Annotated in this window: 48 protein-coding genes and 2 rRNA genes (2 of these 50 cut by a window edge); 23 read left to right on the top strand and 27 right to left on the bottom strand. The window is 41.9% G+C overall.

Annotated features, from left to right (window positions below; all coding sequences use genetic code 11):
* Nucleotides 1–948: ribosomal RNA gene (locus ONT18_RS16865) — 23S ribosomal RNA — on the bottom strand (it extends 1,949 nt beyond the left edge of the window).
* Nucleotides 949–1,351: 403 nt separating this feature from the next.
* Nucleotides 1,352–2,883: ribosomal RNA gene (locus ONT18_RS16860) — 16S ribosomal RNA — on the bottom strand.
* Together the 16S and 23S rRNA genes form the textbook arrangement of a ribosomal RNA operon.
* 649 nt (nt 2,884–3,532) lie before the next feature.
* On the opposite strand from ONT18_RS16860, the gene ONT18_RS16855 reads away from it, so the two are divergent.
* Together ONT18_RS16855 and ONT18_RS16850 are read left to right on the top strand one after the other, a co-directional pair.
* Nucleotides 3,533–4,213 (top strand): SGNH/GDSL hydrolase family protein, encoded by a 681-nt coding sequence (locus ONT18_RS16855; RefSeq protein WP_264907193.1) that lies wholly within the window; start codon nt 3,533–3,535, stop codon nt 4,211–4,213.
* Nucleotides 4,214–4,239: 26 nt separating this feature from the next.
* Nucleotides 4,240–5,682 (top strand): alanine/glycine:cation symporter family protein, encoded by a 1,443-nt coding sequence (locus ONT18_RS16850; protein WP_264907191.1) that lies wholly within the window; start codon nt 4,240–4,242, stop codon nt 5,680–5,682.
* Between the two features lie 130 nt (nt 5,683–5,812).
* Here ONT18_RS16850 and ONT18_RS16845 read toward each other — a convergent pair whose 3' ends face one another.
* The 4 genes from ONT18_RS16845 to ald form a co-directional block, all read right to left on the bottom strand.
* Nucleotides 5,813–6,982: a thioredoxin-like domain-containing protein gene (locus tag ONT18_RS16845; RefSeq protein ID WP_264907189.1), complete on the bottom strand. Its 1,170-nt coding sequence runs from the start codon at nt 6,980–6,982 to the stop codon at nt 5,813–5,815.
* Between the two features lie 30 nt (nt 6,983–7,012).
* On the bottom strand, nt 7,013–8,614 hold the full coding sequence (locus tag ONT18_RS16840) for a RagB/SusD family nutrient uptake outer membrane protein (RefSeq protein ID WP_264907187.1): 1,602 nt from the start codon (nt 8,612–8,614) through the stop codon (nt 7,013–7,015).
* A gap of 21 nt (nt 8,615–8,635) precedes the next feature.
* A complete protein-coding gene (locus ONT18_RS16835) occupies nt 8,636–11,866 on the bottom strand; it encodes a SusC/RagA family TonB-linked outer membrane protein (protein ID WP_264907184.1) in 3,231 nt (1,076 codons plus the stop codon).
* A gap of 275 nt (nt 11,867–12,141) precedes the next feature.
* The gene (gene ald / locus ONT18_RS16830) at nt 12,142–13,248 is read right to left on the bottom strand and encodes an alanine dehydrogenase (protein WP_117588127.1); all 1,107 of its coding nucleotides are present in this window, start codon (nt 13,246–13,248) and stop codon (nt 12,142–12,144) included.
* Nucleotides 13,249–14,056: 808 nt separating this feature from the next.
* Here ald and ONT18_RS16825 point away from each other — a divergent pair.
* The 3 genes from ONT18_RS16825 to ONT18_RS16815 all read left to right on the top strand — a co-directional run bounded on the left by ONT18_RS16825 (nt 14,057) and on the right by ONT18_RS16815 (nt 16,923).
* The gene (locus tag ONT18_RS16825) at nt 14,057–14,887 is read left to right on the top strand and encodes a ParA family protein (protein WP_006848166.1); all 831 of its coding nucleotides are present in this window, start codon (nt 14,057–14,059) and stop codon (nt 14,885–14,887) included.
* A gap of 69 nt (nt 14,888–14,956) precedes the next feature.
* A complete protein-coding gene (locus ONT18_RS16820; protein ID WP_006848167.1) occupies nt 14,957–15,256 on the top strand; it encodes a hypothetical protein in 300 nt (99 codons plus the stop codon).
* 371 nt (nt 15,257–15,627) lie between these two features.
* Complete coding sequence (locus tag ONT18_RS16815) at nt 15,628–16,923, top strand: RepB family plasmid replication initiator protein (protein WP_147347470.1); 1,296 nt, start codon at nt 15,628–15,630, stop codon at nt 16,921–16,923.
* 1,156 nt (nt 16,924–18,079) lie between these two features.
* Here the strand turns inward: ONT18_RS16815 and ONT18_RS16810 are convergent.
* Entirely contained in the window at nt 18,080–19,201 is a 1,122-nt protein-coding gene (locus ONT18_RS16810; protein ID WP_264907179.1) for a hypothetical protein, read from the bottom strand.
* Between the two features lie 291 nt (nt 19,202–19,492).
* On the opposite strand from ONT18_RS16810, the gene ONT18_RS16805 reads away from it, so the two are divergent.
* Entirely contained in the window at nt 19,493–20,530 is a 1,038-nt protein-coding gene (locus tag ONT18_RS16805) for an alcohol dehydrogenase (RefSeq protein ID WP_264907177.1), read from the top strand.
* Nucleotides 20,531–20,597: 67 nt separating this feature from the next.
* Here the strand turns inward: ONT18_RS16805 and ONT18_RS16800 are convergent, their stop codons facing one another.
* Nucleotides 20,598–21,653, bottom strand: coding sequence for a CNNM domain-containing protein (locus ONT18_RS16800; RefSeq protein ID WP_264907174.1), 1,056 nt, complete (start codon nt 21,651–21,653; stop codon nt 20,598–20,600).
* A gap of 341 nt (nt 21,654–21,994) precedes the next feature.
* Between ONT18_RS16800 and ONT18_RS16795 the strand changes: the two genes are divergently transcribed.
* Entirely contained in the window at nt 21,995–22,759 is a 765-nt protein-coding gene (locus tag ONT18_RS16795; RefSeq protein ID WP_117695618.1) for an arginase family protein, read from the top strand.
* A gap of 5 nt (nt 22,760–22,764) precedes the next feature.
* On the opposite strand, the gene ONT18_RS16790 is transcribed toward ONT18_RS16795, so the two are convergent.
* The 3 genes from ONT18_RS16790 to ONT18_RS16780 all read right to left on the bottom strand — a co-directional run bounded on the left by ONT18_RS16790 (nt 22,765) and on the right by ONT18_RS16780 (nt 26,317).
* Nucleotides 22,765–23,802, bottom strand: a complete 1,038-nt coding sequence (locus tag ONT18_RS16790; RefSeq protein ID WP_118080310.1) for a threonine aldolase family protein — start codon at nt 23,800–23,802, stop codon at nt 22,765–22,767.
* A 650-nt stretch (nt 23,803–24,452) separates the two neighbouring features.
* Nucleotides 24,453–25,220 carry a hypothetical protein gene (locus ONT18_RS16785; protein WP_264907162.1) on the bottom strand — a complete coding sequence of 256 codons (768 nt, stop codon included), beginning with the start codon at nt 25,218–25,220 and terminating at the stop codon, nt 24,453–24,455.
* Entirely contained in the window at nt 25,217–26,317 is a 1,101-nt protein-coding gene (locus ONT18_RS16780; protein ID WP_264907160.1) for an AAA family ATPase, read from the bottom strand. The genes ONT18_RS16785 and ONT18_RS16780 overlap by 4 nt, the downstream gene beginning before the upstream one ends.
* A 329-nt stretch (nt 26,318–26,646) precedes the next feature.
* On the opposite strand from ONT18_RS16780, the gene ONT18_RS16775 reads away from it, so the two are divergent.
* The 7 genes from ONT18_RS16775 (at nt 26,647) to ONT18_RS16745 (ending at nt 32,501) form a co-directional block, all read left to right on the top strand.
* Nucleotides 26,647–26,982, top strand: coding sequence for a helix-turn-helix domain-containing protein (locus tag ONT18_RS16775; RefSeq protein WP_264907170.1), 336 nt, complete (start codon nt 26,647–26,649; stop codon nt 26,980–26,982).
* 12 nt (nt 26,983–26,994) lie between these two features.
* Nucleotides 26,995–27,324: a HipA N-terminal domain-containing protein gene (locus tag ONT18_RS16770; RefSeq protein ID WP_144153490.1), complete on the top strand. Its 330-nt coding sequence runs from the start codon at nt 26,995–26,997 to the stop codon at nt 27,322–27,324.
* Entirely contained in the window at nt 27,321–28,325 is a 1,005-nt protein-coding gene (locus ONT18_RS16765) for a HipA domain-containing protein (RefSeq protein ID WP_264907167.1), read from the top strand. The genes ONT18_RS16770 and ONT18_RS16765 overlap by 4 nt, the downstream gene beginning before the upstream one ends.
* Before the next feature lie 65 nt (nt 28,326–28,390).
* Entirely contained in the window at nt 28,391–29,638 is a 1,248-nt protein-coding gene (locus ONT18_RS16760) for an MFS transporter (RefSeq protein WP_117588116.1), read from the top strand.
* Between the two features lie 34 nt (nt 29,639–29,672).
* Nucleotides 29,673–31,187 (top strand): Na+/H+ antiporter NhaC family protein, encoded by a 1,515-nt coding sequence (locus ONT18_RS16755; protein WP_264907164.1) that lies wholly within the window; start codon nt 29,673–29,675, stop codon nt 31,185–31,187.
* A gap of 57 nt (nt 31,188–31,244) precedes the next feature.
* Nucleotides 31,245–31,724, top strand: a complete 480-nt coding sequence (locus ONT18_RS16750) for a DUF4186 domain-containing protein (RefSeq protein WP_420493228.1) — start codon at nt 31,245–31,247, stop codon at nt 31,722–31,724.
* A 336-nt stretch (nt 31,725–32,060) separates the two neighbouring features.
* Nucleotides 32,061–32,501, top strand: a complete 441-nt coding sequence (locus ONT18_RS16745) for an Hsp20/alpha crystallin family protein (RefSeq protein WP_117729553.1) — start codon at nt 32,061–32,063, stop codon at nt 32,499–32,501.
* A gap of 274 nt (nt 32,502–32,775) precedes the next feature.
* Here ONT18_RS16745 and ONT18_RS16740 read toward each other — a convergent pair whose 3' ends face one another.
* From ONT18_RS16740 to ONT18_RS16725, 4 genes are all read right to left on the bottom strand, one after another.
* Entirely contained in the window at nt 32,776–33,543 is a 768-nt protein-coding gene (locus tag ONT18_RS16740; protein ID WP_264907162.1) for a hypothetical protein, read from the bottom strand.
* A complete protein-coding gene (locus ONT18_RS16735) occupies nt 33,540–34,640 on the bottom strand; it encodes an AAA family ATPase (RefSeq protein ID WP_264907160.1) in 1,101 nt (366 codons plus the stop codon). The genes ONT18_RS16740 and ONT18_RS16735 overlap by 4 nt, the downstream gene beginning before the upstream one ends.
* Before the next feature lie 220 nt (nt 34,641–34,860).
* Nucleotides 34,861–35,091, bottom strand: coding sequence for a hypothetical protein (locus ONT18_RS16730; RefSeq protein WP_153098322.1), 231 nt, complete (start codon nt 35,089–35,091; stop codon nt 34,861–34,863).
* The gene (locus ONT18_RS16725; protein WP_264907156.1) at nt 35,088–35,795 is read right to left on the bottom strand and encodes a nitroreductase family protein; all 708 of its coding nucleotides are present in this window, start codon (nt 35,793–35,795) and stop codon (nt 35,088–35,090) included. Before ONT18_RS16725 ends, ONT18_RS16730 begins: the two co-directional genes overlap by 4 nt.
* A gap of 17 nt (nt 35,796–35,812) precedes the next feature.
* On the opposite strand from ONT18_RS16725, the gene ONT18_RS17360 reads away from it, so the two are divergent.
* From ONT18_RS17360 to msrA, 3 genes are all read left to right on the top strand, one after another.
* Nucleotides 35,813–36,181 (top strand): helix-turn-helix domain-containing protein, encoded by a 369-nt coding sequence (locus ONT18_RS17360; RefSeq protein ID WP_264907154.1) that lies wholly within the window; start codon nt 35,813–35,815, stop codon nt 36,179–36,181.
* Between the two features lie 105 nt (nt 36,182–36,286).
* Nucleotides 36,287–36,649, top strand: a complete 363-nt coding sequence (locus ONT18_RS16715; RefSeq protein ID WP_367398943.1) for an MBL fold metallo-hydrolase — start codon at nt 36,287–36,289, stop codon at nt 36,647–36,649.
* Nucleotides 36,650–37,214: 565 nt separating this feature from the next.
* A complete protein-coding gene (gene msrA, locus ONT18_RS17355; RefSeq protein ID WP_367398945.1) occupies nt 37,215–37,694 on the top strand; it encodes a peptide-methionine (S)-S-oxide reductase MsrA in 480 nt (159 codons plus the stop codon).
* A gap of 49 nt (nt 37,695–37,743) precedes the next feature.
* Here msrA and ONT18_RS16705 read toward each other — a convergent pair whose 3' ends face one another.
* The 6 genes from ONT18_RS16705 to ONT18_RS16680 all read right to left on the bottom strand — a co-directional run bounded on the left by ONT18_RS16705 (nt 37,744) and on the right by ONT18_RS16680 (nt 42,639).
* A complete protein-coding gene (locus ONT18_RS16705; RefSeq protein WP_006848190.1) occupies nt 37,744–38,037 on the bottom strand; it encodes a hypothetical protein in 294 nt (97 codons plus the stop codon).
* Nucleotides 38,038–38,153: 116 nt separating this feature from the next.
* Complete coding sequence (locus tag ONT18_RS16700) at nt 38,154–39,164, bottom strand: nucleotidyl transferase AbiEii/AbiGii toxin family protein (protein ID WP_264907149.1); 1,011 nt, start codon at nt 39,162–39,164, stop codon at nt 38,154–38,156.
* Entirely contained in the window at nt 39,161–39,880 is a 720-nt protein-coding gene (locus ONT18_RS16695; protein ID WP_117729532.1) for a DUF6088 family protein, read from the bottom strand. Before ONT18_RS16695 ends, ONT18_RS16700 begins: the two co-directional genes overlap by 4 nt.
* A gap of 460 nt (nt 39,881–40,340) precedes the next feature.
* On the bottom strand, nt 40,341–40,673 hold the full coding sequence (locus ONT18_RS16690; protein ID WP_118255998.1) for a hypothetical protein: 333 nt from the start codon (nt 40,671–40,673) through the stop codon (nt 40,341–40,343).
* Nucleotides 40,674–41,222: 549 nt separating this feature from the next.
* Nucleotides 41,223–41,978, bottom strand: a complete 756-nt coding sequence (thiM, locus tag ONT18_RS16685; protein WP_264907145.1) for a hydroxyethylthiazole kinase — start codon at nt 41,976–41,978, stop codon at nt 41,223–41,225.
* A 16-nt stretch (nt 41,979–41,994) separates the two neighbouring features.
* On the bottom strand, nt 41,995–42,639 hold the full coding sequence (locus tag ONT18_RS16680; RefSeq protein WP_254971085.1) for a tetratricopeptide repeat protein: 645 nt from the start codon (nt 42,637–42,639) through the stop codon (nt 41,995–41,997).
* Between the two features lie 704 nt (nt 42,640–43,343).
* Here ONT18_RS16680 and ONT18_RS16675 point away from each other — a divergent pair.
* Nucleotides 43,344–43,838: a 3'-5' exonuclease gene (locus ONT18_RS16675; RefSeq protein WP_022120554.1), complete on the top strand. Its 495-nt coding sequence runs from the start codon at nt 43,344–43,346 to the stop codon at nt 43,836–43,838.
* 48 nt (nt 43,839–43,886) lie between these two features.
* On the opposite strand, the gene ONT18_RS16670 is transcribed toward ONT18_RS16675, so the two are convergent.
* From ONT18_RS16670 to ONT18_RS16660, 3 genes are all read right to left on the bottom strand, one after another.
* Nucleotides 43,887–44,456 (bottom strand): hypothetical protein, encoded by a 570-nt coding sequence (locus tag ONT18_RS16670; RefSeq protein WP_264907141.1) that lies wholly within the window; start codon nt 44,454–44,456, stop codon nt 43,887–43,889.
* On the bottom strand, nt 44,447–44,650 hold the full coding sequence (locus ONT18_RS16665; RefSeq protein ID WP_264907139.1) for a hypothetical protein: 204 nt from the start codon (nt 44,648–44,650) through the stop codon (nt 44,447–44,449). The genes ONT18_RS16670 and ONT18_RS16665 overlap by 10 nt, the downstream gene beginning before the upstream one ends.
* Before the next feature lie 350 nt (nt 44,651–45,000).
* A complete protein-coding gene (locus ONT18_RS16660) occupies nt 45,001–45,987 on the bottom strand; it encodes a hypothetical protein (protein WP_264907137.1) in 987 nt (328 codons plus the stop codon).
* A gap of 288 nt (nt 45,988–46,275) precedes the next feature.
* On the opposite strand from ONT18_RS16660, the gene ONT18_RS16655 reads away from it, so the two are divergent.
* Entirely contained in the window at nt 46,276–46,713 is a 438-nt protein-coding gene (locus ONT18_RS16655; RefSeq protein WP_089543290.1) for a transposase, read from the top strand.
* A 2-nt stretch (nt 46,714–46,715) separates the two neighbouring features.
* On the top strand, nt 46,716–47,618 hold the full coding sequence (locus ONT18_RS16650; protein ID WP_264905033.1) for an IS3 family transposase: 903 nt from the start codon (nt 46,716–46,718) through the stop codon (nt 47,616–47,618).
* A gap of 614 nt (nt 47,619–48,232) precedes the next feature.
* On the opposite strand, the gene ONT18_RS16645 is transcribed toward ONT18_RS16650, so the two are convergent.
* A complete protein-coding gene (locus tag ONT18_RS16645) occupies nt 48,233–48,529 on the bottom strand; it encodes a hypothetical protein (protein ID WP_264907135.1) in 297 nt (98 codons plus the stop codon).
* The gene (locus tag ONT18_RS16640; protein ID WP_264907133.1) at nt 48,520–49,113 is read right to left on the bottom strand and encodes a Panacea domain-containing protein; all 594 of its coding nucleotides are present in this window, start codon (nt 49,111–49,113) and stop codon (nt 48,520–48,522) included. The genes ONT18_RS16645 and ONT18_RS16640 overlap by 10 nt, the downstream gene beginning before the upstream one ends.
* A 442-nt stretch (nt 49,114–49,555) precedes the next feature.
* Here ONT18_RS16640 and ONT18_RS16635 point away from each other — a divergent pair, with 442 nt between their 5' ends.
* The 3 genes from ONT18_RS16635 to ONT18_RS16625 all read left to right on the top strand — a co-directional run bounded on the left by ONT18_RS16635 (nt 49,556) and on the right by ONT18_RS16625 (nt 51,451).
* Nucleotides 49,556–49,729, top strand: coding sequence for a hypothetical protein (locus tag ONT18_RS16635; protein ID WP_264907131.1), 174 nt, complete (start codon nt 49,556–49,558; stop codon nt 49,727–49,729).
* Nucleotides 49,730–49,886: 157 nt separating this feature from the next.
* The gene (locus tag ONT18_RS16630; protein ID WP_264907129.1) at nt 49,887–50,297 is read left to right on the top strand and encodes an FMN-binding protein; all 411 of its coding nucleotides are present in this window, start codon (nt 49,887–49,889) and stop codon (nt 50,295–50,297) included.
* Between the two features lie 32 nt (nt 50,298–50,329).
* Nucleotides 50,330–51,451: a 4Fe-4S binding protein gene (locus ONT18_RS16625; RefSeq protein WP_264907127.1), complete on the top strand. Its 1,122-nt coding sequence runs from the start codon at nt 50,330–50,332 to the stop codon at nt 51,449–51,451.
* Nucleotides 51,452–51,522: 71 nt separating this feature from the next.
* Here ONT18_RS16625 and ONT18_RS16620 read toward each other — a convergent pair whose 3' ends face one another.
* Nucleotides 51,523–52,157: the final stretch of a M16 family metallopeptidase gene (locus ONT18_RS16620; RefSeq protein ID WP_264907125.1), read on the bottom strand. Its footprint extends 2,179 nt past the window's final position; only the last 635 of its 2,814 coding nucleotides appear in the window; the start codon falls outside the window, past its right edge; the stop codon is at nt 51,523–51,525.

The raw sequence follows: 52,157 nt of genomic DNA, 5'->3' as shown, positions 1-52,157 counted from the left end.
TTCGTCAGGACTCGATAGGCGGTGAAGCCCTCTTGTCCTATCGGTCGCTCTACCTCTCACGGTGACCATCCGACGCGGCACCTAAATGCCTTTCGGGGAGTACGAGCTATCTCCAAGTTTGATTGGCCTTTCACTCCTACACTCGGCTCATCCAGAAGCTTTTCAACGCTTATTGGTGCGGACCTCCATCCCGTGTTACCGGGACTTCATCCTGGCCAAGTGTAGATCACTTGGTTTCGCGTCTACCCCCACTGACTGTGCGCCCTGTTCAGGCTCGCTTTCACTGCGGCTACGTGTCTCATGACACTCAACCTCGCCAGTGACGGTAACTCGTAGGATCATTATGCAAAAGGCACGCCGTCACATCTTACGATGCTCCGACCGCTTGTAGGCGTATGGTTTCAGGAACTATTTCACTCCCCTGCTCGGGGTTCTTTTCACCTTTCCTTCACAGTACTCGTTCGCTATCGGTCTCACGGGAGTATTTAGCCTTACCGGATGGTCCCGGCAGATTCGCGCAGGATTCCTCGTGTCCCGCGTTACTCAGGATACCGCTATGCCTGATCTGGCTTCGTGTACAGGATTATCACCTTCTGTGATGTAACTTTCCAGATACTTCCACTCACCATTTCAGTACAATGTCGCGGTCCTACAACCCCGCTGGCGCCTTGCGACGTCAACGGTTTGGGCTGTTCCCCGTTCGCTCGCCACTACTGGGGGAATCATTCATTTATTTTCTCTTCCTGCAGGTACTAAGATGTTTCAGTTCCCTGCGTTAGCTCTCTTACATTGGTAAGAGTAACCGTCCTTCAGACGGCTAGGTTGTCCCATTCGGAAATCTTCGGATCAAAGGTTATTTGCACCTACCCGAAGCTTATCGCAGCTTATCACGTCCTTCATCGCCTCCGTGAGCCTAGGCATCCGCCATACGCCCTTTCTTACTTTCTTTACGACTGTATTCTTGTTACTCGTTTCCGAATAACGAATAAGTAGCTCATACTTTCAGCTGTATTCTAACAAAGTGAAATCTCATCTTGCGATTTGATTTACTTTAGTCTGAACTAAAGTTCATTACTTACAGTTTTGCTTGTGTCAATATGTCAAAGATCTTCTTGCCTTAAAAGGCATGGTGGAGATTGTGGAGTTGAACCATTTTGCTTGAGCCATCCCTATATATTATATAATGTATAAGGAATCCCAGTCTCCTGTATTTAACTAAACAGATGGTGCGTACAAGAAGAGAAACGAACTTTAATCAGTCACTATCTCAACAAATATAGAAGTAAGCAAGAATGAGAACTCAACATTCAACATTCAACACTCAACATTCTCTCAATATTCGTCTCTCCAGAAAGGAGGTGTTCCAGCCGCACCTTCCGGTACGGCTACCTTGTTACGACTTAGCCCCAATTACCAGTTTCGCCCTAGGCCGCTCCTTACGGTCACGGACTTTAGGCGCCCCCGGCTTTCATGGCTTGACGGGCGGTGTGTACAAGGCCCGGGAACGTATTCACCGCGCCATGGCTGATGCGCGATTACTAGCGAATCCAGCTTCGTGGGGTCGGGTTGCAGACCCCAGTCCGAACTGAGACAGGCTTTAAGGATTTGATCGTACTTGCGTACGACCGTCTCTCTGTACCTGCCATTGTAACACGTGTGTAGCCCCGGACGTAAGGGCCGTGCTGATTTGACGTCATCCCCACCTTCCTCACACCTTACGGTGGCAGTGTCCCCAGAGTGCCCAGCTTCACCTGATGGCAACTAAGGAGAGGGGTTGCGCTCGTTATGGCACTTAAGCCGACACCTCACGGCACGAGCTGACGACAACCATGCAGCACCTTCACAGAGGCCCCGAAGGGCGTCATTGTCTCCAAATCCTTCCTCTGCAATTCAAGCCCGGGTAAGGTTCCTCGCGTATCATCGAATTAAACCACATGTTCCTCCGCTTGTGCGGGCCCCCGTCAATTCCTTTGAGTTTCACCGTTGCCGGCGTACTCCCCAGGTGGGATGCTTAATGCTTTCGCTTGGCCGCTGACCTATTCAGACCAACAGCGGGCATCCATCGTTTACCGTGCGGACTACCAGGGTATCTAATCCTGTTCGATACCCGCACTTTCGAGCTTCAGCGTCAGTTGCGCTCCAGTGAGCTGCCTTCGCAATCGGAGTTCTTCGTGATATCTAAGCATTTCACCGCTACACCACGAATTCCGCCCACTTTGTGCGTACTCAAGGAAACCAGTTCGCGCTGCAGTGCAGACGTTGAGCGTCTACATTTCACAACACGCTTAATCTCCGGCCTACGCTCCCTTTAAACCCAATAAATCCGGATAACGCCCGGACCTTCCGTATTACCGCGGCTGCTGGCACGGAATTAGCCGGTCCTTATTCATAAGGTACATGCAAAAAGTCTCACGAGACTCACTTTATTCCCTTATAAAAGCAGTTTACAACCCATAGGGCCGTCATCCTGCACGCTACTTGGCTGGTTCAGACTCTCGTCCATTGACCAATATTCCTCACTGCTGCCTCCCGTAGGAGTTTGGACCGTGTCTCAGTTCCAATGTGGGGGACCTTCCTCTCAGAACCCCTACTGATCGTCGCCTTGGTGGGCCGTTACCCCGCCAACAAGCTAATCAGACGCATCCCCATCCGTCACCGATAAATCTTTAATCTCTTTCAGATGTCTTCTAGAGATATCATTGGGTATTAGTCTTACTTTCGCAAGGTTATCCCCAAGTGATGGGCAGGTTGGATACGCGTTACTCACCCGTGCGCCGGTCGACGCCCATCAAAAGCAAGCTTTCGATGTCGTTTCCCCTCGACTTGCATGTGTTAAGCCTGTAGCTAGCGTTCATCCTGAGCCAGGATCAAACTCTCCATTGTAAAATATCATTTTTACTTCTTATTCCATTGCTGGAATAATCGGTGTTTGTTGTCTGTACTTAGGACGAATATCCTTTTCGTTTATTGAAGCTTAGTAAACCTGACTTGTCAATTGCTTGACGGTTCGTTTCTTTTACCCAGTCAACTTTCTTATTTCTAAGAAGTTAACCGCTTCTTGTACTACTTGTCTGTTTATGTAAAATCTTTCAAAGAACTCTTTCTTCGCAAGTTAGGCTGCGCCTCAACAATTGAAATAAATTTCATTGTATTCGACTTGCACTAACTTTCTTTAATCGCTAAGAGAAAGTGTATTTCTCAAAAGCGAGTGCAAAAGTACTAACTATTTTTCATTCGACCAAATCTTTTCGTAAAAAAGTTGCTTTTTTAGCAAGTATTTAACATTTATAAAGATTTTAGCATGGCGATTTATTGTGTATACATTATTATATATATGCATGCGTACGTTTGTGTGCATATGCGCTTGAGCGCGTACATGATAAAATTATGGTATAACTCAAATCATGCTTAGTTTTAGACAAAAATAGAAACAGAAAGATGAATTTTCCTCCAATATTTTTTGTCTATTCACATATTTATATTACTTTTGCAGCAGAATTACATAAGAAGCATTAAAACAAGAACAAGCATCATGAAAAGATTTACGATTATCATTTCTTTCATTATGCTCACCTTCATGCCGCTCATGGCACAGGTGAAGCAGACCGTTGCCGTTCTCGGTGACTCGTATTCCACTTTCGAGGGGTTCATTCCTAAGGGTTATGCCACCTGGTACTCACCTACTACTCCACCAGAAACTACAGATGTAAACAAGGTTGAGCAAACCTGGTGGTGGCAAGTTATCAAGGAAGGAGGCTATAAAATGGGAAATATCAATTCCTATTCTGGTGCTACCATCTGCAACACTGGCTATCGTGACGAAGATTATAGCGACCGTTCTTTCATCACCCGAAGTTCTCTTCTTGGCAATCCGGATATCATCCTGATTTGCGGTGCTACGAATGACAACTGGGCTGATGCCCCGCTCGGCAACTATCAGTATAGCGACTGGAAGCGCGCAGATTTGTATTGTTTCCGCCCAGCCATGGCCAAGCTGCTTTCTGATATACGACAGCATTATCCTAATGTAGAGGTATATTTCATCTTAAACTCTGAACTCAAGGATGTAATCAATGAGTCAGTTAAAAAGATCTGCAACAAATATCAGGTTCCTGTCATTGCTCTTCATGATATTGACAAGAAAAACGGTCACCCTACTATCAAGGGAATGAAAAGTATTGCTGACCAGGTTCTGAAGGTTATAAAAAAGTAAAGAAATAATAAGGTTTAAATAGATAAATGATAGATTCAATACAAAACATTTTAGTTCAGGTTAGCGATTTCCTTTGGTCGTATATCATCATCACCGTCTTGATATGCTGTGCCCTGTTTTTCACTTGGCGTACCCGTTTCGTCCAGTTCCGCCTTATCAGAGAGATGATCAGGCTGCTGATTCATCCCGACAAGGTACAACCGGAAGAGATAGGACACGATGAACTGTCGATGGAGGTGAAAGTGGATGGAGAAATGAAACACATTTCTTCCTTCCAGGCATTCGTGGTAGCATTGGCTAGCCGTATTGGAACCGGTAACCTTGCCGGTGTGGCTACTGCTATCAGCATCGGTGGTCCGGGAGCCGTATTCTGGATGTGGATGCTGGCTTTACTGGGCTCTGCATCCGCTTTCATAGAATCAACTCTCGCCCAACTTTACAAGCGAAAAGGCAAAACATCTTTCTATGGCGGACCGGCCTATTATATGAAGTATGGTTTGGGAAAAGGATGGATGGGTATTCTTTTTGCCGTGCTGATGATCATTACCTTCGGCTTTGCCTATAATTCAGTGCAGAGCAATACTATCTGTCTGGCATGGCAGAAGGCTTTTGGCATCGAGCCTGCCACCATGGGAATTGCCCTCACTGTGCTCACCCTGCTCATCATCTTCGGTGGCATCCATAGAGTGGCTAAGTTCTCTTCTACCGTGGTTCCAGTGATGGCTGTCGTTTATCTTCTGATAGCTGTAGGTGTTGTTGTTTGGAATATCACCAGTCTGCCAAAGGTTCTGCTTACCATTGTTGAGAATGCTTTCGGATTCAATCAGGCTGCTGGCGGAGTTCTTGGCGTTACAGTGATACAGGGCATCAAGCGAGGTCTGTTCAGTAATGAGGCAGGTGAAGGTAGTGCACCGAATGCTGCTGCGGTAGCTACAGTCAGTCATCCTGTAAAACAGGGATTGATACAGGCTTTGGGCGTTTTTACAGATACGCTGGTGGTATGTTCCTGCACCGCTTTCATCATCCTGGTGAGCGGTGTGGATCTTACGGCTTCAAATGGAATTCAACTCACCCAGGATGCCCTGACCCACGAAATCGGAAACATCGGCAATCCGTTTGTTGCGGTAATGATATGGCTGTTTGCATTTAGCAGCATCATCGGCAATTATTATTATGGAGAAACCAACGTGAGATATATCAGGGACTCCAAGCTGGGTGTATTTGTCTATCGTCTTGCTGTAGCAGCAATGGTGATGGTCGGAGCGGTAGTATCTCTGGATTTTGCATGGAGTTTTGCAGATATCACGATGGCTCTTCTCACCCTCTGCAATCTCGCAGCCATCGTCCTGCTTTCCCGTCAGGCCGTCTTCCTGTTGAAAGACTATCGCCAACAGAAGAAGGAAGGCAAGAATCCTGTATTCACCAAGGATAAGATGCTAGAGATTGCAGATAAACTGGAGGCATGGTAAATAACAATGATGGATATTCATTTCGCGAAGATCTATCCTTCATACAAGTCATCAACAAAATTCCCCGATACGAATCCTGCAGGAATACTGAGGATTCATATCGGGGAATATTTTTATGCACTAAACTATTTTATTTCTTATAGTAATCGTATAAGAAAGCATCAAGATAAGCACCACGCATGTTGGTCTTATAGAAATTGCCATCCTTATCTAGGATGAGACAGGCTGGAATACCATTGATGCCATACTCGCCCATCACCATACCGCCAAAACCTTCAGGATTGCGAACCTGTGTCCAGGTCATTCCTTCCTTGGCCATTGCCTTTTTCCAGTCGGCATCTCTCTCATCTACGGAAATACTGATGATGTTGAAATCCTTGTATTTCTCGTGTACCTTCTTGAGATGTGGAATCTCCTGACGGCATGGACGACACCAGGAAGCCCAGAACTCCAACATGGTGTATTCACCCTTCTTGATAAGTGAAGAAAGCTTCACCTGCTTGCCTTCAGGAGTGACAACGGTACCATCGATATAATGGTTGCCGATAGCTGTATGCTTTGCCATCTCTGCCTGCATCTGCAGCATCGGATATTGTGCAGAAGAACTCCAGTCGTTCTTCAACCAGCCCATCATCTCGTCAATCTGCTGAGAGGTATATGGGGTTGGTAAAGAAGAGAAACTCTCGAGAAGCAAGTCGAAGGCTACCAGAGAAGTGGTATGCTGCTGAATAAACAGACTGGTCTGATGGCGCATTTCCTCCTGCAACTTGATGGCTTCCTTGGCAAGAGATACACGCTGTGCCAAATCGGTAGTCTGGTTGATACTATCATCCATCTTGTGCATCTTGTCCTGAATAGGTGACATCAGTTCAAGATAAGCCTGATAAATATCCTGAGTGGTAGAACCCTTTACAACAGGCTCTATCATACTCATATCACGCTCTGCAGGAAAACCGGTAAGATCTACATCGTAGGTCATCGGCTTATTCTCTACATAGACTCTTGTTGAGAATATTTTCTGATAGTCAGGCTCAGCTGTACCAGGCTTGTTCATATCAATAACCATCTGATACTGCTCAGGCTGGTTAACTACCCCCTTGAGGGTGAACTCACCATTCTTGATTGTAACACTATCCAGATTGGTAACACCTTCCAATCCATACTTCTGCAACATGACAGAACAGCCGTCCACGTTACCTTTAACCTTGCCTTTCATCTCAAAATTCTGCGCGCTGGCAGCCATTGCAAGTACAAGACCGGCAAGTGTCATCATGCAAGTTTTCATTTTCATCTTATTCATTTTTTCTCGATTTTATTTATTATATAATGTTTATTGATTCACATATTCCGGATTCTGAACCAGAAGATTATTGGCTCCCATAGATGCCTTTGGTATAGGAAGAAGATATCGGCGGAAGCTAGGAAGTTCTGCTTTCTCATCTTCTGTCCAACTCTCGAAACCACCCTGACGGTTATAACGGCAAAGATCGAACCATTCTTCAAGATTTTCGTTACTCATATCACACAACTTATGCTTGAGAATTTCACCCAGAAGATCACTGTCGGCAATTGCGTTCACATCGTCCTCAGTATATCCAGCACGTTCGATGACTGTAGCCAAGAGCGTACGAGCCTTAGCATACTGACCCTGACGAGCCTCTGCTTCGGCAGCGATATAATAAACTTCGGCAAGGCGCATGAAGTAATAAGAGTCAGCATAGAACATTTCAGGAGTCAACTTGTTATATTTTCCAATACCATTCATGGCATCTCCCTTATAGGCCCATGTATATAGCGCATCGTAGGAAGCTACATCATCTTCACCTGGAGGGAATGGGAAATCACTACCATCACCGCCTGGGATGACTACTCCACCATCACCGCCTGGAATAACAACACCACCATCGCCAGAAGCACTACCATCTGAAGAACCATCAGGATCAGGAACAACAACGTCCCCACCATCTCCCGGGGTTGGAATAACAATATCTCCACCTGTTTCATCATCTGGAACTAAATCATCTGCCACCTTCTTGAGGAGTGAACCTGGAGAAAACATATACCAGTTTGAATCCATCAACTCACTTGGATTGGCTGTATAAGGAGCAAAGAGCATCTCCTGAGAATTAAACTGTTCGTCGAAGATCTTGGCATAATCGCTTTCCAAACCATAACCAGCTGCTTCAGCCTCACTGATCACTTCCTCTGCCAGTCTTGCAGCTTCAGCATAATTATCCTGAGCCATATACATTTTGGCTTTCAAAGCCTTGGCGAAAACAGAACTCATGTGATAATGATCTGCCGGATGCTGTTCACAATGGGCGATGGCATAGTCGAGATCATCAGATATCAACTTGTAAGTTTCAGCCACAGAAGAACGCTTGCGTGGTTGGTTATCTCTTACCAGTTCGTCCTGGAAGATGCAGACACCGTATGGTGAATCCTGCTTCCAATATTCTCCGAAGCACTTCAGCAGAGTAAGGTAAGCTAAGGCACGCTGGCAACGGGCCTCTGCAATCATCTCTGTACGTTTCTCCTCGCTCAGTCCTGGTATATTCTTGTTGATATGTACCAGGAAGGTATTGGCCGCATTGATTACATTGTAATAGGCGGTATAAGCCGTCTCCACATTACTGTTATTGGTCTCGATATTCTCGGCAGCAAACTCATCCGCCCCCATTGCCATCGCCATGGCCTGGGTATGAGCCATAGACGACATTCCATAGCGCAGGTAAGATACACCCGTGCTGCGCCATGAGGCATAGACACCATTGAGCGCCGTCTGTGCAGTTGAGACATCAGTGATATAATTGTCATCAGTAACCACATGTTCTGGTTCGATGCCGTCGAGGCTACCTATCAGGTCACACGATGTAAGAGTCAGTGCTGTGGCTGAAAGGAGCGTAAGAAATTGAAATCTTATATGTTTCATAATCTACAGTCTTTGTATGAGTTAGAATTGTAATTTCAGACCGATAGAGAAAGAACGGCTCATTGGATAAACGTCCTTATTCTCTGTAGTCTTTAAGAAGGCATTTGTTGCCGACATGTCTGGATCCAAACCTGGCCAGTTAGTAATGGTAAACAGGTTGGTGGCTGTGAAGAACACAGATGCTCCGCTGATGTGCAGGCGCTCCAGAAGAGATGGCTCGAAATTATAGGAGAGCGTGATATTTCTCAGACGGAAATATGAGTTGGAATATACATAGCGGTCGTTGGTATTTGTATTGTCCATGCTTGCAGGCAACCATACCAGCTGAGCATACTTGGCATCCGTGCGATCCGGTGTCCAGGTATTGCCGTACATTTCTCTCAGAATACTCTGACCCAGACTACCGGCTGCAGATTCCTGCATAGTACTGTAGTATGCATGACCTCCAAACTGATACTGGAAGAGCATTGACAGGGTGAGGTTCTTATAAGATAAGGTATGTGACCAACCTCCGAACACCTTTGGCTCCGGATTGGCGATAGCCGTACGGTCTGCCTCGGTAATATACCCGTTGCCATCTGTATCCACAAACATATAGTCGCCTACGTGAGCGCCATTCTGATAGAAATCATATCCGTTTGCCTGTGCCTGAGAATTCAGTTCATCAATCTGTTTCTGACTCTGGAAAATACCAGCCACCTTGTAACCCTTCACGGTTCCCATCGCATGACCTTCCATGTAGAGATCCTGGTGCATCATGTCGAGTGTAGAACCATTGAGCTTGGTTATCTTATTCTTGTTGGATGAGATACTGAGCATCGTATTGTAGGTGAAATCCTTGGTGCGAACCACATCTCCTCCGATAGAGAACTCGAAACCATTATTGGTTAGGTCGAGAATATTGCTGTAGAATGTACCGATACCAAACTCCAAGGCGATAGGAGCTGGAGCCAAGGCGCCATCTGTCTTACGGTGATAGATATCAAAGCTACCGTTCAGTCTGCCATTGAAGAACGAGAAGTCAACACCGGCATTGTATTCAGTAGTCATCTCCCACTTGATATCCTTGTTAGGATAAGTAGTGGCTAAGGTAATGGCACTCTGTCCACCATAGATATTGGAGTTGAAATACTGGATGTAAGAGAAGTCGGATACATTGGTAGAACCTGTCTTACCCCAACTCAAACGGAACTTCAGATCATCAATATCTCTTACAGATTCCAGGAAAGGCTCTTGATTGATGCGCCAGGCCAGAGAAACTGCAGGGAAAGTACCGCGTTTGTTACCCGGTCCAAATTTTGATGACTCATCGGAACGAAGACTGAAATCAAGCAGATAACGTGAGAGGAAATCATAGCTCAAACGGCCATAGAGGGAATTGAGTCCACTCTTGGAATAAATCTCGGTAGGCTTATTGACGGTGGTTGCAGAACTGGCATTGTTCAATACATCATCGTTAGGAAAACCACTATAAGCCTGGTCGTGTTCCTTGCTCCAATACCTGTCAGCACTATAACCAGCCATCACGTCGAAGCGATGGTCGTCAGTAATCTTGAATTTATAGTCAGCACGGAAGTTGATAGACGTATTCGTGTTGCGATAGTTAGCCTCTGCGAGCGTAGAAGTTGGTTCTGTCTCATACTGTTCCGGCAAGGAAACTTTCGGAGAGAAATAGCTGTTGCTGAAGATGAAACGGGATATGTTGGCATCAGCATGGAGGGTAAGACCTTCAATAGGCTTGATGTCAATATAGGCATTTCCGGAGAACTGGTCGTTCTCATACTGGGTCTTTCTCTGGAGTTTGCCCACCGGACTTGCATCCATATAGCTATCTGCATATTCGCCAAACTTATCTACTCGATTCAGGTTACCGTCTGCATCGCGTACAGTCAGGTCTGGGCGAGTCTTCCATGAGTCGTTGTCATAACCCAATGCAGGATCGTTGCTTCCGCTCTTGCGAGAAGAGTAGGTATAGTCGAGCACACCACCCACGGTGATATACTTATTGATTTCAGAATCCAAAGAGAGTCTGGCACCATATCTCTCCATACGGTCGTTGATGAGCAGACCTTCCTGGTTCATACCGTTGAAGGAGAATGAATAGTTGGTCCTGTTGCTGCCACCTCTGATGGCTACATTATACTGGTGAGTAGGCGCATTCTTGTTGATCACCTCCTTAGCCCAGTTGGTATTCGTCGTACCAAAGAGACTCTCATTAAGTCCATTATATGTATAGACACCCGTCTCGGCATTATATCCGATGTTACCAAATTGGCTCAGATAGTCGGCTACGCCATACATATTCACCATCGAACTGCCGTCGTTCATACCATTTACCGTATTGCGCAGAATCTCGTCCTGCACATTCTTGTATTCAGAAATGTTCAATGGCTTATAGTTCTTGATAGGATTACTGAACGAGAATGTGTAGCCGAAATCTACCTTGGTCTTTTCATTGCGCTTACCATTTTTCGTCTTGACAATAACGACACCATTGGCTCCACGTGATCCATAGATCGCAGTAGCTGCGGCATCTTTCAGCACATCGATACTCTCAATATCGTTTGGTGAGATATTGATGAGCGGGTTGATGCCGGTATCCTCCATAAAGGTAGGAACGCCATCAATGACATAAAGAGGCTGGTTGTTGTTACCTTTACCCGATTTAGGATAAGGAGATGTAATACCGCGGATGTTTAACTTGAGAGATGAACCAGGCTCACCATTTGCGGTAGTAGCCAATACGCCCTTTACAGTACCCTGAAGAAGACCATCGAGGGTTGGTGTGGTAGCAGCCAACTTGCTTATCTGTTCCTGACTCACGGTAGAAATAGCGGTAGTTACATTCCTACGGCTCTTGCTACCGTAACCGATGACAACGAGATCATCCAGCGCAACATGATCCAACTCCAGCATCATGTTCTGCTCTTTTACGCCACGAAATTCAATACTCTTCGATTTGTAACCAATGCTGGAAAATACAATTTTAGGATGCGCCATAGATGGAAATTCCAGTATGTAGTTACCATCAGCATCAGTGATAACACCATAGCTTGTGCCTTCGATCTGCACCGTGACACCTACCAGAGGATTTCCCTCGGAATCAATCACTCTTCCTTTTACAAAGGTATGACCTTTTTCTTGCACATTTTCAATACCAGCCGCAAAACTGGTATGAACTGGAAGGGCTGCCTGCACAAAGCTGGCTGAAGTTGCTGCCAAGAAAAGCAACAAGCTTTTTTTCTTCTTCATAATAACTGAATGTTAGTTAAACTTCATGTTCATGGCACAAAAGTATAAAAAATATCTAAAACTATAGCATCATGTTACAAAATTAACTTATTTTATACACATATTCCTGCATTTTCTCCTATTTTCCTTACATTTTCCCGGTTTTTAAGTCTTTTTCTCTAAAAAAATGCTATCAGTAAGCGTTCAAATCAAACAAAGTGTATTCTGTTCTCCGTAATACATTATTTAAAGAGGATCCCATAGCTTTTGTGTTATGGAACCCTCCCCTACTCTACTTAGAGTATCATTTCTTCATATTCCAGTCCGAAGACATCCGCTACGGCCTTGAATACCACCTTTCCATTTACGATATTCAACCCCCTATACAGGGCTTTATCCTCCTTGCAGGCCTTTCGCCAACCCTTATCAGCAAGCGCCAATGCATATTTCAGCGTAGCATTGGTCAAGGCTGTAGTAGAGGTATTCGGCACAGCACCAGGAATATTAGCTACTGCATAATGAACGATTCCATCGACCATATATGTCGGATCAGAATGTGTGGTTGGATGCGATGTCTCGAAACAGCCACCCTGATCGATTGCTACATCAACAAGTACTGTTCCTGGCTCCATCAATTTCAACATATCTTTCGTGATAAGATGCGGCGCCTTATCACCTGGTACGAGCACACTACCCACAACGATATCCACATCTGTCAATTCTCTACGAATATTATGCTCGTTGGAATAGAGCGTGTGTACATTGATAGGCAGCTCCATCTCTAACTGACGAAGACGAGGCAAACTGATATCTGTAATCCATACATCAGCTCCCATTCCTGCAGCCATTCTTGCTGCAGCTTCTCCTACGGTTCCGCCGCCCAATACCAAAACCTTGACGCGGTTCACACCAGGTACACCACTCATCAGTTTTCCTTTTCCTCCCTTTGTCTTCTGCAGATAAAAAGCACCATTAATAATGGCCATTCTTCCAGCTACTTCACTCATCGGAATGAGTAAAGGCAAATGGTGGTTATCTGTCTCCACAGTCTCATAAGCCAGACAGACAGCACCACTCTTGAGCATGGCATCGGTAAGTTCCTTGTCACAGGCAAAATGGAAATAAGTGAATACAAGCTGGTCTTGATGGATCAGTGGATATTCCTCAGCGATAGGCTCTTTCACCTTTACAATCATTTCCGCCTCACGATATACACTCTGAATGTCGGGTAAGATTATGGCTCCTACCTTTTCATACGCTTCATCAGCAAATCCGCTGTTCTCTCCAGCCGTATGCTGAACCATCACTTCGTGACCATGTCGAATGAATTCAGCTACTCCTGCTGGTGTCATTCCAACACGGTTCTCATTATTCTTAATCTCTTTTGGAATACCAATTTTCATGATGTTATAGTTTTAAAGGTTCGACATCAGTTTAACTCTGTAAAGATACTGAAAATTTCAATAGGTTGTATGCACTTAGAGGAAAAATTAACATATCTTATATAAACTATTCCTGTTGAATATACGTATTTTAGTTTATTAGGCAATTAGACTAAACTAACATCCTAACTTTGCACATGATAGATATTCTACAAAAAGAATAATCAAAATGCTGAATTATAAAGTGTTAACATGTTAGGTTTGAAATATATATGTTTATCTCGTCAATCATTAGATTATTATAATTGCTGGCAGTTAGTATATCTGTTTAAACGTAGTTTTGTATTTCCGTTTATCCTATCATAAGATTTTACGGATATTAGTTTATCGGTTCTTTAGTTTATATGGTTATACATAAATAGGTTTATTCGTATCTCAGTATAATCATTTATTAGTATAATAGCCTATAAAAATATATGTTTAATAGAATATTCATATATAAGTTTAATCAGTTTGTCCGTCAATTAGGATATCCATATTTTCGTTTAGTAATACATTCGAAGTGATGCTTATTCTTCATGAAGATTGTTAGAAAAGTATAAAAAAGAGGATATTTACAAAGAAATAAGAAGATAAATTCTTTTATATCAACTATTTTGGCTATTTTTGCAACCAATATTAGAACTTAAGAACATTAGATAATCCAGAAATAAGACTTTTAGTCTTTCAGAACGAAAGAATATAAGTCAATCAGTTTATTCTAATTGCCAGCAATTCTAATATATGTAAATTGTATTAAACAATAACGTGAAATAAGGAAAAAAGAAATATGAAACATGAACTACAGGAAATTGTTGCAGTAGTGAACAACAAGGGTGGAGTAGGCAAGACGGCTACTGTGCAGTCTCTGGCTTCTGGCATAGTCCGGTTGAATCACAATCTCAGGGTTCTGGTAATAGACTTAGACCCACAATGCAACCTCTCTTCGCTTTTCGGAGTGAGAGATAACGAATATGATAACATATACAACGCCATGTGCAAACAGAGTGGTGTGCCAGTCTACAAATGTAAAAATGGAGTATATGCAGTTCCAGGATCTGCTCAGATGGAAAATATAGAACAACACCTTCCAGGAGGCCCTTCACTGAGAGAACAGATGAAGAGCTACACGGTATTACTGGGATGCTTGCAAGACAACGATTGCCATGACATGACAGGAGAAGGACTGAAAAACGTATTTGATGATTTCGACTACATTTTCATAGACTGTCCTCCAGCACTTTCCAAGAACACTTATAATGCTTTGGTTGCTGCGAGCAAGATTTTGATTCCAGTACAGATGGAAGCATTATCTGTCAAGGGAGTAAGTGAAGTACTCAGCGTAATGGATGAAGTGAAGGAGTTCCACATGAACGATAATTTGGAATTACTTGGACTCCTGCCAGTTATGGTAGATGAAAGAACCAAGATTACCAAGCAGTTGAGCAAACTTTTAGGCGAAAAACATGGCGACTTAATTCTGCCTTGCCGTATCCGACGCTCTGTAAAGTTCCTGGAAGCTCAGGCACACGGACAAAGCATATTCGAATATGCACCTTACTCAAGTACAGGTATCGATTACGAAATTGCTATCAAGCGCATGTTCAACATCAAAATCTAATCTTGGTAGGGTAGGTTGAAACATGTAATAATAAAACAAAAGAAGATAAACTTATAAAATATAAGAATTATGGCTGTAGCAAAAAGAAATTTAGAAGAAATTGGTGAGTCTCTTGAAAATATGGGTATGAACGACCGACCAAGTTTATTAAACACAGAAATGGCAAAAAGCGAAGAGGATAAAAATATATCTAAAGGTGGTCGCAAGAGAAAAAGTTACTGGACTGCAGAGGAAAGACGCACTAGAACGAGTGTGGCTACATATCTTAACAAGGAAGAACTCCTTCTCCTGAAGATGAAATGCCTCTCAGATGATATCCCACAGGAAAACCTGCTCTACAATATCCTGATGGATTACTTAAAAAAGTAAGCAAACAAAAAGTAGTTATTAAAAGGGTGAAAACCACAAAACTGTTTACCTAAAAAAGCGCTAAGCTTAAAAATAAGGTATAAGTTCCTACAAAAACCACATTTTTGTTTACCAAAAGAATGATAATTATAGATTATTCTTTATAATAAATTATATATTTCTTATTCATTACAGAGAGCATAATAGCTTGATTAATAATGAGTTATGTTTGAAATGGTAAATAGAAAAGTGGTTTTAGGTAAATAGGAATATGGTTTATGGTAAATAGCTTGGTGGTTTCGGGTAAATATTTATGTGGTTTTAAGTAAATAAAAAAGTGGTTTTAGGTAAACAACTTTGTGGTTTATGGTAAACAGAAATGTGGTTTTTATATGAGTGAACCAAAAGGAAACAAGAATCTGGTGTGGATTAACACACCTTTTTCGCTGACAAAATTGGATAAGCAATATACATTATTGCAACAAAACATATTGATGGTTGCAAGTACCCATCTGCAGAAGTATGTTGAAGAGTATTTTACCGAGAAGAGAGTGCTTGGAGATGCACGCTCCGACTATCTTTTCGAGAAAGGAATAGAGCATGCTGTTATGGAGATTCCGCCCATCAAAATAGACATCAAGGATTTTCAGGTATCAACGGAGTTTCATAATTATAAGAATCTGCGTGATACGCTGAAGAACGATATCCTCAACCTGTCGGTGCGTGTAAAGACGGATAGCAAGACAGAGAAGATACAGCACGTATTTTCAAACATCGAGATTCCGACAACGCAGAAAGGCTATACAAAGAGCGATGGTGAGAAAGTAGAACGCATCAAGGGTGAAGTAATACTTGAGATAGATCCAAAACTCACTATGAGCCTTTTTGATATGCGTCAGGGATATATTCACCATATCTCCATGATTGCTAAATATTCCAAGAAGGTGAATACACCTCGACTCTATATATATCTGCTTCGTCAGATGGGACTAGACAAGAGCCTGGATGTTAAGGTTGAGTTTTTGCCGATGAAACAGTATTTGGGTCTGGTAGAACTTGATGAACATGGCAATATTCTGCTTGACGACAAGGGGGAGCCTGTGATGAATAAATATCCTAAATTCTCGCAATTCAGAAAACAGGTACTCGATGTGGTAAGGGAAGATCTCAACAGAATGGCTAGTCGCAGTGAGACAGATATCGTATTTGATGAATTTTCTGAAGAAGACTTTGTTTATCGGAACGGAAAGCATAAGGGAGATCCTGAATATGTTATCTTCCATATCAAGCGGACGGATGTAGGTATCAATCATATCGGAGATAAAGATGCAGATATTGCTCGTCGTCTGAATGAAAAAATAAACCGTAATAGAGGAAAGAAAACATCTGATGATGCCACGCAGCAGGGAGATCTTTTTGCGCATGTATATCAGAATCCTGACAAGAAGATAGAAGTAGACACGACTCAAGGTTTTGAGCAATGGAATCAGTTTATTTCGATGGTACAGGATACCAGTCAGCAAGCCCTGTTGGGCAGATGCAAATTCATAGGAATCAAGAATGACAGATTCTGTATTGCTGCTAGTGATGATGATTTTGCTGCTTTGAAAACATCGGGTCTTGAAAGGCTGGCACAAGAATTTTTTGACTGTGTCGGTTCATTCATGCCTGTATTCTATAGAGGCTAAGCAGAACAAGAAAGCAGAAGAGGAAGTAGGGGAGTACCGTACTTCCTCTTTTTGATAGTATGCAAAACCACATTTCTGTTTACCTACTTTTAAGAATGGCTTATCATCAAAACCACAAAACTGTTTACCTGAAATGTCATGTATATAATTCATTCCATTTTGAGGTTATATTAATTATTTACCAAATCCGTGTTATAATTTGATATGTAATAAGTTATATCATTTTTATATCAGTCTTTTATTCTTAGGTAAACAGTTTTGTGGTTTTTGGTAAACAAAATAGTGGTTTCAGGTAAACAAAATAGTGGTTTCTGGTAAACAGTTTTGTGGTTTTTATCTTGATAAGATATTATTATTTATCTAATTCTATTTGAAATCAGGCACCTGAATACAATTTGAGTATGTGTATAACTATCAGTATATTAGTATATTATGTAAAACGACTAAAGGAGTTGTCTAGACATTTTGATTCTTTCTTTAGTAGCAACTGAATAAGAATTTAAAAACCACAAAACTGTTTACCTGGCAGAACGTTCATCGATTTTTCTCATAAACCACATTTCTGTTTACCTGTTTTTCTCATGAATTTAACTAGGTAAAAACCACATTTCTATTTACCTAAAAAGGAGCAACTGCTTTTTACTAGGATAGGTAAACAGTTTTGTGGTTTCTGGTAAACAAAATAGTGGTTTCAGGTAAACAGTTTAGTGGTTTAGGTAAATAGAATAGTGGTTTAGGTAAACAAAAATGTGGTTTGTGCTACAAAATGCAGTGATTTTTGGTAAACAACTTTGTGGTTTATGCGTGGTTTTGTGGTTTTAGGTAAACAGTTTTGTGGTTTTCTCCTTATAGAGAATCAAATTCATAATTGTCTAATTGTAGAATTGACTAATTGACGGAAAAACTACAAGTAAGTTTCTTTTTAGATTATTATTTTGTCATTGAACTGCTTTCAAGTAAGTTCTCACCGCATTCACAAGTTCTATGATGGTTATACCAGTCATGGCCCAACGTGAAACCAGAGCCATCAACTTTTGAGGTCAGGAATGAACTGTTTGCGCCTGATGGAAAACTCTTGCAAACTTTCAAGAAAAAATAGTGCCAAGAAAGCCCAATGGTCTTTAGCCTTTGGATTTTCTTGGCACAAAATTTAGCCTTAATCTGTTTCCTTATGTTTATGTAAACGGCTAATTATCTTGTAGCCTCTTCCGTATCTTTTGCCTTTAATTCCAATCAGTCCACCATTATAATAATTCAGAACTTCATTTTTATGGAGTCTTGATAGGGTGGTGTTGAAACAGTTTATCTTGAGAGTAGGATAGAGTTGCATAGTCTTATCGATAAGACTCTCTTTGGTTTGCGGGAGAGACTCCTCTGTTAAGACTTTTACCATCGTAGATGCCAAAGAAGGTTTGGAATTATCTTTCAGGATAGTCTTTTCTTTTTTCTTTTCCTTCTTCTCCTTCTTCTTATGGTTATCTACAGTTGGAGTGGCAGTCTTTTTCTCTTCCTTCTTTGCCTGTTTGGCAAAGGATTCCGCATTGATGTCAAGCTTCAGTCCCAGAATTTCCGAAATGATGTTCTTGAGGACATAGATGAACAACTCGCTGTCTTTACTCTTGAGTGAGGTCTCTTGTTTCCAGTAGCGACTCTTGAAAGCAAGTTGGGTCAACTCTTCAATCTCCTGTTCAGAAATATCTTCTTTGTTAGCGAGACGTGCATTGGCCACATTGAGGAATGAAGCAAAGGAGAAGGTGGAGAATTGACTCGGAATTACGTATGTGAAAATATGATTGTTTTCTCCCTTTGCTGAAGGATGTTTGAGATTAATCATACTCATCCCTTTTACCAGAGCAATTAAAAAAGCCATGCTGGCGTATGAGAGATTTGTATTTTCAACCTCACAGATTCCTTTATAGTCGAGGTTCTTATCCGAGATAAAGTTCATGGTAAAAATACCATAGTTAGTCCATTCTGTAGAATGGAGCAACTGCTGGAGTGTGGGATCTTCTGGTGCACCCAAGCCTCTGTTGACGCTATCTATATAGCGACGCATTGTTTCTACTTCTTCCCATTGGAGAAGTGAATCATCTCCCGGCTCATTGTTTCTGATGCAGCCGATGGTTCCCAGTCTGATAACATCAGCAGAAGTTGAAGTTCGCAGGTGATTTGCGAGCTTGGCAAATAAATTAGGCATCCAGTCGAAATCATCAACCGGCGAATCTATATAATCTTCCTGATAGTAATTGTTATCAGTAAAATCTAAATCTTGATACATGCTATATTCTGTAAAAAATTGAATTCAAATCTTTCATTTGCAAAGGTAAGAAAAAATATTCTATTCTCCAAATTTTTGGCTAACTATTTGAACATCAGAGTATATTTTATGGTTTTGTTTGCTGAAAAATCACAAAAAATGGTCTTACTTGTAAAAAAAGACAGACTTTTTAATAGTTTACAGGTCAAAAGGTGAGAAAGAATCTGTATTTTTTCTTGTATGATTAAAATGTTTTTTGTAACTTCGCAGCATGATTTAACGTGAATAATAATACTTATATATATAATTAAGGTGAAAGCATTTACATATATCCAGCAAGGAAAGTTTGGCTTCACAGAAAAAGGGAAGCCTACGATAATAGATGAGCATGATGCCATCGTAAGAGTAACGCTGAGCAGTATCTGCACCAGTGATCTTCATATCAAGCATGGTTCTGTGCCTCGCGCAGTACCGGGGATTACTGTTGGCCACGAAATGGTAGGCATTGTAGAGGAAGTAGGGGAGAGGGTTTCCCATGTGAAGCCGGGCGACAGAGTAACCGTGAATGTAGAGACCTTCTGTGGAGAATGCTTCTATTGCAAGCATGGATACGTGAACAATTGTACTTCTCCATATGGCGGATGGGCACTGGGATGCAGAATCGATGGCGGGCAGACGGAATATGTGAGGGTTCCTTATGCTACAACCGGCTTGAACAAGATTCCTGATTCGGTAAGCGATGAGCAGGCGCTCTTCGTTGGCGACATCCTTGCTACTGGATTCTGGGCTACGAGAATATCTGATATTACGGAAGAGGATACTGTCTTGATTATCGGTGCTGGCCCTACGGGTGTCTGCTGTTTGCTTTGCACCCTGCTCAAGAATCCGAGAAACATCATCGTCTGTGAGAAATCAAAGGATAGGCGAGAGTTCATTCAGAAGCATTATCCTCAGGTGATGGTTGTTGAACCGGAGGATTGTGAGGCATTTGTCAAACAACATAGTCTGCATGGGGGAGCTGATGTGGTGATGGAGGTTGCAGGTGGACCTGATACCTTCCAGCTTGCCTGGAAGTGTGCCCGTCCTAATGCCATCGTCACCATCGTTGCGATGTATGACAAGCCGCAGATGCTTCCGCTTCCTGATATGTATGGCAAGAACCTCATCTTCAAGACGGGAGGTGTGGATGGATGTGACTGTGAGGAAATCCTTGATTTGATAGCCCAGGGAAAGATAGATACCACTCCTCTGATTACCCATCGTTTCCCGCTTTCAAGAATAGAAGAGGCATACGATGTCTTTGAGAACCGCAGGGATGGAGTCATCAAGGTGGCGATATTTCCGGGATAAACAAGAGAGGGTGGGTCATAACTCCATGACCCACCCTCTCTTGCTAAAATGCAATGTTCTGTAAATATTAAGCTTTACTGCCAGGAATGGCAGATACAATACCTTGGTGCATCATGCGCGATTTTTCCTTAGCCAATGCCTGCATATCCACTGCCACATCGTCTTCATCCACGATTTCTACGCCAGTCATCGTTTCGATTACGTCTTCCATGGAAACCACTCCTCTCAGACATCCGTATTCATCTACGATGATAGAGATGTGTTCTCGTTTTTCCAACATTTTTTCCCATATCTGGTATAGAGATTCATCCTCGTTGAAGGAAAGAATAGGACGCATCAGCTCGGATAATCTGGTTTGGAACTCATCGTCTGAAACCAATTTGAGAACCATATCTTTCAATACGTATCCCACAATGATATCCTTGTTGTTGTCATAAACGGGAATGCGTGAGAAATTCCATTCTTTCTGTTCGTAAAACTCCTTGGTAGTCAGATTCATGTTGGCTGATTCTACTACAATGGATGGAGTCATAACCTCCTTTGCCTTTACTCCTGCCAGGCGAATGCAGCTTTTGATGATCTTGCTTTCCGATTCGCGGAAGATGCCTTCTGTAGTACCTACGTCTACCATGGCCGATACCTCTTCGCGACTCACGGAAGCCTGGTGGTTCTTCGGAGTAAATACCTTAGTGATAAGTTCCGAAAGCAGTACCAAAGGATAGGTGATAAAGATGAGCACACGGATGATCTTGGTAGATGTCATGGCAAGAGAGCGCCAATATGAAGCTCCGATGGTTTTCGGGATGATTTCTGAAAGTACCAGAATCAACAGAGTGAGAATGGCGGAAATGATGCCGAAGTATTCTTCGCCAAAGAGTTTCATAGACTCGGCTCCTACACCGGCAGAACCGATGGTGTGGGCGATGGTGTTGAGTGAAAGAATGGCACCCACCGGACGGTCTACATTATTCTTATACTGTTTCATCAGTGAGGCAGTCTTGCTGCCTTGATTCTCCTTCATCGAGATAAACGACATCGGAGTAGAAAGTAATACCGCCTCCAGGACGGAGCATAAAAAGGATAGTGACAGAGCACCTAAAAAATATAAAATGATTAAACCCATGTAATTTTAAATTCGTTAATAATATGTTATCTCAAGCAAGATAGATATTATTTCCGAAGACTACGGTTGAGGATGTAATGGGGAACATTACATCTATGTTTATCCAATATAAGTGCATTTTTAAATACCATAACTATATGTTTCAATTTTCTGCAAAGATATAGATAAAAATACGAATTTACTATGTTTTTGTTGAAAATTAAATTGTTTTAATATGATTTTGGTAAATCTGTGTAGAAGTATAAAAAAATCTAATTTTAACAATAATATAATGTATAATTCATCAAGTATTTATGAATATTAGGTATTTTTGCAATCAGCATTTAGAAAATTGATTCAATATGAAAAAGAAAATACCTATCATTCTCCTTAACTTTACCGGCGTATACGAATTGGAGGCATTTGCCTCAAATAAGAATATTATCCATGTAGATTGCCGGGACATGAAAGGGGTAGACTGCTATTGTGACGAAGAGGGTAGCGAGGAACTGCATCGCCGATTGGCTCCTTTTCCTGCCAAAGCCGTTCATTTCATAGATTCCGGAGATTTCCATTATCTTACGGAATATTGGGTGTCAAGAATTCATGAACCTTTCTCGCTCATAGTTTTCGACCATCATCCGGATATGCAGCAACCGGAATGGGAGGGTGTTGTGTCATGTGGTGGTTGGGTGAGAGATGTTTTGGAGAAGAACCCGTTTGTCAAACACATTATCATAGTGGGGGCATCGGACGAGTTGATAGCCCAGGTGCCTGTTCACTTGAGAGAGAGGGTGTTGTTCTACAGTCAGGCAGAGATAGACCATCACCAGGCTTGGCCGTCGAAGGCTGGTAAACTTATACATGAGCCGGTTTACATATCCATAGATAAGGATGTATTGAGAAAGCAGGATGCCATCACCGACTGGAGCAATGGAGATATGACACTTATGCAGCTCCAAGCCGTGCTTCGCATCATCTATGCCCATGAGAAAGTGATAGGGATAGATATTACAGGCGAATGTTCAGCTACGCTTGACTATTTCTCTGAGTTGGAGGATGCAGAGATTAACAACGAGGCAAATGAAGAATTGTTAAGGATGATTCTGGAGGAGAACCATCCTTAGCCTTCTTAGGCGTAAGCTTGAAGTATACGGTCTAGCTCGTCGAGTTCTTCCTCCTTTGTTGCCCAGCTTGTCACGAATCGGCAGATGATTTCATGTTCGCTCTTTCTTTCCCATATCTCGAATGCTACTTTTTGGGAAAGGGCTTCGTAGAGGGTAGGTGAGAGTACTACAAACTGCTGATTGGTTGGAGAATCGTAGGCAATGGCGATGCCATGCTTTTCGAAGATGCTGCGGATGCGGGTAGCCATAGCGATGGCATGGCGCGATATCTTGAAATAGAGCTCATCCGTAAACAGTGTGTCAAACTGGATGCCGAGCATTCTGCCCTTGGCAAGCAAGGCTCCATGACGCTTCACGTTGGTGAAGAAGTATTTCGGTGCCTTCATGCCCGAGAATACCACAGCTTCTCCCATCATGGCACCCACCTTGGTTCCGCCGATATAGAATACATCACAATGTTTTGCAAGGAATGGCAAGTCATAGTCGCATGCCCCTGAAACCAGACCGTATCCCAGTCGTGCACCATCGATGAAGAGACGGAGGTCATATTTCTGGCAGGTTGCATACAGCGCAGCCAGTTCTTCTCTGGTGTAGACCATTCCGAACTCAGTCGGCATCGAGATATAAACCATGCCTGGCTGTACCATGTGAGGATGCGATTCGTCGGCTAGGAAGGTATCCATATAGGCTGACAGGGTGCCGGTTGTCAGCTTGCTGTTTTTTCCTGGCAGGGTAATGACCTTATGCCCGAAAGCTTCTACTGCTCCTGATTCATGTACCTCGATATGACCGGTTTCCACACAGATTACTCCTTCGCATCCCATGAGCACGGAGTCGATAACGGTGGTGTTGGTCTGCGTACCGCCTATCAGGAAGAAGACTTCTGCATTCTCATTGTCCACAGCCTTGCGGATTTTCTCTTTTGCAGATTCTGAGTATGGATCAAAACCATAACCAGATGTTTTATCACCGTTTGTCTTGCCAAGAGCTTCTAGAATCTCTGGCAGCATACCATTGTTGTAATCACTTTCAAATGAAATCATGTTCTTAATATTACGTGTTTTAATTTTAACTAATTGCAAAGGTAATGATATTTGCTAAAATGTGAGTAAAATAACTATTAATTAATCAAAAATAGCCCTATTTCAGGTATAAGTGGTCATTATACAGATGTCATGTCCCGTCAGTTGACCAGGTTTATTTTTTTTACAAAATCATGATTTAAATCCTCTGAAAATCACGAATTTCCGCTCGGAAAATATTTCTTGAAGAATATTGAAAATATGGCGAAATTCGTAATCGTCAGATATTCAACGTGTTATAAATCTCACTAATTTCTTCGGAAATCCGGAATTCTGTAGTCGTACAACTATAACCCCTATAGTTGTACGACTATAACTCCAGAGTTGTACAACTATAGCCTATATAGTCGTACAACTGTAGCCTTACGGTCGTACAACTATAGGTGATTCGTCTTGCAGAGAGCAAGTAATACGCTATCAAACCAAAAGATTTTTATCATCATGACCTTCTAGATTGAAAATACGGAAATTGCGATAATTAAGAAACAATATTTGACACCCGCATATTTCCGAAGTACAAATTCCAAACTGATATATATGTACCGCCTATTTATCATAATCACCCTTAGAAAATGGGAAATGTCCTCGTATGATAACCTTCTCTTAAAATATTATTTGAAATAGTCAAACAGAAAAATTGGGAAAGCATTGAGTACAGCTACTTTGCAATCTTCGGTATTCACATACTGTTCTACTTGTGAGTTGAATATTTTGTCTTGAAGTATGTCTTCTTTAGATGCAGGCATCGTATTCTTCCCCTTACATAGATAGTTCGCTTTTCCCACATTCATTTCCTTTAAATATTCCCAATTTTGCTTAACTTCCTCCATCTCTACTTCTGTTGGCTCTCGATGATCTTTCAGTAGGATGAAATCGAAACTGTCATACGCAGAAAAATCTGCAGATACACCTTTAAACTTACCCCACTCAGAACGTGTTACAGAATACGTCCAATAGTTTGCATCGGGCAACTGCTTAGTATATCGTATAGACTCAACCATCGGATAGTCAATATATAGCCTACCAAACTCTGTTTCGTTGTTGAATGTTTCAAGCATTTCCTTTACCTGCCTGTTGATTTCTTCGAGAGATAAATTCCGGTTATGAAAGTCATAGTCGAAGAACAGATAGATTTCAGAAATGTCAGCAGATGCATCAATATCCTTGAGCGGATTGTCTGCTTGACCAGCAAATTTCTCCATCAGCAAAGACACAATATCTCCATCGCCATCATACTCCTGCAAATCTTTGTATAGCTGATAGATGTTGTTGTTATAGGAACATACTATCTGCTCATCTCTATTTGCAAAGTATAATCGCTGGATGGTGCGGAACAAATCCGGCTCCCGTTTTACTCCTTCAAAAACGAATAGTATCATACTTCGAATGCGTTACCTCTAAACATTTTTTCTATATTATGCCCGAATCTCAACTCTTTTTGAGTGCAGTCGCTCAACGGCTTGATTTTGTTGTCTTGCAAGATGAAATTGCAATCTGGACGAAGCAAGTCGTTGGTCATCAGATAGGTGTTGTGTGATGATGTAAAAGCCTGACATGGAAGGGAAAAGAGGGTTTTGCAAACCTCATAAGAGAGTCTGAAATGATAGAATGCATCAAATTCATCTATGAAAACGAACGATGCTTTTGTCATCTGTTTCAGCCAGTAATATAGCAGCATCAGAGATTGAGTACCCGTTGATGCAATCTTATCGAATGGAATGCGACCTAATCCAAATACGCAATACAACTCTTTATCATCATCCTTTGGCTCCTGAAACTCAAAACTTTGTCCGCTTACCCGATGGATGAATTCCTCAAAGTCCTGAGTCAGCTTATTCTTGATGATATACTCATCGAGATTTGCCGGAGCAGTAGCCAACCCCATAAACTCATTTTTTTCAACACTTCTGAACCATAACATTGAGTTTACGAATTGCTGCAGTTTCAGAAGATAATGTTCCTTGGCAAGAGGATAGGAAGTAAGCAGAAAGTTTACGATGGATACATTATTGGCGTTATTGGCAAGGTTTGCCTTCACCGCAGAATCCATCGGGAATTCAACATCATCCAATGTCAAGACAGAATTCTTGTTGCAGAAAATAAGCTTGTTATTCACAACAAGTTCTTCTTCCTCCAGTTTTCCATCAGGTGATTTGCTATATGTATATAGTAACGTATTATCTCTAAACTTGAATGTATATTCAAATTTTACGGGGAAGTTCAACTTTCCCGTATATGTAAAGTTATCATAATAGTTCACCTTCTTCCACTTCTGTGAAAGATGATTGGTAATGTCGAAGATGGCCATTGCAAAGTTTGACTTGCCAGAACCATTAGGTCCATATACGATGCCATTCTTGATGATACCATCTTTAATGGCAAAAGTATTGAACGAATAGTTACTTGGTTTCGACAAATCCCATTCTATACGATTGGCAAATCCTCTATAGTTCGTTACGGCAAATTTTACTAGCATGCTTATATATACTTTATTTTTAATTGATAACAATTTTGTTGGTGCAAAGCTAATACACACTTAAACAATGCAAACTATCTTTTATTATAATGTCAAGTGCAGCTAAGCAGTTGCAAAGATATACAAAATATCAATACGCCGTAATTTTTTTACGGATATTTAAGATAATAATCCTTGCAATACAATTTAAATGCTTTATCATTAAAAAAACTAATTGCTAAAGTTATATGGTGATTCCTCTCAATAGGGTGTACTGCAAACTTTCTATTTACGATAAGACACCTTAGAAAATGGGAAGCATGCAAAGTTAAGAAAAAAAACAATATTCAATGGCAAATAACCAAGAAAAATTCCATGAAATAATAATTTTTTATAAAAAGAACAATATATTATACCTTTTTTTGCGTAATCTAGATTTTTTTGTTAACTTTGCAGGAAAAGTACAATATAATATACTACTTGGTATGAAAATTCAAGAAGTAATGAAATTGCAGCGTATGGCCTTGGGGATTACCCAGCAAGACCTCGCTGACATGTCTGAGATAGCCATTTCTACCATCAAGAAAATAGAGAGTGGTAAAGGAAACCCCTCTCTATCGACGGTTGAAAAAATCATGGATATCCTTGGCATGGAGGTTAAATATGAGATTCGTCAAACAGTTTAAATAAAGTAAGTCATGAGAAAAGCTATCGTTTATTGTCACGACACAGAAGCAGGATTCTTAGAGGAGTCAACTCCTGGCAGAGGTTATACCTTCACATACGACAAGCAGTATATGATGGATAGGACCCATGATCCAGTCTCACTTACCATGCCTTTCAGGGAAGAGCCTTATCAGTCTGATTATCTATTCCCTGTTTTTACCAATATGCTTCCAGAAGGAGCAAACAGAAAGATAGTCTGCAGAAGTTGGCGATTGGATGAGAAGGATTTCTTTGGACTTCTTCTGAAGATAGCAACCCATGATACGATAGGAGCATTAACTGTAAAAGAAGTAGAATCATGAAAGAATTAAATCATTGCCCATCCACCCTTGCAGATGGTTTTTCCACTTACTCTCCTACAGCTTGCAAAAAACTGTTTGATGGTCAGAAAGTGTCGCATTTGCTTGATTTTGAAATAGATGAAATCAGTAAGACATCAGAGACTATGATAGCCATGAGACGTATCTCTGTTTCTGGAGCTCAGGAGAAATTTCCTGCAGTGATAGAGAATGGAATCATCAGAATCTCGCAGACGGATGAACGTTCTCGCTATATTCTGAAGCCAGCACCTTGGGACAATACTCTTTATACAAGGAAGCAGATTCCTGCTAACGAGCATCTTACCATGCAGATAGCTTCACAGGTATATGGTATCATTACAGCAGAAAATGGTCTTTGCTTTACCCCTCATGGAGATATGGTATATATTACCAAGAGATTTGACATAGCCAAGGATGGAAGCAAATATCTCATGGAGGATTTCGCTTCTCTGGTTGGTAAGAATGAAGCCGAGCAAGGTACTTATTTCAAATATGATGGATGCTTCGAGGATATTGCCTGTGCAATAAAACGATTTATTCCTGCTTGGATGATAGCCATGGAACGTTTCTTTAAGTTGGTTGTATTCAATTACATCTACGGCAACGGCGACGACCATCTGAAAAACTTCTCCATCATGAGAATTGGCGACCATTACCAGCTTGCTCCCGCCTATGACCTGATGAACACCTGTCTCCATATCGAGGGCGATGATCTGGGGTTGAATGGGGGGCTTTCTCTGACTCTGGAGAAAAGTGATGTGTATGAGCGAACAGGGCATCCATGCCGTCTGGACTTTGAGAGATTTGGAGAGCATATCGGTCTGAAGAAGAAGCGTATAGAAATGATTCTTGACTCTTTTCCAGTCTTGCCTGACGAAGTAGAGCATTTGGTCAACAATTCTTTTTTGACAGACAAGATGAAACGCACCTATTTACGAATAGTCAAAGAAAGAATTCAAAGATTCAATCGTAAATCAGAATGAGAATCATGAACGGGAAATCTTTTCATGGCGCCAGTGCTTGAAAAATAATAATTTAAATTAATACAATGAACATCAAGTCAATAGGTAGTAAAATCAAGGGAAATCCTAAGATGGTAGAGGGTACGGTATATTCCATGCTCATCATCTGTAGCATTTCCCATTTCTTGAATGATATGATTCAGTCGATTATCCCTTCCATCTATCCGATTGTGAAGGATAAGTTCGACTTCTCGTTTGCACAGATAGGTATCATCACGCTGGTCTTCCAGATGACGTCTTCCATCCTGCAACCTTTTACGGGGCTTTATGCTGACAAGCATCCCCGTCCCTATGCTCTTTCCCTCGGCATGTGCTTCACCTTGGTGGGCTTGCTCCTGCTGGCTTTTGCCGAGAATTATTTTCTGATTCTCCTGGCTGTGAGCGTCGTAGGTCTGGGCTCATCCGTGTTTCATCCCACAGCTTCAAGAGTGGCACAGATGGCATCGGGAGGCAAGAAGAGTCTGGCACAATCTATCTTTCAGGTGGGCGGCAATGGCGGATCGGCAGTAGGTCCGCTGCTGGCTGCCATCATCATCCTGCCTTTCGGACAGCATGCCATCTCCTGGTTTGCCCTTGCAGCCCTCCTCGCTGCCATCATCATGGTAAGATTGGGAGTCTGGTACAAGGCACGACTGGCTTACGTGGTGAACCATCCGCAGAAACAACCGCTTCTCAATACCCATATTTCCAAAAGGGTGAAGTATTGGGCACTGTTCATCCTCATCATGCTCGTGTTCTCCAAGTATTTCTATACGGCGTGCATCACGAGCTACTTCACCTTCTTCCTGATGGATAAGTTCGGGGTCTCGGTACAGACTTCACAGCTGTGTCTCTTCGTGTTCCTTGCAGCCTTTGCCATAGGAACAGTGGCAGGAGGAATGCTGGGTGACAAGTTCGGCAGAAAGTATGTCATCTGGTTTTCCATTCTGGGGGCAGCACCTTTCGCCATCGCCATGCCTTTCGTCAACTTCACGTGGACCATCATCTTTACCTTCCTGTCAGGATTGATCATTGCCTCGGCTTTCTCTTCCATCGTGGTATATGCTACCGACCTGATGCCAGATAAAGTAGGACTGATAGCCGGCATTTTCTTCGGACTGATGTTTGGTTTGGGAGGTTTGGGCTCTGCTTTCTTCGGCTGGTTAGCAGACAAGACGAGCATCGAGTTTATCTTCCAGGTGAGTGCCTTCCTGCCATTGCTCGGCATCATTGCAGGATTCTTGCCGAATACACAGAAGAAGAGCGTTGAAGAAACGGATGAAAACGCAAAGTAAATGAAAGACTAAAATGATAAGAGAATATTAACAAATGGAACAAGAAGAAAAGAAACAGAAATCTCAAGCTGCAGAGAATCAGGCATCCTGCTCGTCTCTGCAGCCAGTTGCACCACATCCTTTTATTTCTGTCATACCGCTGGCAGTACTTATCACCCTCATCGTCCTGGTTGTCAAAATCTTCCCTGATGATGCCCTGGCTGGTGCCTCTCAGGTGGCCCTCATGATAGCCACAGCCGTTTGTGTAGCACTCGGTATGGGCATCTATAGGATGAAATGGAATATCTTTGAAGAGATGATCAAAAAGACCGTGGGCGATGCCGGAGTATCTATCCTGATCCTGCTGCTCATCGGAATGATGTCAGCTACCTGGATGATCAGTGGTGTGGTACCCACATTAATATATTATGGTGTACAGATCATGTCGCCAACCTTTTTCCTTCCCTGCGCATGCATCATCTCTAGCATCATTTCTGTGATGACGGGAACCTCATGGACCACTATTGCCACCATCGGTATTGCTCTGATGGGAATCGGTGATGCCCTGGGAATACCAGCCCCCTACACCGCTGGAGCTATTATCTCCGGTGCCTATTTCGGGGATAAACTCTCGCCAATGAGCGATACCACCGTCCTTGCTTCGAGTATAGCCGGAGCGGATCTCTTCTCACATATCCGCTATATGCTCTATACTACCATACCAAGCATCCTGCTCTCGCTGGTACTCTATCTCATCATCGGACTCTGTTATGATTCCAAGCCAGTGGATATCAGCCAGTATCTCACCGGTCTGAGTCATGGTTTCAATATCTCCTTGTTTACGATGCTGGTTCCGGCTTTTACAGGATGGCTCATCTACCGTAAGACGCCATCCCTCATCACACTTCTTCTTTCAGCCCTTTCAGCATGCATCTGTGCCCTCATTCTCCAGCCGGAAGTACTTGTAGGGATAGCAGGTGAAGACAGCATCTCTGCCAAAAGCCTCTTTGAAGGAATCATGACCACCTGCTATACCCATACCCAGGTAGATTGCGGCATGGCTAACATCAATGATCTCGTAGCCACCCGAGGTATGGCTGGCATGCTCAATACCATCTGGCTCATCCTCTGTGCCATGTGTTTCGGTTCATGTATGGTAGCCAGCGGCATGCTCCACGCCATTACCCACATGCTCCTGAAAAGCATCCACAGCACCGTATCACTTGTCTGCAGCACCGTGACATCAGGCGTCTTGCTCAATCTCGTTATGGGTGACCAGTTCCTGAGCATTATTATGAATGCATCTATCTATAAGGATGAATATGCCGAACGAGGCTATCGTCCGGAACTCTTGAGCCGTAGTACAGAGGATAGCGCTACCGTAACGAGCGTATTGGTTCCATGGACAGCCTGCGGTATGACGCAGAGTACGGTTCTTGGTATCCCGACACTTGTCTATCTCCCCTTCTGCTTCTTCAACATCATCAGTCCTTTGATGAGTTGTCTGGTTGCCATCCTTGGCTTCGTACCCAACCCACAACCCAAGGAAAACAAAGCATCAGCAGCGTAAGAGTCTGATATCCATTAATATGAATAGGAGATTCCTAGATATAGGAGGCTAATAGAAATGAAAAAAGAATCAAAAGTAAACCAAGCAAAATATGTAGAACTTAATTTGTTTCCTGAGGAAAAAGAGGATCATCAGAAAGACTCTATCTCTTCAGAAGACATGGAAAGCGATACTTCTCCAGACAAAGAGTATGACTTGACTGATTTGTTTGAAAGACTTTCCCAATCAGCTTTTCGCAGCCGATTCCATCTCTCGAAGAAGGATAAGGAATATATTGCAGAAAAGGGTTTGGCTACCATCCGTAAGCATGCGGAGGATTTCGTTGCCAAACGCCTTGCTCCTGCCGTGATTCCCAATGACGGCAAGCAGACGCCTATGAGAGGGCATCCTGTATTCATTGCCCAGCATGCTACAGGCTGCTGTTGCCGTGGTTGTTTCTTCAAATGGCATCATATACCTGCCGGAAGACAGCTGACAGGAGAAGAACAGCAGTATGCTGTAGCAGTACTGATGGCATGGATTGAAAAACAGGTTTAAAAAGCATGAAGTTTTAGCAGCAAAGTTTAAATTAATTATCCATTGTTGTCAATTTTGCAGAATATTTAGTCAAAATTGGCAAAAACTGTTTACTCCAAATCTATAAACCGGGTTGGCACGTAACTTGCTCCTACATAGAGTGAAAGCCGAAGCCGAAAGGGCAAGGGGAACGACAAGAACCCTAAGTAATGACAGTTGAGGGTTTCTAGAAATCCTTGAACCTCGTAAGCCGAAGCAATCGTTATTAAAAAGGATAAATTAAAAACAATGAGAAATCCCGACTGAGCCGGAAGGCGAAGAGAGGACGAGAAAAATAGAATTAGGAGGTTTTACATGATGTTGTTAGCTCGTAGAAATAACAGTGTTTCAAATTGGTTGAACAGTTGGTTTAATGACAACTTCTTTGATACAGGCTTGATGCCACACATGAACGCAACAGCTCCTGCAGTCAACGTCAAGGAAAGTGCTACAGCTTATACGATGGAGGTTGCAGCTCCTGGTTTGAAGAAAGATATGGTCAAGATGAACATCGATAAGGATGGCTATCTGAATGTATCCATCGAGAACAAGGATGAGAAGAAGGAGGAGAAGAAGGAAGAGCATTACTTGCGTCGTGAGTTCTCTTACAGCAGCTACTCTCAGAGTTATGCTTTGCCAGAGGATGCTGATCAGGAGAAGATTTCCGCTGAGGTCAGTGACGGTGTCTTGAAGATTGAGATTCCTAAGATAGCCAAGGAGGAGAAGAAAGACGATGTTAAGCACATTGAGGTTAAGTAATCTTTCTTGAAGTGCTATGCAGCTTTCAAGATACATTCATTGCATCGAGAAAATAATTAAAACTGGGGGCTAGTCCTGATTATGGGGCTAGCCCTTTTTTTTAAACGAATAATTAGATGAATTAAAGCAACCCTGCTGTCAGTAATAATGTCAATATGAGCTTAGCTACTCTTAAACCTATTGCCCTTACGCATATTTGTGCAAATATAATTTTAGATAGTCCAAATATGTTGCTTAATAGAATGTCCTCGTATGATAACCTTCTCTTAAAATATTATTTGAAATAGTCAAACAGAAAAATTGGGAAAGCATTGAGTACAGCTACTTTGCAATCTTCGGTATTCACATACTGTTCTACTTGTGAGTTGAATATTTTGTCTTGAAGTATGTCTTCTTTAGATGCAGGCATCGTATTCTTCCCCTTACATAGATAGTTCGCTTTTCCCACATTCATTTCCTTTAAATATTCCCAATTTTGCTTAACTTCCTCCATCTCTACTTCTGTTGGCTCTCGATGATCTTTCAGTAGGATGAAATCGAAACTGTCATACGCAGAAAAATCTGCAGATACACCTTTAAACTTACCCCACTCAGAACGTGTTACAGAATACGTCCAATAGTTTGCATCGGGCAACTGCTTAGTATATCGTATAGACTCAACCATCGGATAGTCAATATATAGCCTACCAAACTCTGTTTCGTTGTTGAATGTTTCAAGCATTTCCTTTACCTGCCTGTTGATTTCTTCGAGAGATAAATTCCGGTTATGAAAGTCATAGTCGAAGAACAGATAGATTTCAGAAATGTCAGCAGATGCATCAATATCCTTGAGCGGATTGTCTGCTTGACCAGCAAATTTCTCCATCAGCAAAGACACAATATCTCCATCGCCATCATACTCCTGCAAATCTTTGTATAGCTGATAGATGTTGTTGTTATAGGAACATACTATCTGCTCATCTCTATTTGCAAAGTATAATCGCTGGATGGTGCGGAACAAATCCGGCTCCCGTTTTACTCCTTCAAAAACGAATAGTATCATACTTCGAATGCGTTACCTCTAAACATTTTTTCTATATTATGCCCGAATCTCAACTCTTTTTGAGTGCAGTCGCTCAACGGCTTGATTTTGTTGTCTTGCAAGATGAAATTGCAATCTGGACGAAGCAAGTCGTTGGTCATCAGATAGGTGTTGTGTGATGATGTAAAAGCCTGACATGGAAGGGAAAAGAGGGTTTTGCAAACCTCATAAGAGAGTCTGAAATGATAGAATGCATCAAATTCATCTATGAAAACGAACGATGCTTTTGTCATCTGTTTCAGCCAGTAATATAGCAGCATCAGAGATTGAGTACCCGTTGATGCAATCTTATCGAATGGAATGCGACCTAATCCAAATACGCAATACAACTCTTTATCATCATCCTTTGGCTCCTGAAACTCAAAACTTTGTCCGCTTACCCGATGGATGAATTCCTCAAAGTCCTGAGTCAGCTTATTCTTGATGATATACTCATCGAGATTTGCCGGAGCAGTAGCCAACCCCATAAACTCATTTTTTTCAACACTTCTGAACCATAACATTGAGTTTACGAATTGCTGCAGTTTCAGAAGATAATGTTCCTTGGCAAGAGGATAGGAAGTAAGCAGAAAGTTTACGATGGATACATTATTGGCGTTATTGGCAAGGTTTGCCTTCACCGCAGAATCCATCGGGAATTCAACATCATCCAATGTCAAGACAGAATTCTTGTTGCAGAAAATAAGCTTGTTATTCACAACAAGTTCTTCTTCCTCCAGTTTTCCATCAGGTGATTTGCTATATGTATATAGTAACGTATTATCTCTAAACTTGAATGTATATTCAAATTTTACGGGGAAGTTCAACTTTCCCGTATATGTAAAGTTATCATAATAGTTCACCTTCTTCCACTTCTGTGAAAGATGATTGGTAATGTCGAAGATGGCCATTGCAAAGTTTGACTTGCCAGAACCATTAGGTCCATATACGATGCCATTCTTGATGATACCATCTTTAATGGCAAAAGTATTGAACGAATAGTTACTTGGTTTCGACAAATCCCATTCTATACGATTGGCAAATCCTCTATAGTTCGTTACGGCAAATTTTACTAGCATGCTTATATATACTTTATTTTTAATTGATAACAATTTTGTTGGTGCAAAGCTAATACACACTTAAACAATGCAAACTATCTTTTATTATAATGTCAAGTGCAGCTAAGCAGTTGCAAAGATATACAAAATATCAATACGCCGTAATTTTTTTACGGATATTTAAGATAATAATCCTTGCAATACAATTTATATGCTTTATTTTATTTTTGAACATCAATAATCAGTAGTTGTACAAACTTAGAACAGAACCATTTGTGCCTTCTCCTTCATAATCTCCAGAAAGCGGAAGTTGACTGCAGATATTGCAGATTTCTGCATCATCCAAATGTTCTGTTAACTCCAGATGAAATCCCCAATTGGTAGCATGCAAATCCCAGACACCATAACCGCATGCGTTGACTGCTGTAATGATGGTATCTTGAAGTTGCCATATTTCCGTGAAGTCTCTCATACTTTCTTTACCACCCACTTAAAGTTTTCCTTTCCTGCTCCTATTTCAAAGTGAAGCTTGGCAATACCGAGGTCCATCTTGGTATATCCTACCATTGAGAAGCCTCTCTTGGCAAGAACTTTGGGTTTACAACCAGCTTTTGTACCTTCCTGGTCTTGCAGGAAGAATGAGAACTTCTGCTGATTGATGGCAGTGGGAGCAAGAAGAGCTGCTTCCACGCCCTTTCGGAACCATGAAGGAGAATTGCTGGTTGCATTGCTCACCTGTTCCATGGTCTTGATTTTGTGACTAACCCCTTGTGACTCTCCGTATCCCAAGGCAATCATGCATGTCAACTTCTCCCCTTTTTCAATCTTGTAGGCTTCATTCACCTTGCGATAGCTTAATCCTGCCCAGCAGGTGTTGAGTCCTAGGACTTGGGCAAGCAGCACAAGCTGTTCGCCATAATAGCCAATACGCTCATCAAGATCGTCGTCTTTTTGCCCTGCCATTACGAGATAGTTCTCCACGCCATGGAATTTTCCATATGACATAATGCCGGAGAATGCCTTGGTTTCTTGGGTAACCAGTTGTATGTGAAGGCCACCCTCTTTGTTGCACTCCAAGATTTTTTCTTCAAGTGCTCTAACTACCTCAGTTGAAAGAGTTTTGTGTATGTACTTTCGTACACTATGTCTTTGTTTGATAGCTTCTTCTATAGTCATGATTTCTATAATGAATTGTGCATGCAAAGTTAAGAAAAAAACAATATTCAAAGGCAAAAAAACAAGAAAAATCTCAGAAACTTATAATTTTTTATAAAAAGAACAATATATTATACCTTTTCTTGCGTAATCTAGATTTTCTGGTTAACTTTGCAGGAAAAGTACAATATAATATACTACTTGGTATGAAAATTCAAGAAGTAATGAAATTGCAGCGTAAGGCCTTGGGGATTACCCAGCAAGACCTCGCAGACATGTCTGAGATAGCCATTTCTACCATCAAGAAAATAGAGAGCGGTAAAGGCAACCCTTCCCTATCGACGGTTGAAAAAATCATGGATATCCTTGGCATGGAGGTTAAATATGAGATTCGTCAAACCGTTTAAATATAGTAGGATAAGAGAAAAGCTATCCTTTTTTGGGCGGTAAGATGAAACATACCTATTTCAAATCGTCCAAGAAAGAATTCAAAGATTCAATCGTAAATCAGAATGAGAATCATGAAACTGACATATATCTTTCATAGTGGTTTTGCAGTGGAGACCCAATCCTGCGTATTGGTCTTCGATTATTGGATGGATCCCGCCGATTGTATGCCGGTGATTCTGTCCAAGGGTAAGCCTGTGTATGTACTTGTAAGTCATTTCCATGAAGATCACTTCTCGCGGGAAATCTTTTCATGGCGCCAGTGCTACCCTCATACCTCTTTTACCTACATACTCTCCAAGGACATCATCAGACATCACAGAGGCCAAAAGGTCGAAGCTGACGTCTTGATGGTAAAGGGAAAATCATGGTGCGACAAAAATATAAAGATAGTTGCAGCCGGTAGTAATGATAGCGGTGTGTCTTGAATAGTAGAAGTTGAAGGCAAGCGTATCTTTCATGCAGGCGATCATTCCAGGACTAGCAAAGCAAGAGATACGACAAAATTATAAACATAGAATGACATAATTAACAATGAATCCAATTGATATAGCACTCCGTATAGCAACGTCAGCCCATGCCGGTCAACTTGATCGTGATGGCTATCCTGTTATCCTTCATCCACTCACAGTGGGCTTGATGGGCCATACAGACGAGGAAAAGATGGCAGGCTTTCTGCATGATGTGGTAGAAGATACCTCCTACTCCTTTGAGGATTTGCTTCATGAAGGTATTCCCACAGGTGTAGTGAATGCCCTTCGCATCCTTACACATCAGCCGGGAACGGATTATTTTGATTATGTGCAGAGCATTATCGATTCTCAAAATCCCATTGCACTTCAAGTGAAGTACAATGACCTCCAACATAACTTTCAGAGAGGTAAGGCCTACCCAGACCTTCAGAAGAAACATGGCAAGGCACTGGAAATGATTAAGGCAGCCATCGAAAAATGCTCTCAGGTTGACATCTATCATGTGCCTGAAGACTGCAGTATAGAGGTTGGCATCTTTGCCTGCGGATGTTTCTGGGGCGCGCAACATCAGTTTCAGAAACAGCCCGGCGTACTCAATACCCTGGTAGGATATACCGGCGGCAAAGAGGCTTTTCCTTCCTATGCCGATGTACGAGACCACAAGACGCATCACGTAGAGGCCGTCATCGTGGAGTTCAATCCCCAACAGGTTTCATATGAGAGCTTATGTAAACTCTTCTTCGAGATTCACGACCCAGCACAGACCGATGGTGTTGGTCCTGATTTGGGGCCACAATACCGCAGCTGTATCTTCTATCGTAATGAATCTCAGAAGCAGACAGCCGAACATGTGACGGAACTTCTCCGTAGTAAGGGTGACGAGGTCAATACCTTGCTCCTGCCAGAGGAGACATTCTACATTGGCGAGGCCTACCACCAGCATTATTATGAAAAAACAGGTGGTGAGCCTTATTGCCATCTGAGAAGAAAGAAATTCTGAGAAGTAATTTTCAGCAAAATATCAAAGAGGTAAATATAGGCTAGAATTTTCATGTCCAAAACTCTTCTTCGCCAGTGGGTTGCATCTTGCCCCCGCACTTTGGGCAAGTATGCATATCCCACCTGTGAATCCTGTCAGAACCACATCTTAGACATAGCCTTCCTACAAGAGAATTAAAACTAGGTGCAGCATCACCAATTACTCCACCCACCACAAGAGGTACTATGTTTCTGCAGTCAGGACAAGACATGGCTTCGATATGCTGTCCCATGAAGCCACGTCCCTCATATACTTCGGTCTCGTACCCACAATCCTGGCATCTGAATATCTTCTTTTGTGACATAAATAATCTCCTTTCTTACCATTTTAACACCCAACTTGCATCGGAGTATTTTCCTATAATCTCTGCGTCCTTGATGACATGAAGCTGGTGGACATACTTGTTTATCTTGCTGGTATCTATAGCTTTACCTTTCTTGTCATGGCTATTGAATATTTTGGCAAATACGAAATCAACTGCTCCATGCTATTTTCGATACTCTCAATAGTCGGTATATCTTTGTAGACAAGGTCAGGAAGTTCTTTTGCATAGACGTTGCTTAACACTGACCATACATTATGCAGGTCACTGATGATAGGAGAATCCATAATGTCTTTGTTTTGCCATCCTTCGGGCTTGTCAAATCTTTGTTGGTCTTGTGCAAACAAGTTGCTGAAGTCCAATTTGAAAGCGTCACTTTTCAAATAGTCCTGTGTCTCAGCATCATTCAAGAGGAAATGCAAATCATAGAAATGACGTATCTTGGCTGTCAACTCCGACATGTAGTTGTCGGCCAAGGAACACCGAAGTAATGACACCAATTTTTCTGTCAATGTCCTACGCCTGTCGAGAACATTCACCTCGAAAGGTTGCATATCATATTCCTCTATCAAGTTCTCGTTGCCTGTCTTTTGCAAGAACTCGGTCAAGAAGCTTTGCAGTTTACATTTCTGAAAAGGATATGGATTGGCAAATGAATTGATTTCGACAAGCAACTGTCCTGCTTTGATAGCACCTACTTGTAATGTATCAATGGCTCGTGGATAAGAATAGTATGCCTTGTGATAGTGAGACCCCTTGCTCGTAAAACCAGGCATATCCATTTCCTGCAGACCTTTCGTCATGCTTTTGGCTGTTCTCTTGATCAGCATCTTCAATTGGTTGCCGCTGAGCGTCCATGCCTCAGAGATAGCAATATCTATGTCTTCTGAGAATCTACTACCGATACCATATGCTTTTGTAAGACTTGTTCCTCCTTTGAAAATGGCACGGTTATCCTTGTCGTTCGCAGCCATCAAAGACAACGATCGACAAATCCAATAGTCTTTCTCTATAAAGATACTCTTAATGCCGAGTCCTCCATCTTCTACAGGTTGCGATGCTGCTTGCAATGCATCAGAGAACAAATCCCTGTTTTCATGTAATCTCATATGATGTTCCAGTTTTTTTTGTTTGATAATACTTTGTCGGAGACTGGCAACTTGTAGCTGGTCACTCCATTCAATGTTTTACTGATGGTTTCCGTTTCAAGCCCCATGTTCTCGTAGATGGCTCCAAGCAAAGCTCTTACATAAGGTGTGTATGCCAAGGATAGTTCTGCCAATTCTTGCTTCTGTTCCATTGAAAGAGTATTGATTGCTTTGCAAATATTCGTCACACATTCATCTGGTGAAGTGGCAGGAATGTCCTTTATAAGGCGCAGAGCATCCAATATTCTAAGTAGTGGAATATTGCTTGATGTTATGGCGTTCTCTTGTAACAAGAAAGATATTTTCACGCCATTCCTTGTGATAGGTCTCCGATATTTATTTGTGCCGACAAGGATGGATGAGCTTATCTGTGTAGTCAACCCTAGGGATGCAAATGCGGCAGTTCCGGTAATGTAGCCTACAATCTTGCCATTTTGCTCCAGAAAGTCTTTTACAAGTTCAGAATCTGCAGGTTTCAGATTTCCAAAAATGGTCTTCTTCGGAATATAGTATTTTCCCTTTGCTATCTTTTGCAGTTCGCCTTGGTGCACAAGACGGTTGAGAGCTTTGGCAAGTGCCGGCTGATACCGCATCTCCACCCCAAAATCTCTTGTTGTCAATACGACCCCTGCAGGGGTCAATGACAATTTTTCCTTTATCAGACTTGCTATAACCATGTTTATCTCCTATTTTCGAGTGCAAAGTTAATAAAAGTCTTGTTTTTTACGCAATAAACTTGACTTTTATATATTTCTTTAACTATTTTCATGCTATAATCCATTCAATATCCTTTCATCCTCCCTTGTTTTTCCATAGCAAATTTAGCCCACATTGCAGCAGCCTTTGGTGAAAAATTTAAAGATTCCTAACGAAATCCTAGATTTTGGCAGTTTTTTTCATAGCACAACTCCCCTACCAGCTCCGCTTTGCCGAGCCAGTTAAAATCAGCGAAAACAAACCTTTGTCATAGCTTTAATCTTAATTATGATATGCAAAAATACATAATTTACTTTATTATAAGATGGGTTATCAAGTTTTTTTAAGAATAATTAGATGTATTAAATTAAACGCAGAAATCTGCCGGCATTACTGCCAGCAGACCTCTGCGTTTTAATTATATTGAAAATCAGATATTTGTTACTCTGAAACAGCAGCCTGTTCTATCTCTGTTGACTCCTGCTGGGCGTTCTTCTGTGGAGTCTCCTGAACCTCAGCTGGCTGCTCAGATTGGGTTGTTTCTACAGACTCTGCTGTTGTCTCTGCAGGAGTCGCCTGCTCTGTAGAATCCTCTGCACCCGCCTGAGGCAAAACAGGTGTGCTGATCTCTGCTGAATCCTTTGGAGTTTCAGGTGCTACTGTATCAACTGGAACTACTTCAGAATTATCTATCATCATTTTGCTTGATGCAAATACGTTGCTTACTGAAACCATTACCATAGCTGCGATAGCTGCAAAAACGAACTTCTTCATAATCTTATCTGTTTTAAATTGTTACTATTTATTGTTATTTACTCTGTTTTGTGGATTCATTATCGAACCCGCTATTCATAGTTGCAACCTGCATGCCAAAAGATAATAGAAAAGATGATAAGCTTGATATACAGAGACTTATAATTTGTGCGCCATAAATTACCCCTGTGGAATTTGGGGAAAAGGTGTAGAACTATTCCCCAAAAAACTGGGGAATAGCAAGATTATGGCACCACGTAACATCATCTATAGCAATAATGCTTCCTTCGATTTAAATATTCCAGGTCTTCTTGGTGAGCATAGGCTTCCTTTTCAAACCTGATGTTGTAATATGCCCGCATCCAATCCCGATATCTGAGATATAAGAAAAACCATTCTATGATGTACCAGAGGTAGAATGGGATATACAACAACTCCCTTGCTTGGGCCGTATGTATGAGCTCATGGTTGAGTTCCACTTTAGAAAGATCTTCGCAAGTAACAATCATGCCAAAGAGATTGATTGCAATGAAGCTTTTCATGAAGGAACGTCTCTTGATTTTGATAATCCTAGTCATAAGCCATAAGATTGCTGAGTTCGTCGAGGAAGTTAATCATCATGCTACCGGTTCCTCTAGACTGGGAAGCTGCCCTTTCTCCGGCAATTCCCATGGCTTTCATGGCATGAAAAGATGCTTCCAGAGGATCGGAGTTCACAGCAAGGAATGCCCCAACGATACCAGTGGCAGTACATCCCATTGCAGTAACCTTGCTCATCATGGAATGTCCTTCATGAACATAAGCCATTCTTTCGCCATCCGTGATGAAGTCTATGGCTCCAGTTACAACTATGATACAGGAAAGTTGCTGAGCCAGTTTCTTAGCCTGTTTCTCAACCTCATAGGTTTCCTGGCGACTGTCCACTCCCTGCATGCCTATCTGGTGAGAGTACAATGCCTGAATCTCACTGGCATTTCCCTTGATGACTGTAGGGTGACACCTGAGGATAATCTGTGATGCTATATCCATACGAAAGCGGGTGGCTCCTACTCCAACCACATCAAATACGATAGGAATTCTTTTTTTCATGGCAGCTTCCCCTGCCAGTATCATCGAGTGAGCAGTGGTGCTTTCCGGAACACCCAGGTTGAGAGCCAAGGCATTGCTCTTGCTACTGATTTCCTCCACTTCTTCCTCGGCACGCGCCATGATTGGTGATGCTCCAATAGCCAATAGGCTGTTGGCAACAAAGTTCATAGCCACATAATTGGTTATGTTGTGTATGAGAGGCTGCTGCTCTTGTATCAATCGTAAATCTGTCTTCATTTGTTTCACTACATTATTAATATATACTGTACCCATTGTCCCTGCACCATTGTTTGGCATGCTCAAATCCTTGGGCAGTGGCTCTGTGAATCCATTTGAGTCCCTTGCGCTTGTCCTGTTTAACGCCTGTACCGGTCATATAGAACCATCCGGTAGAGAACTGAGCCTGTGCATCACCTTGCTGACCTGCCATTTCATACCAAAAGGCAGCCCAACTGTCATCCTTCTCTACTCCATCTCCATTCCAATAGTTGGCACCTACATTCTTTTGGCTCTGAAGATGTCCCCTTTGAGCAGCTTTCAGCCACCATTGGTGAGCCTTTACGTGGTCTTCTTTAGTTCCCTGACCCAGGTAAAATGCATTGGCAGCGTTAACCTGTGATTGTACATCTCCTTTCTCTGCTGCAATCAGATACCAATGAAGAGCTCTTTCGAAGTCCTGTTCCACTCCATCTCCCTGGTAGTAGCATTCTGCCACATTGTAGCATGCGTAAGTATCTCCCAGTTCAGCAGCCTTCATGTACCACTGAAATGCCATCACATGATCCTCCACAACACCGATGCCTTGCGCATAGCAGACACCCATGTTGTTCATCGCCATTAAATCTCCTTCAAGAGCTTGCTGACGATATTTGTTTGCCGTTTCACGTTCCTTTTTCATTTCTGTAATCTCAACTTGGGTGCAAAGGTACAACTTTAATTTTGAATTTCGACACCCTAAAGATACAAAAAGAAAAGGCAGCTGCAAGCATCTTCACAAACGCCTACAACTGCCATCTCTATAATATATATGGAAACTTCTTTCTACAATTCTCTCAAATTTTCATGAAACATCGCCTGTTAAGCGAAGTTCTTCATGTTGGATCTTGCACCATACTCAGCGCATGCTGCAACGACCAAAGCTAAAATCATTCCTAAAATCATCATAATCTTATCCTTTCTCTATATCAATCTGTTATCCTTATCTACATCTTCTTTACCTCATCTAATATCCATTAGAGAAGCTTCATTGGAAGCATCCTATGGATGCCTCTCAAAGCTTGCTTACTTGCCGAGGCTAATCTTCTTGTTTACATTTACAACCTCTGCAAAAAGAGCAGCTGCAACTGCCAATGTCATTCCTAATACCATCATAATGTTACCCTTTCTTTACTTTAATTATTCGTTATTCAATCTTTTCGAGTGCAAAGATAATGCCTTTTTGTGTGCGCACACAATTTTTCGGGAAGAAAATGCTGTCAAGGGTATGATTTCTTGATTTCCGTCAAAAACTGTCATGACAATTGGAGCAAAATGGCATACCAGTATGGATATATAAATATTAAAAATTTGGATAATACATATATAATTAGTAACTTTGCACTCATGAAGAATTTTGCAGCGATAGATTTTGAGACTGCCAACCAGCAACGAACCAGCGTTTGCTCCGTAGGCATTGTGATAGTAAGGGATGGTGAGATTGTGGATAGCTACTACAGTCTCATCAAGCCAGAGCCTGAGTATTATTCCTATTGGAATACAAGGGTACATGGACTAACCATGGAGGATACCATGAACGCCAGGGTATTTCCAGAGGTATGGGCTGAGATTCAGCCAAAGATTGAGGGATTGCCATTGGTGGCTCACAACTCTCCCTTTGACGAGGGATGCCTGAAGTCTGTGTTCCAAATGTATCAGATGGACTATCCCGATTATGAGTTCCATTGCACATGCCGAGCCTCCAGAAGAAAGTTGGGATCTCTCCTACCCAACCACCAACTACAAACCGTAGCTGCTTATTGCGGGTACGACCTAACCCAACACCATAATGCCCTGGCTGACGCAGAGGCTTGTGCTTGGATTGCCAGGGAACTACTATAACTCTTACAACTCATTTTAATGTTTTTTGTCACAAAAATGACAATAGCACTACAAGGGAGTTGCTTTCACGGGTTCATACCGTGAAGCACTCTTTCTCTCAGCCGAGAGGGTCTTGGTTTGCAACTGGGCAAGCTGTAACTCTGCAGTATGAAGTTTTTGAGTCTTGTCAGCAATTTTCTCATCCACCTCTTCCAGTTCCTTCTGAATCCTATCAAGCCTGATCTTTGCCTCTTCTGCACTAATCTTTCCGGAATCACGGTCTCGCTTGAGTTGCTCAACCTCCTCCAACAACCGATTCTTCTTAGACTCCAAATTGGCAATCATGGTCTGAAGGGCCTTGAACCTGGCAGTGGCATGTTTGATGTCTTTCTCCAAGCCACTCAAAGTAGCGCGCTGCTCCCTGATAACAGTCTGCTGCCCCTCGATGGTTTGAGATAGCTGCTCATTCTCACTCATTAATTTTTCCCGAAGCTCTGCGTGGTATTCCTCCGTGGAACGATGCCGGGCTCCTGTTTCAGAAATTCTATCACCACGCTCCAGACCATACTTCTGATTAATCTTAGCGATGTCATTGTGAAGACTGCTGTAAATTCTGAGACCATCCGTCTTCAATCCCAAATCTTTCGTTCCTCAAGCAGCATCTTGATTCTTTTTGGGACAGATGTTTTCTTGTCCACCTCACAAATCACCCCACCTTTCTTAATCTCAAAATTCAGGTGCTCGCGAGTAGAATCATAGTTGCCGCTCCAACGCTTCAACCTTTCGCCACCATTAGCATTGCGCAGAAACTCATTGCTCTGAGAGGTTGTCATACCTTTTCCGGCTCTAATGTCGAGTACTTTTTTGCCATAACTTCCATTGTTTGTCAGCAGGAACTAAAGGGTTCTTAGGGACTTTCCCTAAGCCTAATCGCTTACCTCGGCTTGCCGCACGAAGTCGCCAAGAAATTGGCAGGTAAGCCTCCGTGTTTCAAAGCGTTAGCCATGAAACCGGGGATTAGGCTCCCCCCTGATGTAAAAAAGTGCGGTTTCCGGCGCAAGCGCCCCTGGAAAACGAGCCTTCGATAGAAGCAGTTTTCCTGATATGGCAGGGCACCTGACCGAAGCCGAAAACCAGATTGATCCATCGTGCCCATCTTCCAGGAAAGAGGGCTGAAGAGAGGCTATCCACCAGGAGTTGGAGAAAGCCCGGAGCTAAAGATGCTGGGCTTCAAATGCACCACCTTACTGGTTACCATGTTGCACACCTCCAGAATCTCATACTTTTGAAGCTGGTCAACAAAAGCCAGCACCGCCGGGCGACTCCATCCCCATGCCTTCACCAGCTGCGCCACCTGCTTTTCATCCCGGGAACAGGCGGAAGCTGCTTGAACGGATAAACCATACCGGCCATGAGTAGGATTAAGGTCGGCAAGCCTATAGGAAAACAGCAGCAACGTCATCATCAAAGCCACCATGTAAACCCAGAGAGAGGTCTGAAACGGATAAAGGATGTTCTCCATGAACGCCTTGGGATCCAGTTCAACCTTACCATCAATGCCAGGCAATCCTATATCATAAGGTGTAAGGCTCAAAGCCTTCCCTTTGGCTGCCCATTCCACCTGAAACGAACAGGCTTCCTTGGCTGCATGAAAGTCCACCACCTGAAACACCAGCATACAAATGACAAGAACCAATGTAAAGAATTTTCTTCCGTTGTCACTTCTATACATCTTGTGATATACATAGGAGATCCATACCTTTACGGCAAGCGCCTTCCTTTTCAGCCAAGGCATTCGGGCAGACAGGAAACTATAGAAGTTGCGCCACTTATCAGAGCTGGCAGCCTTAGGCTTTATGCAATAGTGGAATACAAAGGGCACCGATGTGGAATAAGCTGCCGCCTTTAACAGCTTGCCATAGTTCTGCTTGCTGGCATAGAGGATGTGAAGCCCAAGTTTCTTCTCTAACCACTCTACCAAATCCTCCATTATAACCTGTTTGGAAGCAGGTATGACAACTTCCACGTAATCCTCATGAGGAATCGTAGGTAGAGGAACCTCCTTAAAGAATTCCGGGAGCTTGCTACGCAACTCCAGGAAGAGCGTATTGATGGAATCCTTCAATTCCTCGCTCTCTAAAAGATTGTAGTCGCTTAATGTCTTAATCATTTGATTGCAATTATAATATTGATGATAGATATGATTTAAGGAAATACTCCGACAACACCTCTGTCAAGTTATTTTCCTTGTCTCGAACATGTTTCCTGGCATCCAACCTTTCAAGCAAGCCGGGCAAGTCATCTGAGAGGGCAAGAAGCTGCTCTCTTTGCTCCTCAGTCAACACGGCAGCAGAATAGTCGTCAATGGCTATGAAAGGCAATCAAACACCATCAGTTGCATAACAGAAAGTGTACTTCCCTGAAAAAGGTTGTCACTTAGGAACAAACAGAAGTGACAATGAAACGTAAGACAAGAATTGAACGTGTGTATAATGAGGACACTGGTTGGTTTGAGACCCGTGAGGTAGAGTTGAATAGCTACTCTTTTACAGATGATGATCGTATCATGATAGTTCGAGAGTATATGGAGAGTGGGCTCCCAGCAGAAGAAATCATCAAGAAATACTATATAAGCAGTCGTACAGTGCTATTTTCTTGGATGGATAAGTTCTTAAATGAAAAAGATTTGTTATCTTTGCCGCCAGAAGACCAAAACCGTGACGATATGGCAAAGACAACAAATGAACAGTTGAAAGAGAAAGATGCAGAGATTAAGCGTCTCCGCAAGGCTTTGGAGTTAGAGAAGCTTCGCTCTAAGGCATTCTCCACCATGATTGACCTCGCAGAAGAAACCTTCAATATTCCTGTGAGAAAAAAATCTGGTACCAAACAGTAAGCTTGCTCCGCACAGAGTGCCAGAGCCAAGGTTTAGGCACTCTATGTGGGCTGTTTGGTTTCACCCGGCAAGCATATAATAAGCGCAATGTCTCTGACGGCTTTGCTGAAGATGTCATTGAGTCTATCATCATTGAAAAGGCACGTGAGTATCGTAAGTCAAATCCTGGCTTAGGAGCTGTAAAGTTGCATGCCATATTGAAACAGATGTTTGAGGATACAGGCTGTTTCCCTGGTCGTGACGCATTTATTGAGATGCTGCGTAAGCATGGGCTCATGGTGCGTATAAAGCGCCGTAGGCGCTATAAGACAACAGATTCCGACCATAATTACCGCAAATATCCAAACTTGATTAAGGGAGTAGTTCCTACCCGTCCGAACCAGATTTGGGCAAGTGACATCACCTATGTTGAAACCAATGAAGGTGTGTGCTACCTCTCGCTTATAACAGACCTGTATTCCCATAAAATCGTTGGATGGGCTGTTGGTCCAACATTAGAAACTGTATATCCATTAGAAGCGCTTAAAATGGCATATAAAAGCATTGATGAAGAAACTGCAAAAGGACTCATCCATCACTCTGACAGAGGAAGCCAGTATTGCAGTCAGAATTATGTGTCTATCCTAAAAAGTCATGGCTCACAAATAAGTATGACTCAAACAGGAGATCCTTTGGAGAATGCCATAGCAGAACGTGCAAACGGCATTTTAAAAACGGAATGGCTTTATAGGATGACAATTCCTACTCGTAAAGTATGTAAGAAGGAACTGACCAGGATTATTGCGTTTTATAACGACGAAAGACCGCATATGAGTATCGGTAATCAAACACCATCTGTTGCACATACTCAAGCGGGGCCACAGCAGAAAATGTGGAAAAATCCTTGGGAAAATTCTTCTAATTAGTTGAAAATGTGTATCTTTGCATTTGAAAGAATATCATCACCGTAACCTTTCTAGGGATAGCTCCTTAAAAAGAGTAACCTAGTTAGGTATAATGGGGATTCGCTGACAACCCATATAGTGATAAAATTAAAAATGCGTAACTCATTTAGTGATAAGAAAAATAGATAGTAACATATTTAGTTTAACCATCCTAAAGGTGACAACTTTTTCACGTATAAGACAAAGTCCCTCATAAAAGTGTATATGTAGCCCCAAAAGTCCCTCATAAAAGTGTGTTCATCTTTCAAAAAGTCCCTCATAAAAATGTGACATATTTTGCTATCTCGCTAATTTTCAATATATTTTCAGTAAAAAGCAATATATGGAAAGATAATTAACCAATATCACAACTAAAATGTTAATTAGTAATAAAGTTCTTACTAAGATGTTTCTTACTAAGAAGATTATTACTATCTTTACATTCAATAATAACGAAAAAAAAACGATTATGATAGAAAATCCATTTGAATTCGGTAGAACTGTGGATGGAGATACCGTATCTTTCAACGACCCATTCTTCAAACTGTGGATCAGAAGAAACATTGCGCAGCTTTGATGGAATTGGGACCGCCTTATTACAGCTTGCTGATTAGAGGCGCCTTGTATAGCTTGATGATAGGGAATGCATGGGACGGATTGCTGGTTGAGACCATCATTTTTGTATTAACCAATACAGAACCATAACATACTTTTTTCACTTTATCTACTCCGATAATTACTAACTTCTTTGGTTTCTGCTTTCTTCCATCCTTGAAAACCAAGCCTTCTTCTATTGAAATAACTGTTCGTACCAACGAACCTATTTCTAATTTATCTTCGGTAACCTTACGGAGATTATCAAGATAGTTTTTCTGCAACTCCCTTAAATCCATGACAATGCTTTTTGAACTGATTGACGGTCGCAAATTACACATAGCATGTCTTTGCTTGCTCCTGCCGCAGCTGCCATATCATACATGGTTATCTTGGAGTCCTCACCTGTCTTGTCAGCCTGACGTTTTGCACGTTTCCAAGCTCTGTCTTCATGTGACTTATCGGATAGGTCAAAGGATTCTACATCCTTGCACTTTTCAATCCATTTATCCAACATCTTCACATCAGCTACAGACAGTTCATCCATATCGTATTCCGCATTCTTGGAAGCTAGAACAAGTTGATGACCATCCTGAGAGATGGCTATATTCAATGAATCTGCAAAATCCTTCAATTCTGGCGAAGAAAGGTCTGCCTTGGCTTCAATACCACGTAACACCTTATAGGTTAAAGCAGGTACAGGACCATGCTTTCTTGCAACAAAGGTATCGTACATGATTGGCAATCCATACTCTTTCAACTGATCTTGCTGCGCAAAATACATTACCTTAAAGAGATGAATATAATCAACTCCTTCTGGGAATGCTTTCAGTATATAAAGCACTACTGCCTTTATTTTCAAAATCTGTTCTATTGTCTTCATTATTGTATCTCCTTTTTGACTGCAAATATAAGAGTTTTCTGTGAAACTATCAAATTTTTGGAGGAGTTTTTGATTCTTGTTCTAATGTCCCACAGATCTCACGGATTTTTTTCGTTGCAGCAACGATTCGTATATCACCAAGACAGCGTCTCTACTATATTACTAGTAGTTACACCTATCAGTTTTGAAAAAAGTTATATTTGGTTCCTCATTGCTGTATCGCTCTGGACTTATCGTTTTTTTAATCACCATGTTTTTTAAAGAAATCGTCTAAGCATCTGTCTATCATACGTTTAATTATATTTTTGTCCGCTTTTCTAATATAAAACAGAGCCATTTTGTCCGCTGTGGCAGCGGCTATCGTTATTACATAGAGTATGGCGACTGCTTCGAGGAAGGAAGTACCCGAAGTTGGATGCTCAATGCCTTCTCTCTCAATGCTATGGTCAGCAACAGCCGCAAGCTCAAGGAACGAGTCCTTTTGAAAGATATGCCTTCTGGCAGAAACTTTCAGGAAGACATCATCAAGGCCATGCGTAACAACCATGCCATCGTTATCTCCTACTACAGCTATAATACCGAGAAGTATTTTCTAGCTTTTTTGATATTTGGATGAGATTTGGGAAGACAGATTCTGCCTACCATAGCAATGGAAGGTTCATTCTCATCATTGGAAGGGCTATACCTAAAAATGATGATTTTTCTATAGGGTCTTGTATATTACAGAATAATTGTGTAATTTTGCATTCTATTATAGAAATATCAATACAATTATGAAGAAAAGAATATTCATTTTAGCAGCCTTACTGAGCACAGGATTGATTGGTAGCATGACTGCAACAACCAAAAGTTCTCATTCAGAGATTATGACGAAAGAAGCAGATGGCAGTTACATTATCAACACCACTACTTTGGGTAAAGATGTAAGGGGATTTCGTGGCAACACCCCTCTCTCCATCCACATCAAGAAAGGAAAGATTATAGATATCAAACCGCTTGCCAACCAGGAAACGCCTAAATTCTTCAATAAGGTAAAACAGGGGTTGCTCAATAAATGGAACGGCATGAAAGTCAGCAAGGCCGCTTCAGTCCAAGTAGATGGCGTTACTGGAGCCACTTTCTCAAGTAAAGCTGTGAAAGAAAACGTAAAACGCGGTATTACTTATTACCTGAAACATAAATAAGAGAAAACAGGAAAGAAAGGATTAAGTGTAATATGAAATCATTTTTCCGGATAAAACAGGTTGTAAATCTTTTCATTTGTCTGATTATTGTTTCAGCACTTGCCATCACAAAGCATCATGAACTGTTTGGATACTCTCTCAAATCTGAACAGAAGGCAGAAACTGCAAGCAACGACACGCTACGCATGTTTGGAAACGGAAGAGCAGAGATTAATACTTCTGTTCTAGCATCCAACATCATGGGATATGGAGGAAAGGTTCCACTCAAAATAGTAATCAGGAATGGCGTTGTAGAAAATATCATTGCATTAAAGAATGATGAGACCAAGGAATTCTTTGACAATGCCTCTACTCTGTTTGAAAAATGGAAAGGTAAAACGATAGACAAAGCTATGGATATGAAGGTGGATGCTGTCACAGGTGCTACTTTCTCATCCAAAGCTATCATCGGAAACATGCATCAGGGACTTCTGTATGCTAAAGCGCATTTAGCGACTGAAGAATCAGAAAATGGTAGCAGCAGTTTAAGTCCTTCCGAAAACAACAGCTCTTCCCTGTTCTCTCTCAGAAACATTATAGGGATAGCTGTTGTCCTGATGGCAGCCATTCTGCCATTGTTTATCAAGAACAGAAGATACCATTTCTGTCAACTGATACTGAATGTCATTGTGCTCGGCTTCTGGTGTGGTACCTGCCTTTCTTATACCTTCCTGCTGGGCTTTGCAGCCCATGGCATGGAAATATCGGTCAGCATCATAGCGATAGTCATGCTGGTAACAGCCTTTATCTATCCGCTTTTTGGAAAGAAGTCGCATTACTGTACCCATGTATGTCCGTATGGCTCCCTGCAACAGATAGCTGGCAGATGCGTGAAATACAAGTTAAAAATGAAACCCGTTACTATAAAACGGCTTGATAAGCTTCGCAAGATGATATGGGCATTATTGATGGTATGTATATGGGGAGGAGTTTGGAGCGAATGGACTGATTTTGAACCATTCTCGGCATTTATCTTCCATTCTGCCTCATGGATAGTGATTGTGATTGCGCTTCTTTTCATCGCAATATCCTTTATAATCACACGTCCCTACTGTCGTTTTGTATGTCCAATGGGAACTTTGCTAAAGTTCGCTCAAACTTCTATCGTAAAATGAAAAATCCCGGCATGAGATAGCTTGCAGCTATTCTCTTGCCGGGTCTTATTTTTAATGAAATATTCTGATTATTACTCAGACAGCATTGTTACCTCTATCCGATGATTCTGTTTGAGCAGAGTCTGTGCCATCTGTTGCACCTCTTCAGAAGTAAGAGAATCCACCATCTTATAGTAATCTTTATCAAAATCGGCATCATCATCCAACTCATGCCAGATAACATAACTCCAGTAGTCGTTGGTGATAATCATCTGCTGGTATTGTTTTTTCAGATATTTCTTCACCTTATCTATACTGCTGGCTAAAGGACCCTTATCAGCAATATTCTGCAGTTGCTGGTAGATAATAGGGTTCAGCTCTTCATAGCGTTTCGGATCACTCTTGTAGGTAATGCGGAGCAAAGCATTAGGAAGGGCTTCCTTCTCAAGATTGAAACTGACTCCTACTCCATAGGTACCTCCCTTCTCCTCTCTTACAGAATCTGTATAGGCTATCTGCAACACGCGGGTCAGGACATCCAACACCAGATCGTTCTTTGGTGAGAACGGTACGTTGCCCGTATAGAACACGCTCACGTTGGCAAGCGGTGTTTCCTGCTGATGAACAAACTTTACCTTTTCGTTCTTCATAACAATCTGCGGAACGTTTTTCTTGTCTGTCTCCTCCTTCTTATAGGTCGAAGGCAAGGTAGCCAGATACTGACAGA

The organism is Segatella copri (assembly GCF_026015295.1).
In the GTDB taxonomy this organism is placed as follows: Bacteria; Bacteroidota; Bacteroidia; order Bacteroidales; family Bacteroidaceae; genus Prevotella; species Prevotella copri_C.
This window is presented reverse-complemented; position numbering and strand designations above follow the sequence as displayed.

What these genes read in the sequence shown, in the direction of transcription:
- ONT18_RS16645 (WP_264907135.1), bottom strand. Translation starts at nt 48,529, where the DNA reads ATGGATTTAAGGGAGTTGCAGAAAAACTATCTTGATAATCTCCGTAAG.
- ONT18_RS16660 (WP_264907137.1), bottom strand. Translation starts at nt 45,987, where the DNA reads ATGATTAAGACATTAAGCGACTACAATCTTTTAGAGAGCGAGGAATTG.
- ONT18_RS16705 (WP_006848190.1), bottom strand. Translation starts at nt 38,037, where the DNA reads ATGTCACAAAAGAAGATATTCAGATGCCAGGATTGTGGGTACGAGACC.
- ONT18_RS16845 (WP_264907189.1), bottom strand. Translation starts at nt 6,982, where the DNA reads ATGAATAAGATGAAAATGAAAACTTGCATGATGACACTTGCCGGTCTT.
- ONT18_RS16755 (WP_264907164.1), top strand. Translation starts at nt 29,673, where the DNA reads ATGGAACAAGAAGAAAAGAAACAGAAATCTCAAGCTGCAGAGAATCAG.
- ONT18_RS16840 (WP_264907187.1), bottom strand. Translation starts at nt 8,614, where the DNA reads ATGAAACATATAAGATTTCAATTTCTTACGCTCCTTTCAGCCACAGCA.
- ONT18_RS16675 (WP_022120554.1), top strand. Translation starts at nt 43,344, where the DNA reads ATGAAGAATTTTGCAGCGATAGATTTTGAGACTGCCAACCAGCAACGA.
- ONT18_RS16850 (WP_264907191.1), top strand. Translation starts at nt 4,240, where the DNA reads ATGATAGATTCAATACAAAACATTTTAGTTCAGGTTAGCGATTTCCTT.
- ONT18_RS16785 (WP_264907162.1), bottom strand. Translation starts at nt 25,220, where the DNA reads ATGATACTATTCGTTTTTGAAGGAGTAAAACGGGAGCCGGATTTGTTC.
- ONT18_RS16700 (WP_264907149.1), bottom strand. Translation starts at nt 39,164, where the DNA reads ATGAGATTACATGAAAACAGGGATTTGTTCTCTGATGCATTGCAAGCA.
- ONT18_RS16640 (WP_264907133.1), bottom strand. Translation starts at nt 49,113, where the DNA reads ATGAAGACAATAGAACAGATTTTGAAAATAAAGGCAGTAGTGCTTTAT.
- ONT18_RS16775 (WP_264907170.1), top strand. Translation starts at nt 26,647, where the DNA reads ATGGCAAATAACCAAGAAAAATTCCATGAAATAATAATTTTTTATAAA.
- ONT18_RS16780 (WP_264907160.1), bottom strand. Translation starts at nt 26,317, where the DNA reads ATGCTAGTAAAATTTGCCGTAACGAACTATAGAGGATTTGCCAATCGT.
- ONT18_RS16725 (WP_264907156.1), bottom strand. Translation starts at nt 35,795, where the DNA reads ATGACTATAGAAGAAGCTATCAAACAAAGACATAGTGTACGAAAGTAC.
- ONT18_RS16750 (WP_420493228.1), top strand. Translation starts at nt 31,245, where the DNA reads ATGAAAAAAGAATCAAAAGTAAACCAAGCAAAATATGTAGAACTTAAT.
- ONT18_RS16740 (WP_264907162.1), bottom strand. Translation starts at nt 33,543, where the DNA reads ATGATACTATTCGTTTTTGAAGGAGTAAAACGGGAGCCGGATTTGTTC.
- ONT18_RS16690 (WP_118255998.1), bottom strand. Translation starts at nt 40,673, where the DNA reads ATGAAGAAGTTCGTTTTTGCAGCTATCGCAGCTATGGTAATGGTTTCA.
- ONT18_RS16745 (WP_117729553.1), top strand. Translation starts at nt 32,061, where the DNA reads ATGTTGTTAGCTCGTAGAAATAACAGTGTTTCAAATTGGTTGAACAGT.
- ONT18_RS16760 (WP_117588116.1), top strand. Translation starts at nt 28,391, where the DNA reads ATGAACATCAAGTCAATAGGTAGTAAAATCAAGGGAAATCCTAAGATG.
- ONT18_RS16800 (WP_264907174.1), bottom strand. Translation starts at nt 21,653, where the DNA reads ATGGGTTTAATCATTTTATATTTTTTAGGTGCTCTGTCACTATCCTTT.
- ONT18_RS16835 (WP_264907184.1), bottom strand. Translation starts at nt 11,866, where the DNA reads ATGAAGAAGAAAAAAAGCTTGTTGCTTTTCTTGGCAGCAACTTCAGCC.
- ONT18_RS16630 (WP_264907129.1), top strand. Translation starts at nt 49,887, where the DNA reads ATGAAGAAAAGAATATTCATTTTAGCAGCCTTACTGAGCACAGGATTG.
- ONT18_RS16810 (WP_264907179.1), bottom strand. Translation starts at nt 19,201, where the DNA reads ATGTATCAAGATTTAGATTTTACTGATAACAATTACTATCAGGAAGAT.
- ONT18_RS16730 (WP_153098322.1), bottom strand. Translation starts at nt 35,091, where the DNA reads ATGAGAGACTTCACGGAAATATGGCAACTTCAAGATACCATCATTACA.
- ONT18_RS16735 (WP_264907160.1), bottom strand. Translation starts at nt 34,640, where the DNA reads ATGCTAGTAAAATTTGCCGTAACGAACTATAGAGGATTTGCCAATCGT.
- ONT18_RS16695 (WP_117729532.1), bottom strand. Translation starts at nt 39,880, where the DNA reads ATGGTTATAGCAAGTCTGATAAAGGAAAAATTGTCATTGACCCCTGCA.
- ONT18_RS16625 (WP_264907127.1), top strand. Translation starts at nt 50,330, where the DNA reads ATGAAATCATTTTTCCGGATAAAACAGGTTGTAAATCTTTTCATTTGT.
- ONT18_RS16820 (WP_006848167.1), top strand. Translation starts at nt 14,957, where the DNA reads ATGGCTGTAGCAAAAAGAAATTTAGAAGAAATTGGTGAGTCTCTTGAA.
- ONT18_RS16655 (WP_089543290.1), top strand. Translation starts at nt 46,276, where the DNA reads ATGAAACGTAAGACAAGAATTGAACGTGTGTATAATGAGGACACTGGT.
- ONT18_RS16790 (WP_118080310.1), bottom strand. Translation starts at nt 23,802, where the DNA reads ATGATTTCATTTGAAAGTGATTACAACAATGGTATGCTGCCAGAGATT.
- ONT18_RS16680 (WP_254971085.1), bottom strand. Translation starts at nt 42,639, where the DNA reads ATGAAAAAGGAACGTGAAACGGCAAACAAATATCGTCAGCAAGCTCTT.
- ONT18_RS16635 (WP_264907131.1), top strand. Translation starts at nt 49,556, where the DNA reads ATGGTCAGCAACAGCCGCAAGCTCAAGGAACGAGTCCTTTTGAAAGAT.
- ONT18_RS16815 (WP_147347470.1), top strand. Translation starts at nt 15,628, where the DNA reads ATGAGTGAACCAAAAGGAAACAAGAATCTGGTGTGGATTAACACACCT.
- ald (WP_117588127.1), bottom strand. Translation starts at nt 13,248, where the DNA reads ATGAAAATTGGTATTCCAAAAGAGATTAAGAATAATGAGAACCGTGTT.
- ONT18_RS16770 (WP_144153490.1), top strand. Translation starts at nt 26,995, where the DNA reads ATGAGAAAAGCTATCGTTTATTGTCACGACACAGAAGCAGGATTCTTA.
- ONT18_RS16665 (WP_264907139.1), bottom strand. Translation starts at nt 44,650, where the DNA reads ATGACAACCTCTCAGAGCAATGAGTTTCTGCGCAATGCTAATGGTGGC.
- ONT18_RS16855 (WP_264907193.1), top strand. Translation starts at nt 3,533, where the DNA reads ATGAAAAGATTTACGATTATCATTTCTTTCATTATGCTCACCTTCATG.
- ONT18_RS16715 (WP_367398943.1), top strand. Translation starts at nt 36,287, where the DNA reads ATGAGAATCATGAAACTGACATATATCTTTCATAGTGGTTTTGCAGTG.
- ONT18_RS16795 (WP_117695618.1), top strand. Translation starts at nt 21,995, where the DNA reads ATGAAAAAGAAAATACCTATCATTCTCCTTAACTTTACCGGCGTATAC.
- thiM (WP_264907145.1), bottom strand. Translation starts at nt 41,978, where the DNA reads ATGAAGACAGATTTACGATTGATACAAGAGCAGCAGCCTCTCATACAC.
- ONT18_RS16765 (WP_264907167.1), top strand. Translation starts at nt 27,321, where the DNA reads ATGAAAGAATTAAATCATTGCCCATCCACCCTTGCAGATGGTTTTTCC.
- ONT18_RS16825 (WP_006848166.1), top strand. Translation starts at nt 14,057, where the DNA reads ATGAAACATGAACTACAGGAAATTGTTGCAGTAGTGAACAACAAGGGT.